The sequence below is a fragment of the Streptomyces sp. NPDC005576 genome (assembly GCF_042871745.1).
GTDB lineage: Bacteria > Actinomycetota > Actinomycetes > Streptomycetales > Streptomycetaceae > Streptomyces.
On record NZ_JBIAJC010000019.1, the window covers coordinates 1 to 55,104 of the forward strand.

At 70.9% G+C, this 55,104-nt stretch carries 54 protein-coding genes and 2 pseudogenes (1 of these 56 only partly in view); 33 read left to right on the top strand and 23 right to left on the bottom strand.

Translation table 11 applies throughout. The features are described 5' to 3' along the window. Positions 1-139: 139 nt before the first annotated feature. The 8 genes from ACFYPN_RS28600 (at position 140) to ACFYPN_RS28635 (ending at position 7,232) form a co-directional block, all read left to right on the top strand. On the top strand, positions 140-784 hold the full coding sequence (locus ACFYPN_RS28600) for an HAD family hydrolase (RefSeq protein WP_358758350.1): 645 nt from the start codon (positions 140-142) through the stop codon (positions 782-784). A 56-nt stretch (positions 785-840) separates the two neighbouring features. After that, positions 841-2,052 carry an MFS transporter gene (locus ACFYPN_RS28605; RefSeq protein ID WP_358758348.1) on the top strand — a complete coding sequence of 404 codons (1,212 nt, stop codon included), beginning with the start codon at positions 841-843 and terminating at the stop codon, positions 2,050-2,052. After that, positions 2,021-3,193 carry an acetoin utilization protein AcuC gene (locus tag ACFYPN_RS28610; protein ID WP_358758346.1) on the top strand — a complete coding sequence of 391 codons (1,173 nt, stop codon included), beginning with the start codon at positions 2,021-2,023 and terminating at the stop codon, positions 3,191-3,193. Before ACFYPN_RS28605 ends, ACFYPN_RS28610 begins: the two co-directional genes overlap by 32 nt. A 138-nt stretch (positions 3,194-3,331) precedes the next feature. Further along, a complete protein-coding gene (locus tag ACFYPN_RS28615) occupies positions 3,332-4,147 on the top strand; it encodes a phosphatase (RefSeq protein ID WP_389302181.1) in 816 nt (271 codons plus the stop codon). 128 nt (positions 4,148-4,275) lie between these two features. Next, positions 4,276-4,488, top strand: a complete 213-nt coding sequence (locus ACFYPN_RS28620; RefSeq protein ID WP_014046653.1) for a helix-turn-helix domain-containing protein — start codon at positions 4,276-4,278, stop codon at positions 4,486-4,488. A gap of 110 nt (positions 4,489-4,598) precedes the next feature. Beyond that, positions 4,599-4,697: a 30S ribosomal protein bS22 gene (locus ACFYPN_RS28625; protein WP_003948845.1), complete on the top strand. Its 99-nt coding sequence runs from the start codon at positions 4,599-4,601 to the stop codon at positions 4,695-4,697. A gap of 273 nt (positions 4,698-4,970) precedes the next feature. Further along, positions 4,971-6,086, top strand: a complete 1,116-nt coding sequence (locus ACFYPN_RS28630; protein ID WP_389302184.1) for an NAD-dependent epimerase/dehydratase family protein — start codon at positions 4,971-4,973, stop codon at positions 6,084-6,086. A 15-nt stretch (positions 6,087-6,101) separates the two neighbouring features. Next, positions 6,102-7,232 (top strand): lysophospholipid acyltransferase family protein, encoded by a 1,131-nt coding sequence (locus ACFYPN_RS28635; RefSeq protein ID WP_358758340.1) that lies wholly within the window; start codon positions 6,102-6,104, stop codon positions 7,230-7,232. Between the two features lie 155 nt (positions 7,233-7,387). On the opposite strand, the gene ACFYPN_RS28640 is transcribed toward ACFYPN_RS28635, so the two are convergent. The 3 genes from ACFYPN_RS28640 to ACFYPN_RS28650 form a co-directional block, all read right to left on the bottom strand. Then, on the bottom strand, positions 7,388-8,620 hold the full coding sequence (locus tag ACFYPN_RS28640; protein WP_389302187.1) for a DUF5667 domain-containing protein: 1,233 nt from the start codon (positions 8,618-8,620) through the stop codon (positions 7,388-7,390). A 250-nt stretch (positions 8,621-8,870) separates the two neighbouring features. After that, positions 8,871-9,689: an ECF subfamily RNA polymerase sigma factor, BldN family gene (locus ACFYPN_RS28645; protein ID WP_358758336.1), complete on the bottom strand. Its 819-nt coding sequence runs from the start codon at positions 9,687-9,689 to the stop codon at positions 8,871-8,873. Between the two features lie 599 nt (positions 9,690-10,288). Next, the gene (locus ACFYPN_RS28650) at positions 10,289-11,239 is read right to left on the bottom strand and encodes an HAD-IB family hydrolase (RefSeq protein ID WP_358758334.1); all 951 of its coding nucleotides are present in this window, start codon (positions 11,237-11,239) and stop codon (positions 10,289-10,291) included. A 200-nt stretch (positions 11,240-11,439) separates the two neighbouring features. Here ACFYPN_RS28650 and ACFYPN_RS28655 point away from each other — a divergent pair, with 200 nt between their 5' ends. From ACFYPN_RS28655 to ACFYPN_RS28690, 8 genes and pseudogenes are all read left to right on the top strand, one after another. Next, positions 11,440-11,715: a glutaredoxin family protein gene (locus tag ACFYPN_RS28655; protein WP_358758332.1), complete on the top strand. Its 276-nt coding sequence runs from the start codon at positions 11,440-11,442 to the stop codon at positions 11,713-11,715. A 352-nt stretch (positions 11,716-12,067) separates the two neighbouring features. Beyond that, entirely contained in the window at positions 12,068-12,835 is a 768-nt protein-coding gene (locus ACFYPN_RS28660; protein ID WP_358758331.1) for a redox-sensing transcriptional repressor Rex, read from the top strand. Then, positions 12,832-14,367 (top strand): glutamyl-tRNA reductase, encoded by a 1,536-nt coding sequence (locus tag ACFYPN_RS28665; RefSeq protein ID WP_358758329.1) that lies wholly within the window; start codon positions 12,832-12,834, stop codon positions 14,365-14,367. The genes ACFYPN_RS28660 and ACFYPN_RS28665 overlap by 4 nt, the downstream gene beginning before the upstream one ends. Beyond that, a complete protein-coding gene (gene hemC / locus ACFYPN_RS28670) occupies positions 14,364-15,350 on the top strand; it encodes a hydroxymethylbilane synthase (protein WP_358758328.1) in 987 nt (328 codons plus the stop codon). Before ACFYPN_RS28665 ends, hemC begins: the two co-directional genes overlap by 4 nt. Beyond that, on the top strand, positions 15,347-17,017 hold the full coding sequence (locus ACFYPN_RS28675; protein ID WP_358758326.1) for a bifunctional uroporphyrinogen-III C-methyltransferase/uroporphyrinogen-III synthase: 1,671 nt from the start codon (positions 15,347-15,349) through the stop codon (positions 17,015-17,017). The genes hemC and ACFYPN_RS28675 overlap by 4 nt, the downstream gene beginning before the upstream one ends. Before the next feature lie 137 nt (positions 17,018-17,154). Next, positions 17,155-18,159, top strand: a complete 1,005-nt coding sequence (gene hemB / locus ACFYPN_RS28680; protein ID WP_358758324.1) for a porphobilinogen synthase — start codon at positions 17,155-17,157, stop codon at positions 18,157-18,159. 115 nt (positions 18,160-18,274) lie between these two features. Then, entirely contained in the window at positions 18,275-18,835 is a 561-nt protein-coding gene (locus tag ACFYPN_RS28685; RefSeq protein ID WP_358758322.1) for a hypothetical protein, read from the top strand. 140 nt (positions 18,836-18,975) lie between these two features. Continuing rightward, a pseudogene (locus ACFYPN_RS28690) lies at positions 18,976-19,119 on the top strand (transposase); the annotation flags it as partial. 145 nt (positions 19,120-19,264) lie between these two features. On the opposite strand, the gene ACFYPN_RS28695 reads toward ACFYPN_RS28690, so the two are convergent. Next, positions 19,265-19,963: an SDR family NAD(P)-dependent oxidoreductase gene (locus ACFYPN_RS28695; protein ID WP_358758321.1), complete on the bottom strand. Its 699-nt coding sequence runs from the start codon at positions 19,961-19,963 to the stop codon at positions 19,265-19,267. 105 nt (positions 19,964-20,068) lie between these two features. On the opposite strand from ACFYPN_RS28695, the gene ACFYPN_RS28700 reads away from it, so the two are divergent. Beyond that, positions 20,069-20,944 carry a helix-turn-helix domain-containing protein gene (locus ACFYPN_RS28700; RefSeq protein ID WP_389302194.1) on the top strand — a complete coding sequence of 292 codons (876 nt, stop codon included), beginning with the start codon at positions 20,069-20,071 and terminating at the stop codon, positions 20,942-20,944. Positions 20,945-20,998: 54 nt separating this feature from the next. On the opposite strand, the gene ACFYPN_RS28705 is transcribed toward ACFYPN_RS28700, so the two are convergent. Beyond that, the gene (locus ACFYPN_RS28705) at positions 20,999-21,529 is read right to left on the bottom strand and encodes a HEAT repeat domain-containing protein (protein ID WP_358758318.1); all 531 of its coding nucleotides are present in this window, start codon (positions 21,527-21,529) and stop codon (positions 20,999-21,001) included. 392 nt (positions 21,530-21,921) lie between these two features. On the opposite strand from ACFYPN_RS28705, the gene ACFYPN_RS28710 reads away from it, so the two are divergent. Then, complete coding sequence (locus ACFYPN_RS28710; RefSeq protein WP_358758317.1) at positions 21,922-22,221, top strand: hypothetical protein; 300 nt, start codon at positions 21,922-21,924, stop codon at positions 22,219-22,221. A 154-nt stretch (positions 22,222-22,375) separates the two neighbouring features. Here ACFYPN_RS28710 and ACFYPN_RS28715 read toward each other — a convergent pair whose 3' ends face one another. Further along, positions 22,376-23,212 (bottom strand): DUF4253 domain-containing protein, encoded by an 837-nt coding sequence (locus tag ACFYPN_RS28715; RefSeq protein ID WP_358758315.1) that lies wholly within the window; start codon positions 23,210-23,212, stop codon positions 22,376-22,378. A 184-nt stretch (positions 23,213-23,396) separates the two neighbouring features. On the opposite strand from ACFYPN_RS28715, the gene ACFYPN_RS28720 reads away from it, so the two are divergent. Next, positions 23,397-23,708, top strand: coding sequence for a hypothetical protein (locus tag ACFYPN_RS28720; RefSeq protein WP_358758313.1), 312 nt, complete (start codon positions 23,397-23,399; stop codon positions 23,706-23,708). Between the two features lie 55 nt (positions 23,709-23,763). Here the strand turns inward: ACFYPN_RS28720 and ACFYPN_RS28725 are convergent, their stop codons facing one another. Continuing rightward, complete coding sequence (locus ACFYPN_RS28725) at positions 23,764-24,309, bottom strand: hypothetical protein (RefSeq protein WP_389302199.1); 546 nt, start codon at positions 24,307-24,309, stop codon at positions 23,764-23,766. Positions 24,310-24,790: 481 nt separating this feature from the next. On the opposite strand from ACFYPN_RS28725, the gene ACFYPN_RS28730 reads away from it, so the two are divergent. Together ACFYPN_RS28730 and ACFYPN_RS28735 are read left to right on the top strand one after the other, a co-directional pair. Beyond that, positions 24,791-25,111, top strand: coding sequence for a hypothetical protein (locus ACFYPN_RS28730; protein ID WP_389302201.1), 321 nt, complete (start codon positions 24,791-24,793; stop codon positions 25,109-25,111). Between the two features lie 146 nt (positions 25,112-25,257). Then, positions 25,258-25,836, top strand: coding sequence for a dihydrofolate reductase family protein (locus tag ACFYPN_RS28735; RefSeq protein WP_358758307.1), 579 nt, complete (start codon positions 25,258-25,260; stop codon positions 25,834-25,836). A 46-nt stretch (positions 25,837-25,882) separates the two neighbouring features. Here ACFYPN_RS28735 and ACFYPN_RS28740 read toward each other — a convergent pair whose 3' ends face one another. From ACFYPN_RS28740 to ACFYPN_RS28750, 3 genes are all read right to left on the bottom strand, one after another. Further along, a complete protein-coding gene (locus ACFYPN_RS28740; protein WP_389302204.1) occupies positions 25,883-26,701 on the bottom strand; it encodes an isocitrate lyase/phosphoenolpyruvate mutase family protein in 819 nt (272 codons plus the stop codon). A gap of 131 nt (positions 26,702-26,832) precedes the next feature. Beyond that, the gene (locus ACFYPN_RS28745) at positions 26,833-27,348 is read right to left on the bottom strand and encodes a GNAT family N-acetyltransferase (RefSeq protein WP_389302207.1); all 516 of its coding nucleotides are present in this window, start codon (positions 27,346-27,348) and stop codon (positions 26,833-26,835) included. Positions 27,349-27,414: 66 nt separating this feature from the next. After that, on the bottom strand, positions 27,415-28,605 hold the full coding sequence (locus ACFYPN_RS28750) for an MFS transporter (protein ID WP_389302210.1): 1,191 nt from the start codon (positions 28,603-28,605) through the stop codon (positions 27,415-27,417). Between the two features lie 60 nt (positions 28,606-28,665). Here ACFYPN_RS28750 and ACFYPN_RS28755 point away from each other — a divergent pair, with 60 nt between their 5' ends. Continuing rightward, positions 28,666-29,664, top strand: a complete 999-nt coding sequence (locus tag ACFYPN_RS28755) for an ArsR/SmtB family transcription factor (protein ID WP_389302213.1) — start codon at positions 28,666-28,668, stop codon at positions 29,662-29,664. A gap of 71 nt (positions 29,665-29,735) precedes the next feature. Here the strand turns inward: ACFYPN_RS28755 and ACFYPN_RS28760 are convergent, their stop codons facing one another. Further along, on the bottom strand, positions 29,736-29,975 hold the full coding sequence (locus ACFYPN_RS28760) for a DUF397 domain-containing protein (RefSeq protein ID WP_389302216.1): 240 nt from the start codon (positions 29,973-29,975) through the stop codon (positions 29,736-29,738). Next, on the bottom strand, positions 29,972-30,757 hold the full coding sequence (locus ACFYPN_RS28765) for a Scr1 family TA system antitoxin-like transcriptional regulator (RefSeq protein WP_389302377.1): 786 nt from the start codon (positions 30,755-30,757) through the stop codon (positions 29,972-29,974). Before ACFYPN_RS28765 ends, ACFYPN_RS28760 begins: the two co-directional genes overlap by 4 nt. Before the next feature lie 202 nt (positions 30,758-30,959). Between ACFYPN_RS28765 and ACFYPN_RS28770 the strand changes: the two genes are divergently transcribed. After that, positions 30,960-31,397 carry an ATP-binding protein gene (locus tag ACFYPN_RS28770; RefSeq protein WP_389302380.1) on the top strand — a complete coding sequence of 146 codons (438 nt, stop codon included), beginning with the start codon at positions 30,960-30,962 and terminating at the stop codon, positions 31,395-31,397. Between the two features lie 207 nt (positions 31,398-31,604). Here the strand turns inward: ACFYPN_RS28770 and ACFYPN_RS28775 are convergent, their stop codons facing one another. Continuing rightward, positions 31,605-32,441 carry a DUF4232 domain-containing protein gene (locus ACFYPN_RS28775; RefSeq protein WP_389302219.1) on the bottom strand — a complete coding sequence of 279 codons (837 nt, stop codon included), beginning with the start codon at positions 32,439-32,441 and terminating at the stop codon, positions 31,605-31,607. Between the two features lie 396 nt (positions 32,442-32,837). Here ACFYPN_RS28775 and ACFYPN_RS28780 point away from each other — a divergent pair, with 396 nt between their 5' ends. Together ACFYPN_RS28780 and ACFYPN_RS28785 are read left to right on the top strand one after the other, a co-directional pair. After that, on the top strand, positions 32,838-34,376 hold the full coding sequence (locus ACFYPN_RS28780) for a helix-turn-helix domain-containing protein (protein WP_389302222.1): 1,539 nt from the start codon (positions 32,838-32,840) through the stop codon (positions 34,374-34,376). 149 nt (positions 34,377-34,525) lie between these two features. After that, positions 34,526-35,344, top strand: coding sequence for an inositol monophosphatase family protein (locus ACFYPN_RS28785; RefSeq protein WP_389302225.1), 819 nt, complete (start codon positions 34,526-34,528; stop codon positions 35,342-35,344). 145 nt (positions 35,345-35,489) lie between these two features. Here the strand turns inward: ACFYPN_RS28785 and ACFYPN_RS28790 are convergent, their stop codons facing one another. After that, complete coding sequence (locus ACFYPN_RS28790) at positions 35,490-35,786, bottom strand: hypothetical protein (RefSeq protein ID WP_358758289.1); 297 nt, start codon at positions 35,784-35,786, stop codon at positions 35,490-35,492. Positions 35,787-36,327: 541 nt separating this feature from the next. Here ACFYPN_RS28790 and ACFYPN_RS28795 point away from each other — a divergent pair. Together ACFYPN_RS28795 and ACFYPN_RS28800 are read left to right on the top strand one after the other, a co-directional pair. Beyond that, positions 36,328-37,584, top strand: coding sequence for a phospholipase D-like domain-containing protein (locus ACFYPN_RS28795; RefSeq protein WP_358758285.1), 1,257 nt, complete (start codon positions 36,328-36,330; stop codon positions 37,582-37,584). Between the two features lie 133 nt (positions 37,585-37,717). Then, complete coding sequence (locus ACFYPN_RS28800; protein ID WP_358758283.1) at positions 37,718-38,146, top strand: hypothetical protein; 429 nt, start codon at positions 37,718-37,720, stop codon at positions 38,144-38,146. Positions 38,147-38,228: 82 nt separating this feature from the next. Here the strand turns inward: ACFYPN_RS28800 and argS are convergent, their stop codons facing one another. After that, entirely contained in the window at positions 38,229-40,013 is a 1,785-nt protein-coding gene (gene argS, locus ACFYPN_RS28805; RefSeq protein ID WP_389302230.1) for an arginine--tRNA ligase, read from the bottom strand. A gap of 131 nt (positions 40,014-40,144) precedes the next feature. On the opposite strand from argS, the gene lysS reads away from it, so the two are divergent. Then, positions 40,145-41,899, top strand: a complete 1,755-nt coding sequence (gene lysS, locus ACFYPN_RS28810; protein WP_389302383.1) for a lysine--tRNA ligase — start codon at positions 40,145-40,147, stop codon at positions 41,897-41,899. A gap of 79 nt (positions 41,900-41,978) precedes the next feature. Here lysS and ACFYPN_RS28815 read toward each other — a convergent pair whose 3' ends face one another. The 3 genes from ACFYPN_RS28815 to ACFYPN_RS28825 form a co-directional block, all read right to left on the bottom strand. Continuing rightward, a complete protein-coding gene (locus ACFYPN_RS28815; RefSeq protein WP_389302233.1) occupies positions 41,979-43,520 on the bottom strand; it encodes a DUF2637 domain-containing protein in 1,542 nt (513 codons plus the stop codon). A gap of 609 nt (positions 43,521-44,129) precedes the next feature. Next, the gene (locus ACFYPN_RS28820; RefSeq protein WP_389302235.1) at positions 44,130-45,059 is read right to left on the bottom strand and encodes a DUF3558 domain-containing protein; all 930 of its coding nucleotides are present in this window, start codon (positions 45,057-45,059) and stop codon (positions 44,130-44,132) included. A 211-nt stretch (positions 45,060-45,270) separates the two neighbouring features. Then, positions 45,271-46,095: a DUF3558 domain-containing protein gene (locus ACFYPN_RS28825; protein ID WP_389302238.1), complete on the bottom strand. Its 825-nt coding sequence runs from the start codon at positions 46,093-46,095 to the stop codon at positions 45,271-45,273. A 226-nt stretch (positions 46,096-46,321) separates the two neighbouring features. Between ACFYPN_RS28825 and ACFYPN_RS28830 the strand changes: the two genes are divergently transcribed. After that, complete coding sequence (locus tag ACFYPN_RS28830; RefSeq protein WP_358758274.1) at positions 46,322-47,515, top strand: RtcB family protein; 1,194 nt, start codon at positions 46,322-46,324, stop codon at positions 47,513-47,515. A 51-nt stretch (positions 47,516-47,566) separates the two neighbouring features. On the opposite strand, the gene ACFYPN_RS28835 is transcribed toward ACFYPN_RS28830, so the two are convergent. The 4 genes and pseudogenes from ACFYPN_RS28835 to ACFYPN_RS28850 form a co-directional block, all read right to left on the bottom strand. After that, positions 47,567-48,325: an SDR family NAD(P)-dependent oxidoreductase gene (locus ACFYPN_RS28835; protein ID WP_358758272.1), complete on the bottom strand. Its 759-nt coding sequence runs from the start codon at positions 48,323-48,325 to the stop codon at positions 47,567-47,569. A gap of 63 nt (positions 48,326-48,388) precedes the next feature. Beyond that, on the bottom strand, positions 48,389-49,156 hold the full coding sequence (locus ACFYPN_RS28840; RefSeq protein ID WP_389302386.1) for a Mut7-C RNAse domain-containing protein: 768 nt from the start codon (positions 49,154-49,156) through the stop codon (positions 48,389-48,391). Positions 49,157-49,263: 107 nt separating this feature from the next. Continuing rightward, entirely contained in the window at positions 49,264-50,412 is a 1,149-nt protein-coding gene (locus ACFYPN_RS28845; RefSeq protein WP_389302389.1) for an XRE family transcriptional regulator, read from the bottom strand. 33 nt (positions 50,413-50,445) lie between these two features. Then, positions 50,446-50,817: pseudogene (locus tag ACFYPN_RS28850) on the bottom strand (helix-turn-helix domain-containing protein); the annotation flags it as partial. Positions 50,818-50,855: 38 nt separating this feature from the next. On the opposite strand from ACFYPN_RS28850, the gene ACFYPN_RS28855 reads away from it, so the two are divergent. Genes ACFYPN_RS28855 through ACFYPN_RS28870 form a run of 4 tightly spaced genes read left to right on the top strand, consistent with a single transcriptional unit; the run spans position 50,856 to position 55,001 of the window. Then, on the top strand, positions 50,856-51,575 hold the full coding sequence (locus ACFYPN_RS28855) for a hypothetical protein (protein ID WP_389302242.1): 720 nt from the start codon (positions 50,856-50,858) through the stop codon (positions 51,573-51,575). A gap of 5 nt (positions 51,576-51,580) precedes the next feature. Further along, positions 51,581-52,894 (top strand): UDP-N-acetylglucosamine 1-carboxyvinyltransferase, encoded by a 1,314-nt coding sequence (locus tag ACFYPN_RS28860; RefSeq protein ID WP_389302245.1) that lies wholly within the window; start codon positions 51,581-51,583, stop codon positions 52,892-52,894. Beyond that, positions 52,894-53,934, top strand: a complete 1,041-nt coding sequence (locus ACFYPN_RS28865) for a serine hydrolase domain-containing protein (RefSeq protein ID WP_389302247.1) — start codon at positions 52,894-52,896, stop codon at positions 53,932-53,934. Before ACFYPN_RS28860 ends, ACFYPN_RS28865 begins: the two co-directional genes overlap by 1 nt. 17 nt (positions 53,935-53,951) lie before the next feature. Further along, a complete protein-coding gene (locus ACFYPN_RS28870) occupies positions 53,952-55,001 on the top strand; it encodes a UDP-N-acetylmuramate dehydrogenase (protein ID WP_389302250.1) in 1,050 nt (349 codons plus the stop codon). A 14-nt stretch (positions 55,002-55,015) separates the two neighbouring features. On the opposite strand, the gene ACFYPN_RS28875 is transcribed toward ACFYPN_RS28870, so the two are convergent. Further along, positions 55,016-55,104: the end of a hypothetical protein gene (locus ACFYPN_RS28875; RefSeq protein WP_358758270.1), read on the bottom strand. The gene runs 211 nt beyond the window's last position; only the last 89 of its 300 coding nucleotides appear in the window; the start codon falls outside the window, past its right edge; it ends in the stop codon at positions 55,016-55,018.

Genomic DNA, 55,104 nt, shown 5'->3' on the forward strand with positions numbered 1-55,104 from the left:
AAGCTAAGCCTTTCAGCGCCGATGGTACTGCAGGGGGGACCCTGTGGGAGAGTAGGACGCCGCCGAACAATTTTTCCGGGAGACCCCCGTGCCTTGTGGCACGGGGGTTTTCTGCGTTCTGAGCGTCTAGGCTCGAACCATGCGCTACGAACTGGTCATCTTCGACAACGACGGCGTGCTCGTCGACAGTGAGCCGATCTCCAACACGATCCTCGCCGCGTACCTCACCGAGCTCGGCCACCCCACCTCGTACGAGGAATCCCTCCGCGACTACATGGGGTCCGCCGTGCACCGGGTGCACGATCTCGTCCTGGAGCGTACGGGCGGGAAGCTGCCCGACGACTTCGAGACGACGCTCAACGCCAGGCTGTTCGCCGCCTTCCAGGAAGAACTCGTCGTCGTCCCCGGGGTCGAGGACGTGCTGGGCACGCTCGTCGCGGACGGGGTCGACTACTGCGTGGCCTCGTCCAGCAGTCACGAGCGGATTGGCGTCAGCCTCCGCAGGACGGGGCTGGACGAGTGGTTCGAGGAGGAGTGGATCTTCAGCGCGGAGGACGTCGGCCGCGGCAAGCCGGCGCCGGACCTGTTCCTCCACGCGGCGAGCTCGATGGGCGTCGCGCCCGAGCGGTGCGTCGTGATCGAGGACAGCCCGCTCGGCGTCGAAGCGGCACGGGCGGCGGGGATGGACGTCTACGGCTTCACCTCGATGATGCCGGCGGACCGGCTCGTCGGGGTGACCGGGCACTTCTCCGACATGGCTGAACTCCCCACATTGCTGGGCTGAACATTGCTGGGCTGATTCATCTACCCACGGGTAGATCCTGGCCCTACGCTCCCGCCATGACAGATGCGCGGTTGCGTGACGGCAGGGGTTCGTTGGCGTTCAGCTTCTTCGTGCAAGGGGTGACCTTCGCACTGCTGGTGACGCGTATCCCGGCCATCCAGGACCAGTACGGGATATCCGACGGTCTGTTGCCCGTCTTCCTGGCCGCCGTGCCGATCCTCGCCGGGGTCGGCAGCGTGGTCACCGAGAAGGTGGTCGCGCGGGTGCGGCCGGGGACGGTCCTGCGCTGGGCGCAGCCCCTCGTCATGCTGGCCCTGCTCGGGATCGGCGCGGGCGACGCGGTGTGGCACGCGGCCGTCGCGCTCGCTCTCTTCGGGCTCTCCGTGGGGGCGCTCGACGCCTCCATGAACATGATGGGTGTCAGCCTCCAGCGGGCCTACGGCCGCAGCATCATGCTCGGCTTCCACGCCGTGTTCAGCCTCGGCGGGATCGTCGGTGCCTCGCTCTCCTGGGTGGGGGCGCACTGGGACCTCAGCCTCCTCGTCTCGTACCTGCCGGCGGTCGTCGTCCTGCTGCCCGCCGCACTGATCGGCAGCCGGTGGTACACGGAGGGCCGGCCCGAGAGCGACAAGGCCGGGAGCGACGCGGCCGGCGGGGCCGCGGCGGTCTCCGTCTCCTTCCGGCTGCTGTTGCCGCTCTGCCTGGTGATGTGCTTCGCGTACATAGGGGACTCGACGGTCTCCAACTGGAGCGCCAAGTATCTCCAGGACGTGCTGGGGAGTTCGGAGCAGCTGTCGACGGTCCCGTACAACGTGTACATGGTGACGACGCTGGTGGGCCGGGCCGTGGGGGATTACGGGGTGCGGCGGGTCGGGGCGGCGGCCGTGGTGCGGCTGGGCTCGGTGGTGGCGGCCGTCGGATTCGGGGTGGTGGCGGTGGCGCCGGGACCGTGGACCGGGATGGCCGGGTTCACCCTGCTCGGGTTCGGACTCTGCGTGATCGTGCCGCAGACCTTCGCCGCCGCCGGGCGGTTGTTCCCCGGCGACAGCGATGTCGCGATCGCCCGGCTGAACATCTTCAACTACGTCGGGTTCCTCGTCGGTTCGCCGCTCGTCGGCGCGCTCGGCGACGCGTGGAACTACCGCGGCGCGATGGTGGTGCCGATGGTCCTGGTCCTGGTGACGCTCGTGTACGCCCGGTCGTTCGGCGGGGACGGCGCCCGATACGGTGGCGGGCATGAGCGGGCGCGCACGGTTGATGTGGGATGACGCGGTAACGGGATACGACTTCGGGCCCAGCCACCCGATGGACCCGGTCCGCCTGGCCCTGACGATGGGGCTGGTGCGGGCGTTCGGGCTGGACGCGGCGGTGGACGTGACGTCGGCGAAGGCGGCCGGGGAGTCCACGCTGCGGCTGGTCCACCGGGCGGACTACGTGGCCGCCGTACGGGCCGCCTCGGCCGATCCCCGCGACGCCGACCAGGGGTACGGCCTCGGCACCCTCGACGACCCCGCCTTCGCGGGGATGCACGAGGTCTCCGCGCTCATCGCCGGGCTCTCGGTGGGCGCCGCCGAGGCCGTGTGGCGGGGCGGGAGCGCGCACGCGGTGAACTTCACCGGCGGTCTCCACCACGCGATGCCCGGGGCCGCTTCCGGCTTCTGCGTCTACAACGATCCGGCGCTGGCCATCGCCCGGCTGCTGGAGCTCGGCGCCGAGCGCGTCGCCTACGTGGACGTGGACGTGCACCACGGCGACGGGGTCCAGGCCGCGTTCTGGGACGACCCCCGGGTGCTGACCGTGTCGCTGCACGAGCACCCGCGCACCCTCTTCCCGCACACCGGCTTCCCGCAGGAGACCGGCGGTCCGGCGGGCGAGGGCGGGGCGGTCAACGTGGCGCTGCCGCCCGGGACCGGCGACGCGGGCTGGCTGCGGGCCTTCCACGCGGTGGTGCCGGAGCTGATCGCCGACTTCCGGCCCCAGGTGCTGGTGAGCCAGCACGGGACGGACACCCACTTCGAGGACCCTCTCGCCCATCTGGCGGTCACGGTGGACGCGCAGCGGGCGGTGATGGAGGCGTGCCACGACCTCGCGCACGCGCACGCCGAGGGCGGGCGGTGGGTGGCTCTGGGCGGCGGCGGGTACGCGGTCGTCGACGTGGTGCCGCGCTCCTGGACCCACCTGGTGGGGATCGCCGCGCACCGGCCGGTCGACCCGGAATCGGTGATCCCGGCGTCCTGGCGGGAGGAGGCCCACGCCCGCACCGGGCAGCCGGGCCCCGAGCGGATGACGGACGGACGCACCCCGCGCTGGCAGTCCTGGGAGTCCGGTTACGACCCCGTGGACCGGCTCGACCAGGCGGTGCTGGCGACGCGTCGTGCCACGTACCCCCTGCGGGGTCTGCTCGCCTGAAAGGGCTCTGGAAACAACGGGGCTGACGGTGCGTCGGATGGCACATCCCGAGCGCTGAGGTTCGACCCGTTACGCCAACGGTGGTGCGGCGGGAGCGTTTTGGCACCCGCGGTGCGTCCGTACGGAAGCATGGCGCGGGTGTTGAGTACCAGGGCGCTGCGCGCCCACCTGCTGGTGGCCCGGTTGGCGGGGCCCGTCGCCACCTCGCGCGAGAACAGTCTGCGGAGCTACCGTCTCTTCGCCGCCGGAGACCCCCGGGTGACCCTGGGGGTCCGCCCCGACGGGATCTGGGACGAGCGGGAGCTCCTGGGGCTGATGGCCGAGCGGTGCGGGGTCTCGGGCGATCCGGGGCGGGTGACGGGCGGCGACACGATCGACCCGGAACGCACCCTCGCGCGGCTGGACGCGTTCGCCGGGCGCCTCGCCGACGCGGCCGCGCGGCGCGCCCCCGTCCTGCTCGGCACGGGGCACCCCGAGCGGCTGATGGGCTTCTACGCCGGGCTGGCAGACGCCCTGTCGGCGGCCGGCTGTACGGTCCTCACCCCCGCGCGGGGCCGCAGTGTCGACATAACGACTCGATTCGGCGTACGTCCGTACCGGCTCGATTACGTACGCGGTGTCGCGTTCGTGCGGGAGCCCGGCGCACGCGGCGGAAGCGGGGTACCGGGGGCGCACACCCACTCCCCGCTGCCCGTGCGGGCCGCGCTGGAGAGTGCCGCGGAGGACCGGGGTGGGCTGCCGGAGCTGGTGATCGGCGACCACGGCTGGGCCTGCGGCGCAGGTCAGCTGGGTTTCGAGGCGATGGGGCCGGCCGATGTGAACGACCCGGCGCTCTTCGTCGGTGAGGCGGAGGGCCGGGTCTCGGTCGCGGTGCCCCTGGACGACGCCGTGGCGGCGGAGCACTACCTGCCGTTGACGCGCTATGTGCTCAATCGGGCCCGTCTGTCACAGTAGGCGCCCGATCGCCTCACCTCTTCCCCACTCGCATCACCCGCCCCTAATCTGGGCAGTGAGCGCACAACGACGAAGAGTCACCGGAGGGGAAGCCGGTGCCCGTCGCGCGCGGAAGGTACAGGTGGGTCATGGCTGCTGGCAGCGAGAGACCTCTCAACGAGGTCAAGTTCCTGACCGTGGCGGAAGTCGCCTCGGTCATGAGAGTGTCGAAGATGACCGTGTACCGCTTGGTGCACAGCGGTCATCTGCCGGCGATCCGGGTGGGCAGGTCGTTCCGGGTGCCGGAGCAAGCGGTTCACGAGTACCTCCGCGAATCCTTTGTGGGGGTCGAGTCGGCCTGACGTCTTTCCCTCGATTACGTCCCTCACCAAGTGACGGGTAGGCTAGGCCGACGTAGGTCGTGTGGGCCCAGACGCCCCGCACCAGTGAAGAGAAGTGAGCGAGGGTAGTCGTGGGCTCTGTTATCAAGAAGCGGCGCAAGCGGATGGCCAAGAAGAAGCACCGCAAGCTGCTCAAGCGCACGCGCGTTCAGCGTCGCAACAAGAAGTAAGCGAACGCAGTTCGTGCCTCCGCAGCCCCTCCGCCGTCATGGCGGAGGGGCTGCGGTATTTTCCGGCACGGTCTCCCGAGCCGTCTCCCACGCGGTCCCGGGTGAGGGCTGCGGTGCGCCTCTTCCGGTGCGGTTTCCGGCCCCGGGGGCGACGAGTTCGCCAAACCCCGCTCCGGGGGAGCCGCAGGGAAACATCCACCCGCTACGGTGACCGGCAGGGGACGGCCCTCTTCGCGGGCGTCCCGTCCCGCGGACCGACGGAAGGCGCTGATCTTGGGGAAGGTCGTGCTCGTCACCGGAGCGGCCCGGCAGCTGGGAGGCCGCTTCGTACGGCGCGTCCAGCGCGAGCCCGGTGTGGACCGGGTGATCGCCGTCGACGCGACGGAGCCCGGCCACCGGCTGGGCGACGCGGTGTTCGTGCGCGCCGACATCCGGCAGCCCGCCATCGCGCGGGTGCTCGCGGAACACTCCGTGGACACCGTGGTCCACCTGAACGTCTCCGGCAAGGCGCTCGGCGCGGTCGGCCGGTCGGCGATCAAGGAGACCAACGTCATCGGCACCATGCAGCTCCTCGGTGCCTGCCAGAAGTCGCCCACCGTCCAGCGCCTGGTGGTGAAGTCCACCACCAGCGTCTACGGCTCCGCCCCCCGCGACCCGGCCGTCTTCACCGAGACGACCCCGCCGAAGTCGGTGTCGAGCGGCGGCTTCGCCAAGGACGCGGTGGAGGTCGAGGGGTACGTACGCGGCTTCGCCCGCCGCCGCCCGGACGTCGCGGTCTGCGTCCTGCGCTTCGCCAACATCCTCGGCCCGATGCCGGACTCGCCGCTCGCGGACTACCTCGCGCTGCCCGTACTGCCGACCGTCCTCGGGTACGACCCCCGGCTCCAGTTCGTCCACGAGGACGACGTGATCGACGTGCTGGGCATCGCGGCGGGCGAACCCCGGCGCGGGACGCTCAACAGCGGCACCTTCAACATCGCCGGCGACGGGGTGCTGCTCCTCTCGCAGTGCGCGCGCCGCCTCGGCCGGCCGACGGTCCCGGTACTGCTGCCCGCCGTCACCTGGGTCGGTTCGGCGCTCCGCGCGGTCGGGATGACGGACTTCTCGCCGGAGCAGATCCGGCTGCTCACCCACGGCAGGGTGGTCTCCACCTCGCAGATGTACGAAACCCTCGGCTTCCGCCCGAGGTTCACCACGGCGGAGACCTTCGCGGAGTACGCCCGCAGCCGCGGCCCCGGGCTGCTGCCGCCGGAGACGGTGGGCCGCGCGGTCGACCGCCTCGCGGCGCTGCCGCTCGCCGGTCCCGCGCGCCGGAAGCAGGCCGTCCGGGCGACGGCCCGGACGACGACAGCCCGTACGACGACGCAGACGACGCACGGCGCCAGGTAGAGGAGCGCATCGACGATGGCGGACGCCAAGGTCATTCCGTTCGACGACGACCGGTCCCGGTCCGGGGGCGCGGGCGGGTCACGTTCCGCGCGGCGCCGGACCGGGACGGGTCCGGGCTCCGGTGTGGCCTCCGGGCGGCCCGACGGCACCACAGCGCCCGTGAGCGCCCTGCCGGGCGCCCAGGTGCCCGGACAGGGACGCGCGGGCACCGGGCCGCCCCAGGACCCGCAGGAGCCCCTGGAGGGGGCGTGGACGGAGACGCCCGGGACCCAGGAGGCGGGGGAGGCGCCGGGGAGCGCGGCGCGCGCCGACTGGGACCGGCGCATCGCGGGCGGACTCGCCTTCCTGCGACGGCGCGTGACCGGTGATTACGAGGTGGACGAGTTCGGCTACGACGAGGAGCTGACCGACCAGGTCCTGATGTCGCTGCTGCGGCCCCTCGCGGACAAGTACTTCCGCGTCGAGGTGAAGGGGATCGAGAACATCCCCGCGGACGGCGGCGCGCTCGTCGTCGCCAACCACTCCGGGACCCTGCCGCTCGACGGGCTGATGCTCCAGGTCGCCGTGCACGACCACCACCCGGCCGAGCGCCACCTGCGACTGCTCGCCGCCGACCTCGTCTTCCGGCTGCCGGTCGTCAACGAACTGGCCCGGAAGGCCGGTCACACCCTGGCCTGCGCCGAGGACGCCCAACGGCTGCTGGAACGCGGCGAGATCGTGGGGGTGATGCCGGAGGGCTTCAAGGGACTCGGCAAACCCTTCGGCGACCGGTACAAGCTCCAGCGCTTCGGCCGGGGCGGGTTCGTGTCCACCGCGCTGCGGGCCGGGGTACCGATCGTGCCCTGCTCGATCGTGGGCGCCGAGGAGATCTACCCGATGCTCGGCAACGCGAAGACCGTCGCGCGGCTGCTGGGCTTCCCCTACTTCCCGGTCACCCCGACCTTCCCCTGGCTCGGCCCGCTCGGCATGGTGCCGCTGCCGACGAAGTGGACCATCCAGTTCGGCGAACCCATCCCCACCGCCGGCTACCCGCCAGAGGCGGCGGAGGACCCGATGCTGATGTTCAACCTCACCGACCAGGTGCGCGAACAGATCCAGCACACGCTCTACAAACTGCTGGTCCAGCGCCGCTCGGTGTTCTTCTGACCGGGCTGTCCCTCCGACCGGACGCCCTGCACCGGACGCCCTGCACCGGACGCCCCGCACCGGTCGCCCCGCACCGGTCGCCCCGCACGGACGAGGGGGCGGGCGTCCGGTGTCGATCCGGACGCCCGCCCCCTCGGGCTTTCCCCACACAGGCCCTAACCGTCCGCCTCCTCCGCACTGATGCCCAGACCGGGGAGGAGGCCGGGCAGCAGGGGCGGCAGAGTGACGTCCGGCGAGCCGCCGCCGTCGGAACCGCCTGCGCCCTCCGACGCGTCCGAGCCCGAGGGCGTACCGGCGTCGTCCGACGGCAGGCCGTCGAGCAGGCCGTCCGTACCGCCGAGGAGACCGTCCCCGGACTCAGGTGACGCCGAACCCGAGGGCGACGGGGAGTGGCCCTCGGCGGACGAGGCCGCCGAGGAGGGCGCCGAGGACGGCGCAGCGGGCGGGGCGGTCCGCGAGGAGCCGCTGCCCCCCTCCGGGACCCCGGACCGCGGCGAGGTGTCCCCGCCGCGCCTGTCCACCGTGCGCGGCAGCAGTGATTCCAGCGGCGCGACCTCTTCGTCTATGGCCGCCAGCACGGAGCTGACCTTCTCCCCGACGTCGGTGAGCTGGACGGGCAGCCGGTCGCGCAGGCTGCTCCAGCTGTCGCGGTGCGAACGGGAGAACGAGTCCAGGGCCTGGATGGGGCCGAGGGTGCCCTCGCGTTCGTACGCGGCGTGGAGGAGCCGGTGCCCCTCGGAGGCGTCGTGCGACATCCCGCTGAGGGCGCGCCGGATCTCGCCCAGCGACTCGTGGTCCAGGTGGCCGGAGCGGCCGCGCTCCATCAGGCGGCGCGCCTCGCTGAGCCGGGTCGAGGCCTGGTCGAGAAATGCCTCGCCGCGGTCGGTGTCGCTGTCGGCCATGGAGCGCTGGATGTCCTCCATGCCCCGTTTGAGGCCGTACAGCGAGTCACCGGGGAGGGCGTCGGAGCTGGCGGCGGCGACGCCGCCGAACGCGCCCGCCGCCACCCCCACGGTCAGTCCGCCGGCCGTGAGCCCCTTCGCCCAGCGGGAACGGGGGCGGAGCTTGCGGAGCGGGGAGGCCCGGTGGGCTCCCCTGGGGCGTTGCTCGGGCACCGCGGGGCTCGTGGCCGCGCTGCTCTCGCCGCCTTCCGCGAACATCGCCTCCATGGCGGCGACGAGCTGCGCTCGCTGCACCACTTTGACTTCGGGATCGAACTGCGGCGACGGCAGTTCACCGAGGCCGTTCGCCAGGGCCAACAGTGCTCCGTGGTCGGCCTGGGCGGCCGGTTCCTCGGGCTGTACGGCCGCCGCACCCTGGGGCGACTGCTCCTCCAGGGCCTGGGCGAAGGCGTTCGCCCGCCGGTGTGCCGAAACGTTTGCGATCACTGGCGGCACCTCCTCTCGTCATGACGGTCGACTCCCCTGAGGGTCCGGAAGGTTGTACACCCGGAGTCGATGCCACTCGATGGAGTGAGTGACGCCGGTCGAGGTGTAGCTACAGGGGGCCTGCATCCGGCACAACGAGCGGCGCGGCACTTGGGTTACGGACGGCGGATGATCCGACCAGTGCGTCATGAACGCGACACGCTGGACGGCAGGGCTGTGCCCCGTCGGCGGCGGCCGGCGGCGGCCCGCGTCAGCGGGCGTCTTCCGGGAGCAGCCGGGCGAGCGTGCGGACGGCCCGGTACTGGAGAGTCTTGATCGCGCCCTCGTTCTTGCCCATCACCCGGGCCGTCTCGGCGACCGAGAGCCCTTGCAGGAACCGGAGCGTCACGCACTCCTGCTGCTGCGGGTTGAGGCGCCGCACGGCCTGGAGCAGCGCGGCGTTGGAGAGGGACTCCAGTACGGAGTCCTCGGGGGAGCGCTCGACCTCGTTGGCGTCGAGCATCTCGCCGGTGGTCACCTCCAGCCGGAAGCGGCTGGACTTGAAGTGGTCGGCGACGAGGTTGCGCGCGATGGTGACCAGCCAGGCGCCGAAGTCGCGGCCCTGCCAGGTGAACGTGGAGATGCGGCGCAGGGCGCGGAGGAAGGTCTCACTGGTGAGGTCCTCCGCCGTGGCCTTCCCGCCCACGCGGTAGTAGATGTACCGGTACACGGTGTCGCTGTACTGGTCGTAGAGGCGGCCGAACGCGTCGGCCTCGCCGGCCTGCGCACGCTCGACGAGGTCCATCATGCGTGCGCTGTCGCTGTCGGCGGTGGGACGGCGGACGGCCGTCGTGGCCGCCGTGGACGGGGCGGATGGCGCGGAGGATGCGGTCGAGGCGGCGCGGTTGCTGCGTCTTCCGACCACCGCACCGCGTTCCGCCAGGGCATAGCAAGGGCCGGCAGGTGCGGGTGCAGGGGTGGCGAGCGCGGGTACGGCGTACGCGGTGGGGACGAAGCCGCGCAAGCGGTCGAGGACCGTTGCACGCAGCGTAGCCAGGCCCGAGGCGTCAACCCCGACGTGTGGGTACACGGGACTCCCAGAGGCAGAGCTTCCATCACGAGCAGTTCGAAATCCGTCACCTTTCACAGGGGGTGGCGGGCTCCATCATGCGTTTGAGGAGAATAACGCTTCGTACAGGCGGCACTACACCGAGTTGCTAAAATCACCGGTTGCGTCAGAACTCGTACCGCTCAGTGACTACTTCGGTCGCAGATGGTGACCGGTTATTGATTGAATCGCTTCGTGATCTGTCGCTGCCCGGTACCGGTTGTGGTCGGTCCGCGTGCGGTCGTCGTGAGGAGGGTGGCGGTGGGCCGTGTGGCGCGGGGCTTTCGCGGTCCTCCGGTCCGCAGTCGCGCGAGCGTGCCGCCCCGGGCGTGGCCGGGGCGGGGGCCCGGAGTGGCGAAGGGGGAGTGCGCAGCGCACAAAGGCGCGCGGACGGAGTGTTCGGAGGGGAGCGCGGAGGCGCACAGATGTCCGTGCCGCAGCGGAGGTGCGGAGGTGCCGGGCGTCCCCGGTGCGTACGGATGTACAGGCGCACGAACGCCCGCGCGCACTGCGCGCGGGCGGTGTGGTCGGGCGGGGCGAGTGCCGCAGCGGCGGCGAGTGGGGCCGGCAGGGGGAAGGGGTCAGCGGCGGCGGCGGTGCAGGGCGACGGCGGCGACGGTGCCGCCGGCCAGTGCGCCGACCCCGGCGGCGGCCGGGAGGGCGACCTGGGCGGCCTTGCGGCCGGTGCGGTAGTCGCGCAGCCGCCAGTCGTGGGCACGGGCGTGCTTGCGGAGCTTGGCGTCCGGGTTGATCGCGTAGGGGTGGCCGACGAGCGAGAGCATCGGGATGTCGTTGTGGGAGTCGCTGTACGCGGCGCAGCGCCCGAGGTCGAGGCCCTCGGCCACCGCCAGGGCGCGCACCGCCTCGGCCTTCGCGGGGCCGTGCAGCGGCTCGCCGACCAGACGGCCGGTGTAGACGCCGTCGACGGACTCGGCGACCGTGCCGAGCGCGCCGGTGAGGCCGAGGCGGCGGGCGATGATGGTGGCGGTCTCCACCGGGGCGGCGGTGACCAGCCAGACCTTCTGGCCCGCGTCGAGGTGCGCCTGGGCGAGGGCACGGGTGCCCGGCCAGATGCGGTCGGCCATGTACTCGTCGTAGATCTCCTCGCCGATGGACATCAGCTCGGAGACGCGGTGTCCCTTGACGATGGAGAGCGCGCTGTCGCGGGCGTCCTGCATGTGTTCCGGGTCTTCCACGCCGGCCAGCCGGAACCACGCCTGCTGCCAGGCGAACCGGGTCAGCTCACGGCGCTGGAAGAACTTCCGCTTGTAGAGGCCCCGGCCGAAGTGGAAGAGCGCGGCGCCCTGCATCACGGTGTTGTCGAGGTCGAAGAACGCGGCGGCGCGGGCATCGCCGGCCACCGGGAACGCCGGCTCCTCGGGCGCGCCCGCGTCCGGCTTCGCCGCGAGGAGGGTGTCGCCCCCCGCGTCCAGCGTCGCCTTGCGGGCGGCCTCGGCCGCCGCCTCGCCCGCCAGCACGCTCCGTGCCGTGGCGGGGCGCCTGCGGGGTGTGAGCCATCCAAGAGAGGCCATGCGGCGAGCATAACCATTTCACCGGGCACTTCCCGTCCCACCGGGTACCGCGCGCGTGAACTCTGCGGAACTCCTGGGGGTGCGCGCGCCGGGCCGGCGCCGCGCACGCGTCCGGTCGGTGGCGGACGCGAGGGGGGAGCGGTGCGGAAAGCGGTGGGCGGTGGTGCCGGGGCCGGGCGCGGCGGGCGGAGAATGGGGGGATGAGTGCCCTGCTGCGTCGTACGAAGAAGAAGCCCGCCGAGCGGGTCGTCACGCTCCTCGGCAAGCCCGGCTGCCACCTCTGCGAGGACGCGCGGGCGGTGGTGGACGCGGTGTGCGCGGAGACCGGCTCGGTGGTGGAGGAGAAGGACATCACGCAGGACGAGGCGCTGTACGCGCAGTACTGGGAGCAGATCCCGGTGGTGCTGATCGACGGGGAGCAGCACACCTTCTGGCGGGTCGACCCGAAGCGGCTGCGCGCGGCGCTGGAGGGCTGAGGGCGATCTTGACGGCGCGGCCCGGCCGCGCGGCCGGGCGTCCCGCAGGATCTCCCTCACGGCTTTAGGTGCCTGAGTCAACGGCTTTCGCGTACCATGATGGGCGTTTTGGGTGGTCTCGGGGGCCTGATCGTAAGGAGTGTGTTCGGTTTTGCCCCCTTCGAGCCCGCAACGGGTTGATGCGATCCGTGGTTCCGGGATCGAGCGGCGAATTCGCGTGACCCCGGTCACTTTGACCGGACAAAACGGACACAATCTTTGTGCACGTGTTCACAAAGACATAGCCTGCATTCGACGGGGCGGTCTGGGGACATACGGCCGCCCAGAGCCCCGCTCGTCCCGCAGGAGCACCGTGGCAACTGGCCGAACTCACCGACCGGCGACCCGAAGCCGAGGAATTCCCGAGGCCACGGTCGCCCGACTCCCCCTGTACCTGCGCGCACTCACCGCGCTGTCCGAGCGTTCCGTTCCCACGGTCTCGTCCGAGGAACTCGCCACGGCCGCGGGGGTCAATTCCGCGAAGCTCCGCAAGGACTTCAGCTACCTGGGCTCCTACGGCACCCGGGGTGTCGGCTACGACGTCGAATACCTCGTCTACCAGATCTCCCGGGAGCTCGGCCTCACCCAGGACTGGCCGGTCGCCATCGTCGGCATCGGAAACCTCGGTGCCGCCCTCGCCAACTACGGCGGGTTCGCCTCCCGCGGTTTCCGGGTCGCCGCGCTGATCGACGCGGACCCCGCGATGGCCGGTACGCCGGTCGCCGGGATTCCCGTCCAGCACACCGACGACATGGACCGCATCCTCACCGACAACGGTGTGTCCATCGGCGTGATCACCACCCCGCCCGGCGCTGCCCAGCAGGTCTGCGACCGTCTCGTGGCCGCCGGTGTCACCTCGATCCTCAACTTCGCGCCGACCGTCCTCTCCGTCCCGGAGGGCGTCGACGTGCGCAAGGTGGACCTCTCCATCGAGCTGCAGATCCTCGCCTTCCACGAGCAGCGCAAGGCCGGCGAGGACGGTACGGCGGACGAGACCGACGAGGCCGCGCCGCCGATGCGCGCGACCCCCGTGAACCGGAAGGGACCCGACGGGGACATGCCCGCCGTGATGCCGGCATGAGCCTCCTCGTCGTCGGACTGAGTCACCGCAGCGCCCCCGTCTCCGTGCTGGAGCGGGCCTCGCTCGCCCAGGACGCCCAGGTCAAGCTGTTGCAGGACACCCTCGCCGCGGAGCCCGCGGCCGAGGCCACCGTGCTGGCCACCTGCAACCGCATCGAGCTCTACGCCGACGTGGACAAGTTCCACGCGGGCGTCGCCGAGCTCTCGACGCTGCTCGCCCAGCACAGCGAGGTCGGGCTGGACGAGCTCACCCCCCATCTCTACGTGCACTACGAGGACCGCGCCGTCCACCACCTCCTGTCGGTGGCCTGCGGGCTCGACTCGATGGTCGTGGGCGAGGGCCAGATCCTCGGCCAGATCAAGGACGCGCTCGCCCTGGGGCAGGAGCTCCACACGGCCGGCCGGCTGCTGAACGACCTCTTCCAGCAGGCGCTGCGGGTCGGCAAGCGCGCCCACAGCGAGACCGGGATCGACCGTGCGGGACAGTCGCTGGTCACCTTCGGCCTGGAGCAGCTCGCCGCCGGGCAGAACGTCGACGCCTGGGCCCGCGGCAAGCGCGCCCTGGTCATCGGCGCCGGTTCGATGTCCTCGCTGGCTGCCGCGACGCTGGCCCGTACCGGGGTCGGCGAGATCGTCGTCGCCAACCGGACCCGCGCCCGCGCCGACCGTCTCGTGGAGATCCTCAGCCAGGCGTCGGGCCCGGAACTGCGCGCCCGTGCCGTGGAGATGAGCACCGTCACGGACGAGCTGACACGTGCCGACATCGTGGTGTCCTGCACCGGATCGACCGGTCTCGTGCTGACCGCCGAGGAGATCGCGAAGGCCGTCGGCGCGGAGTACGACGCCGCGGCCGTCCCGTCACCGAAGGCCGCGCCCGGCACGCCCGTGGACGCGCCGGACCAGCACGCCGCCTGGGTGGAGAACGGTTCCCCCGCCCCGGAGGGCAACGGCGCCACGGGTACGGGGCCGGGCACGGGCGCGCGGGCGACCGCGCAGCGCCGGGTCATCCCCGCGCAGAACAACGGACCCGTGCGGCTCGCCGTCCTCGACCTCGCGATGCCGAGGGACGTGGACGGCGGGGCGCACCGCATCGACGGCGTACGCCTGGTCGACATCGAGACGCTCGCCGACGCGTCCGCGGACGCCCCGATGGCCGCCGACGTCGACCGGGTGCGGGGCATCGTCTCCGCCGAGGTGGCCGCGTTCGGCGCGGCCCAGCGCGCCGCGCACATCACCCCGACCGTCGTCGCCCTGCGCACGATGGCCGCCGACGTGGTGGCGGGCGAGATCGCCCGGCTCGACGGACGGCTTCCCGACCTCGACGAGAAGACGCGCGCCGAGATCACGCAGACCGTGCGCCGCGTCGTCGACAAGCTCCTGCACGCGCCGACCGTGCGGGTCAAGCAGCTGGCCAGCGAGCCCGGCGGCGCCGGGTACGCGGACGCGCTGCGAGAACTCTTCGACCTCGACCCGCAGACGGTGGCCGCCGTCTCCCGGGCAGACCTGAACGACCCGAATAGAGGGCGGTCATGACCGACAGCTCACCCCAGGGTGGGGCCAACCACACGCCGCTGCGGCTCGGCACCCGGCGCAGCAAACTCGCCATGGCCCAGTCGGGCCTGATCGCCGAAGCGGTCAGCGAGGTGACCGGGCGCGCCGTCGAGCTCGTCGAGATCACCACGTACGGCGACGTCTCGCGCGAGGACCTGGCGCAGATCGGCGGCACCGGAGTGTTCGTCGCCGCGCTGCGCGAGGCGCTGCTGCGGGGCGAGGTGGACTTCGCGGTCCACAGCCTCAAGGACCTGCCCACCGCGCAGCCCGAAGGCCTGGTGCTGGCCGCCGTGCCGGTCCGTGAGGACCCGCGCGACGTGCTGGTGGCACGCGACGGGCTGACCTTCGAGGAGCTTCCGGCCGGTGCCCGGGTGGGTACGGGTTCGCCGCGCCGCATGGCGCAGCTGAACGCGTACGCCCGGTCGCACGGCCTCTCCATAGAAACCGTGCCGATCCGCGGCAACGTGGATACGCGCATAGGCTTCGTACGCGACGGAGAGCTGGACGCGGTGGTTCTCGCCGCTGCCGGTCTCAGCCGTCTCGGCCGGACGGACGAGGTGACCGACTTCCTGTCGCCCGACACCGTCCTGCCCGCTCCCGGTCAGGGAGCACTGGCGATCGAGTGCGCCGCCACGAGCGCCGGCCTCGCCGCCGCGCTCGCGGAGCTCGACGACCCGTACACCCGGGTCGCCGTCACCGCCGAGCGTTCCCTGCTCGCCGCCCTGGAGGCCGGCTGCTCCGCACCCGTGGGTGCGCTGGCCGACCTCCTGGTCGACGGTCAGGCTGTCAACGAACTGCGCCTGCGCGGTGTCGTCGGTTCCACCGACGGCTCGTCCCTGGTGCAGCTGTCCACTACCGGTCCCGTTCCCACGTCGCACGACGACGCGGCGGCCCTCGGCCGCGAACTCGCGTCGGAGATGCTCGCCAAGGGTGCGGCCGGTCTTATGGGGGAGCGAGTACTTTGAGCCCCACCGGCCCCGCCGTGTCCGACTTTCCGCTGCTGTCCGCACAGGGACACGTCACCTTCCTCGGCGCCGGCCCCGGCGACCCGGGTCTGCTGACGCTGCGCGCCGTCGAGGCGCTTGCGAGCGCGGACGTTCTTGTCGCAGAGCCCGAGGTACTCGACGTCGTGCGCACTCATGCGCGGGCAGGCGTGAGCACCCCTGAGCTGACCGTCGTTGACGTCACGTCAACAGCCGCCGGAGTGCCCGTTCTCAGGGACGCGGCCAATATTGTCATGGAGGCCGCGAAGGGTGGCAGGCGGGTCGTCCGTGCTGTCGCCGGCGACCCGGGTCTGGACGGTGGCGCGGGGGCGGAGATGCTCGCGTGCGCCGCCGCCGGGGTGCCGTTCGAGGTCGTCCCGGGTGTCGCGAACGTCGTCGGCGTACCCGCGTACGCCGGTGTGCCGCTGCGTGACGCGCAGGGTACGGACGTGCGCTTCGTGGACGCCCGTACCGCGTCCGACCGCTGCTGGAGCGAGGTCGGCGCCAGCGACGCGACCGCCGTCGTCTCGACCACCCTGGACGCCGTCGCGGCGGCCGCGGGTGAGCTGGTCTCGGCGGGCCGCAAGCCCGACACCCCGCTGACCGTCACGGTCGCCGGCACCACCACCCGTCAGCGGACGTGGACGGCGACGCTGGGCACCATCGCGCAGCTCTTCAAGCAGACGAAGGTGCTCCCCTCGCCGGACGGGCACCAGCCGGTCATAGCCGTGGTCGGGGACCGCACCTCGGCCGCCCAGCGCGACCAGCTCGCGTGGTTCGAGTCCAAGCAGCTCTTCGGCTGGAAGGTGCTCGTCCCGCGCACGAAGGAGCAAGCGGCTTCCCTCTCCGACCAGCTGCGTTCCTACGGCGCGGTGCCGCACGAGGTGCCGACGATCGCCGTCGAGCCGCCGCGTACGCCCCAGCAGATGGAGCGCGCGGTCAAGGGCCTGGTCACCGGCCGGTACGAGTGGATCGCCTTCACCTCGGTGAACGCGGTGAAGGCCGTACGGGAGAAGTTCGAGGAGTACGGGCTCGACGCCCGCGCCTTCGCCGGGATCAAGGTCGCGGCCGTCGGTGAGCAGACCGCCGCCTCGCTGGTCGACTTCGGTGTGAAGCCGGATCTGGTGCCGTCGGGCGAGCAGTCCGCGGCCGGGCTGCTCGAGGACTGGCCGCCGTACGACCCGGTCTTCGACCCGATCGACCGCGTCTTCCTGCCGCGCGCCGACATCGCCACCGAGACCCTGGTGGCGGGCCTGATCGACCTGGGCTGGGAGGTGGACGACGTCACCGCGTACCGCACGGTCCGCGCGTCGCCGCCGCCGGCGGACACCCGGGAGGCGATCAAGGGCGGCGGTTTTGACGCGGTGCTCTTCACCTCGTCCTCGACCGTCCGCAACCTCGTCGGCATCGCGGGCAAGCCGCACAACGTGACGGTCATCGCCTGCATCGGCCCGGCCACCGCGAAGACCGCCGAGGAGCACGGCCTGCGGGTCGACGTCCTCGCGCCGGAGCCCTCGGTGCACAAGCTGGCCGAGGCGCTGGCGGAGTTCGGCGCGCGGCGCCGGGACGCGGCCAAGGAGGCCGGCGACCCGGTGACCCGCCCGAGCGAGCGGCGCCCTGGTGCGCGGCGGAGGCGTACGACGACCTGACCGGTCGGAGCGGAGTGTCAAGGGCCCGGCGGCTTCCTGGTGGAGCCGCCGGGCCCTTTTTCGCGCCGTCGTGGGGGCCGGGTTTTCCGGCGGGGGTGTCGGTAAGAGACCGATGTGGGCGGGTCTATGGTCAAAGGATGACTGCGTACGGAAACTTCCCCGGCTCCCGCCCCCGGCGGCTGCGGACGACCCCGGCGATGCGACGGATGGTCGCCGAGACCCGTCTCCATCCCGCGAACCTGATCCTGCCCGCGTTCGTCCGCGAGGGCATCGACGCCCCGGTCGAGATCTCGGCGATGCCGGGCGTACGGCAGCACACCCTGGACTCCCTGCGGAAGGCCGCCGCGGACGCGGTGGCCTCCGGGGTTTCCGGGATCATGCTCTTCGGCGTCCCGGCCGACGAGAAGAAGGACGCCCGGGGCACGGCGGGGACGGACCCGGACGGCATTCTCCAGCAGGGTCTGCGCGCGGTGCGCGCGGAGGTCGGTGACGACCTCGTCGTCATGTCGGACCTCTGCCTGGACGAGTACACCGACCACGGCCACTGCGGGGTGCTGACCGAGGACGGCCGCGTCGACAACGACGCCACCCTGGAGCGGTACGCGGAGATGGCCCAGGTCCAGGCCGACGCGGGTGCCCACACGGTCGGCCCCAGCGGCATGATGGACGGCCAGATCGGCGTGATCCGGGACGCCCTGGACCAGACCGGCTACGAGGACGTCTCGATCCTCGCGTACACCGCGAAGTACTCCTCCGCCTTCTACGGCCCCTTCCGGGAGGCCGTCGGCTCCTCGCTCAAGGGCGACCGCAAGACCTACCAGCAGGACCCGGCGAACATCCGCGAGTCCCTGCGCGAGCTGGCGCTCGACCTCGAAGAGGGCGCCGACATGGTCATGGTCAAGCCGGCCGGACCGTACCTGGACATCCTCGCCAAGGTCGCGGACCAGGTGAACGTGCCGGTCGCGGCGTACCAGATCAGCGGCGAGTACGCGATGATCGAGGCCGCCGCCGAGAAGGGCTGGATCAACCGCGACGCGGCGATCATGGAGAGCCTGACCGGCATCCGGCGCGCGGGTGCCCACATGATCCTCACCTACTGGGCGACCGAGGTCGCGCAGCGGCTGGGCGGGCGTGCGGCGTAGCTCTGCGTAGCTCGACCGGCTCGACCCGCGCGGCCCGCTCGACGCGAGGGTGCGCTGGGCACCGGGGCCATGGCATCACGGTATTTGCCGCCCCGGACGGTGGCACGATGCACCGGTGAAACCTTTCTCCTGCTCCGCCATCGGCCCCGGTCACGTGGGCCGGCACCGCTCTCCGGACCCCGTGCCGGCCGAGCCCGGGCGGTGGCCGAAGCTGGCGGCCGCGCTCGCGGTGGTCAACCGCGACGTGCGGGCGACCCTGCCGGACCAGGACCCGCTGGTGCTGATGTGCGTCCCCTCGTGCGAGCCGCCGACCCCGACGTCCGTCGGTGGGGACCAGATCTACGTGGCGCTGCCGGACGGCCGGTGGCACGGCAACCCGGTCAACGCACGCGACCTGGAGGCGGGCGATCCGCTGGAGCCGGACGACGCGGAGACGGTCCTCTCCGTGGTCGCGGAGGCGGCGCAGGAAACCCTCATGGAACTGCTGTGGCAGGCATGGCCCGTCTGCCCCGCGCACAGGACCGGCACGCACCTCCTGCTGCCGAGGACCGACGACGGGTACCCGAGCGGGGCGGACCCGCAGGGCCCACCGGTGTGGTGGTGCGGCGGCGGGCCGGGCGGCGTGCGCCATGCCGTGTCCCTGGTGGGCGAGTGGGGTGCCGCGCCCTCCCCGTGACCCGCGCGTTCGCAGTCTCCCCGTCGGGGAGTGCCGGCCCGGAAACTCTGCATGGGTGTGTTCATCCCGGTTCGTGCTCGTCCACTCGCCAGGCTACGGACATGCTGGTACGGAAGACGAACGAACGCGCACGGGGCAAGCGGGGAGGCCGTTGGGAGAACCGTCGCAGGATCATCAACGGAATCTTGTACCGGAACCGGACGGGAGCGCCGTGGCGCGATCCACCTGCGCGTTTCGGCAAGTGGAAAACCGCATACGAGCGACACAGACGCTGGTCGGAGGAGTCGCCAGAATCGTGACGACCACGTGACTGGCCGAGTGGGCACACCCCCTCGCCGAAAGGTTGCTTGCCGAGCCGCTGCCACGCCGATGGGCACACTGCCAAGGGGTGCCGGTGGGGGCTGTCCCCGCAGGGTGGCCGGTCCGGGGTCAGGACCAGGCGATCTCGCCGTGGCGGGAGACGAACCGTCCGGTGGCGGCGCCGGGCTTCTCGGTGGCCAGGGCGACGATCGCGTCCGTGCCCTCGGTAACGGACTGAGTGCCGCTGTGGCCGTTGAGGTCGGTCGCGGTGTAGCCGGGGTCGGCGGCGTTGACGCGAATGCCCGGGAGCCCCTTGGCGTACTGCGTGGTCAACATCGTGAGCGCTGCCTTCGAGGCGGTGTAGAGCGGCGCGACGACGTGCGACTCGGGTCGGTCCGGGTCGTGCGTGAAGGCGAGGGAACCCATACCGCTGCTGACGTTGACGATCGCGGGGTCGTCCGAGCGGCGCAGCAGCGGCAGGAACGCGGTGGTGGTCCGGACCACGCCGATGACGTTGACGTCGAGGACCGCGCGGGCGTCGGCGGCGGTGAGTCCACTGGGATCGCCCATCGGGCCGGGGACCCCGGCGTTGTTGATCAGGACGTCGATCCGGCCCTCGTGGTCGGCGACGTTCTGGGCCGCGGCGGCCACCGACGCGTCGTCGGTCACGTCGATCGGGACGTAGCGTGCGCCGAGCGCGGCGGCGGCCTCTTCGCCCTGCTCCCGGTCGCGGGCTCCGACGAGCACGGTGTGCCCGCACTCGATCAGGCGGCGGGCGGTCTCGCGGCCGAGGCCCTTGTTGGCTCCGGTGATGAAGGTGATGGTCATGCGTTCCATGCTGGTCCGGACGGGCCGAGCGCGCCAGGGACGCCTCGACGGTAGGACCACCGGTACCACCCTCGCGGCCCGAGGGCGGGACGGGAGTGCGCGAGGATGGAGATCATGGCGACGATTCCGGGAACCACGTTGGGCGCGATGATCCGTACGTGGCGGGACCGGCTCCCCCCGTCGGCCGCCGGGCTGACGGGGGCCCGCGGTCGCCGGGCGGCCGGGTTGCGGCGCGAAGAGCTGGCCGACCTGGCGGGGGTGTCGGTCGACTACGTCGTACGCCTCGAACAAGGACGGGCCACGACACCCTCGGCGTCGGTGGTCGCGTCCCTGGCGCGCGCTCTGCAACTGTCCACCACGGAGCGGGACCACGCGTACCGGCTGGCCGGGCTCGTGCCACCGGTGGACGGTACGATCTCCGACCACATCCCGCCCGGCGTGCTGCGGGTGCTGGCCCGCCTCGGGGACGTGGCGGTCGCCGTGTTCGCGGCGGACTGGCAACTGGTGTGGTGGAACCGCGGGTGGGGCGCCCTGCTCGGAGACCCCTCCGGCGCGGAGCCGCGGTTGCGTAATTTCGCCCGCGACAGGTTCCCGGTGGGCGCCGGCCCCGCTCACCTCGCGCGGTGGCCGGTGAGCGAGGCCGACCACGACGCCACCGATGCCGCCGTCGTCTCCGACCTGCGCCGCGCCACCGGCCGCTTCCCCCGGGACAGCCGTCTGGCCGCGACGATCCGCGATCTCCACGCGGGCAACAACAGGTTCGCCGAGCTGTGGGAGACCGGAGGGGTGGCCGCGCACCGCGAGGACCACAAGACGATCCACCACCCGGCAGTTGGCCCGGTCACGGTGGACTGCGACGTCCTGACCGACGGCGACTCCGAACTCAAGATCGTCATCATGACCGCCCCGCCCGGCAGCGAGGACGAGACCAAGCTCCGGCTCACAGCCGTCGCGGGCGCACCGGCCGTCCCGTACACCTGATCCGACCGCTCCTGATCCGCCCGTTCCTCGTCCGACCGCTCCTCCCGCCTCCGCTCAGTCGGCCTGCCGGGTCTCCCACCCCGCGAGAATGCGGGTTGCCTCGTGGCCGAGGTGCGGGTCGGTGGACATCCGGCGGAGCACCTCGGCCCGGCCCTCGCTCGGACCGGCTTCGCTGAGGGCCGCCAGGGCGTTGTCCCGTACGAGGGGGTCCGGATCGCCCAGGACGGCCTCGGCGAGCGCCGCGTGGACGACGGAGTCGTCGGCGTACGAGCTCAGCGCCATCACCGCGTACTGCCTGACCAGGTCCTCGTCCGTGTGTTCCACGGCGGACACCAGCACGGCGCCCGCGAGACGCCAGGTCTCGGGGTCGGACGGCGGCCAGAGCCGCAGCGACTTCGTCGCCTCGACGCGCGCGAGGTCGAACGCCTCGATGTCGGCGACGACCTCGATGAGGAACGACAGGACGCCCGGATGGTCCGGCTCGGTGGAGAGGATGGCGCCGAGGTCGTAGACGATCTCGCGCCTGCGGTCGCTCTCCTGGGGCAGCGTTCCGTACTCCGCGATCAGCTTTTCCGTCCGGTTCATGGGTTATGCGTTTCCCCGGACGCGATGTTCCACGCATCAAGCCATTTCCCGGGCCGCCCGCGTCCGGCGCCGGACGCGGTGTCGTACCGGTATCGCGGTCCGCTCAGGGAGGTGGGAGCGCGGCCCATCGGGACGTACGGGTGTGTACGCGTTCGGGGCCCTGGGGGGTACGGGGCATGCAACTCCCGACTTCGCAGGCCGAGTTCGGGGTGTGGCCGCCTCGCTCCGGGAGGCGGCCCCGGGGCGCCTCCCCGTGAGGTCGCCGATGTGTCGCCGGTGTCCGGAAAGCGATCACTCGTTGGCGGGACTCCGGCATGGGAGGGCCTGAGCGTGGCGAGTGTCCTCCCGGCCGTTCACCACCGGGCGGCGCACCACCGAAGAAGGAACCGACGATGAGCTTCATTCAGACCGGCAAGATCGAGTTGAAGTCCGACAACGCGATCGAGACCAGCGGCGGCAACACCTCGACCTTCACGCGCGTCACCTTCCCCACCCCCTTCCCGCCGGGTGCCGAGGTCGTCGTCCTTCCGTTGACCCAGACGTTCAACGGGCCCGAAACGCCGGGCATCCGCATTCACGAGGTGACCACGACGGGCTTCCTCATCCGCCTGAACGAGATCTACGCCGGGGCCACCAAGAGCGACGGCAAGCACACCACCGAGACGATCGGCTGGCTGGCCGCGACCGTCTGAGGCCGCAGACGGGCGCACACCTGCGGTGGGTGGCGCGGCCCGGCTTCTCCCCTCGTGGAAGCCGGACCGCGCGTCCAGGGCGGCCGGTCCCGGCCCGGCAGTGTGGGTTGCCGGGTGGCCGGCCGGTCAGCGGCGACCGTTCAGGACCGGCCGGTCAGTCCCACCAGAAGGACCAGGACTCGCGGTTCAGCACGGACTTCTCCGCGTAGGCGTCGAGTTCGTACGGCGGGTTCTGGTCGATGGTGTCCGGACAGAAGGCGTAGTGCTCGGCGGCGAGTGCGCGGGCGTCCGCGACCGTGGTCGGCGGGCGGCCGACCGACACCGTCAGGGTGTCGAAGCCCAGCACGACGACCCGGATGTCGAACCGGTCCTCCCAGGAGCGGAGCACCGCACAGAGGCGGGCGACATCGTTCTCGTGGTTGACCGGACCCGTCCAGCCGATGACGGCCGGGATGTCCGCGCTGCGCCGGGCGGGTACGAGAGCGGGGCGCAGGCCGGTTCCGTCGTCGTCGTCCCCAAGGGCACTGCTGAGCATGTCGGCCAGTTCCGCGGCCAGTTGGTCGGGATCGTCGGGGCCGGGAGTGGTGGGGGCCGGGGTGAGGCCGGGCCACTCGGGGGCGTCCTCGGAAGCGCCGGTCACGCTGGATTCCGGTATGCCGTCACCGGCTTCCTCCGAGGCGTAGGGCTCCCCGTAGCCGAAGAGCACCTCTTCCGCGTCGTGGTCACCCGGATACGAGACGTGCCCGGGGTCGAGGGACCAGGCGCTCGGCGGCTCGCGGCGGGGTCCCTCGTCGATCAGCACGGGCAGCAGTCCGACCGGCCGCCCGGTGGCGCGCAGCGCCGCGAAGGCCCCGGGGGTCGCCACCGACTCCCCGTACCAGAACAGGGGTTCGTGCCAGGGGCCGTCGACGGTGGTGTCCACGAGGGAACCGGACGGCAGATCCAGCCCGTGGGAGTCGAGGGACGGAAGAGGGTTCGGAAGCGTCGCCATGCCGGAGACCATAAGGGGAGCCACTGACAACGCCACGGGCAACGCCACAGGCAAGGGCAGGGGCAATGCCAGGGGCAGGTGGACCGTGCGACCGGAAGTACTCGAACACCCCATGTACGCGCCCGGGTTCGCGCGAGAATCGACGTAGGGGCATCCGTGGAGCCCCCGCCACCGAAGAGGAGACATGGCCCCTCAATCGAAACGACCCGAGCGATCCGAGCGGTACAGCCCCAACAGTCAGGCCGGCCAGACCAAGCGCACCAAGACGTCGCGCCTCCCCGACGGCCGTCTGCTCATCGCGGACATCGATCTGGAGCTTCCCCCCGGCCGGAGCCCGCTCCAACGGGCCCTGCGCACAGCGGACATCAACCTCCCGCCCACCCGCTCCAGAACCGGCGGCCCGGCGAGAGGGAGCGGGGCAGCCGTGGACGGAGTGGCCAAGGACGGGTCATCCGTGGCCGGGTCGTCCGTGGACGGTGAAGCTGCCGGGCGGTGAAGCCGACGGTCGGTGAAGCCGCCGGGCTGTCAACAGGGGTGCCCGCGCGCCCCGTTCAGTCCGCCTTCGGCGTCGTCGCGTACGTGAACGGGCCGACGACGCCCGCGCTGTGGTAGGCCGCAGCCTGGAGGGCGGTGGTGATCCGTTGTCGCGGTTTCAGGTCGAGTGCGGCGGTGGCGTGGAGCGCGCCGAGGGCGATCTCGTCCCCGCAGCCGACCGCCGCGTACTGGTCCGAGGGCTCGCCGACCTGGTAGTCCGAGTGGATCGTGTAGAGCCGTCCAGCTATGCCGACGAGGAACGTACCGGCTTGCTCCTGCTCCGAGTCCTTGCGCGCCCAGCCGCCGTCCTTGAGGCAGGAACGCAGCGCGTCGATGAACTTGGTGACCATGAACCGGTCCAGATCGCCGCTCGGATGCGGCACTTCGAACGCGTACCGCAGGAGCTGACCCATGCGGAACGACGTGGTGAACCCCATGACATAGGGGCCGTTGCGGAACACCTTGAGGTCCCGGCGCACGGTGATCGAGAGGCCGGCGACGCCTGCCGAGTCGCCGCCGAGGTGGACACGGTTCTTGTGGACGAGCCCGACGATCACGGTCATACGAAGGCAACCTCACGAGGGAGTCGGAGTCGTGCGGGGCGTCCGGGGAGGTGGAGCACGGCGCAGTGTCAGGAGATGCTTCCCGGGGGAAGCGGCGGCGAATCGCGAGCGGTGGCGCACAAGGGGGCGCACGAGGGGCGAGGAGTGGCTGGGCAGCCCGGGGGCCAGCCCAGGAACAGCCCTGAAGAGCACAGAACAGCCCCGGTGCAGCCCCGGTGCGGTGCAGCCCAGGGGTGGGGGCGGGGCACCGAAACCGATCGTTGTTCGGCTTGTCATACCGTCTGACTCGCGTCAGGTGAAGGTGGTACGCCGTTGCAGGGAGGGCAGGGCGCGCCACTCAGGGGCCCGCTGCCGCAGGCGTGTACGACAGGGCTCATGACTCAGGTCTCTGCACGGAGATCACTACGCACGCGGAAGGGGGCGCGGACGGGTCTCGTGGTCCTCGGGTTCGCGCTCTGCCTGTCCGTACTGACCGCACCCGGTGCCGCAGCGCAGTCGGGCCGACGGCAACGGGAACAGGAGTGACTGCAACGGAGGCAACGGGAACGAGGGCAACGGAAACGGCAACAACGGGAACAGGAGTGACTGCAACGGAGGCAACGGGAACGAGGGCAACGGAAACGGCAACAACGGGAACGTCAACGACGACGAGGACGACGTCACCAACAACGGGAACCACGACAACATCGTCACCGGCTCCGGCCAGAACTGCTCGGTGACGAACACCGGCACACCACTGATCTCCATCCTCTCGCCGTCCACGGTCAACTGCGTCAACGCCCCGAAGGGCGCCACCGGCTGACTCGACCGGACCCGACCGGACCCCGCAGGACCCCGCAGGACCCGAAGACCTCCGTGTGCGGCGGTGAGGCCCAGAAGCCCCCACCGCGCCGGAGGTCTTCGGGTGCTCCGTACCTCCGCTCCCCTCTTCCACCCGCGAGGCCACCGATGCGCAAGCTCATCCTTTCTCTCTCCGTCTCCATCGACGGCTTCTTCGAGGGGCCGAACCACGACATCGGCTGGTCCCTCGTCGACGACGAGCTGCACCAGCACTTCAACGACGAGCTCGGGAAGATGGGCGCGTTCATCCATGGGCGGGTGACGTACGAGCTGATGGCCGAGTTCTGGCCCACGGCGGACGCCGATCCGGCGAACGCGGGGCCGGTGGCCGAATTCGCCGCCATCTGGCGGGACATGCCGAAGTACGTCTACTCCCGCACTCTCGCCGAGGCCGAGTGGGGCACCCTCGTGCGCGAGGTCGATCCCGAGGCGATCCGCGCGCTGAAGGCCGAACCGGGCGGTGACGTGGTGGTCGGCGGGCCGATGCTCGCGGACGCGTTCCGGCGGCACGGACTCATCGACGAGTACCGGATCTACGTGCACCCGGTACTCATCGGCCGCGGCACCCCGCTCTTCCGCTCCACCGACACCCGCACCAGCCTGCGCCTCCTGGAGACCCGGCGGTTCGGCAACGGCGTGGTGCTGCTGCGGTACGAAGTCGCCGAGCCGACCGGGCCCGCGCAGTAGCCGAAGGCTCGGGGCGGGCCGTACCCCCGCTGCGATGCGAACAGGGTCAGTTGGGCTCGGAGAAGAGGCCGTTGAGCTCCGGGAAGCTCATGCCTTCGGAGAGGCCGTCGTAACCACCGGTCCCGTAGAGCTCCTGAGCGGAGCGGCGGGCTGCGGCGTACGCGACCTGCGCCACGCCCGGTCCGAGACTGACGCGGGCCACGCCGAGGGCGCCGAGCTCGGCGACGGTCGGGGCGCCGGGGCCGGCCATGACGTTCAGCGGTACGGAGATGCCGTCGGCCAGCTCCGCGACGGTGGCGGAGTCGGTGGTGCCGGGGACGAAGATGCCGTCCGCGCCCGCATCGATGTACAGGTGCGCCCGAGCCAGCGTCTCCTTCAGCCGGGTGTCCGGGTCACCGAGCCCCAGGAGGTAGGTGTCGACGCGGGCGTTGAGGAAGAGTCCCGCCCCTGCCCGGTCCGCGGTCTGCCGGGCCACCGCCAGGCGCGCGGCGAGTTCCGCCGGGGGCCGGGTGCCGTCCTCGATGTTGACGCCGACGGCGCCGGCCGCGAGCACCCCGGTCACCGTCTCGGCGATGCCGGCGGCATCCGTCCCGTACCCGCCCTCGATGTCCGCGGTGACCGGTACCGCGACGGCAGCGACGATCCGGCCGACCAGTTCGAGCGCCCTCTCGCGGGTGAGGACCTCGCCGTCCGGGGCGCCCAGGGACCAGGCGGCACCCGCACTGGTCGTGGCGATCGCGGGGGCGCCGGCGGCCTCGATGAGGCGGGCACTCGCGACGTCCCAGGCATTGGCGAGAGCCAGGGGTGCGGATGCGGTGTGCAGGGAGCGGAAGAGGCGGGCGGTGTCCGGCTGTGTGAGGGGCATGGACGCAGTCAACATCGGCTGCCGCCTCCGTGCTGGCGAAATTCCGACAGGAACAGCGGCTTCGGCCGCCGTGTGATCACACGCACCGACCGCCGCTCCTTTCGGCCGGACAACAACGCAGGTCCGCAGCGCTACACGGTGATCCAATAGCGCCGCACGGGTCCGTGTTGGGTCTCCCTGACCCCTTCGAGGACGCCACCGTGGTGCTCGATCGTCCTGGCGGAGTGGAGGTTGTCGACCTCGCAGACGATCAGTACTCGGCGCAGGCCGAGCGGCCGTGCCTCGGCGAGTATCCGGCCCAGTGCCCAGGTCGCCAGCCCGCGCCGACGGGACGACGGCCGGATGCCGTAACCGATGTGGCCGAAGTGCGGCACGTGTTCGTTGGGCCCGTGCCGGAGCGCGATCCCGCCGTGCACCCGGTCACCCTCGACGATCCACCGGTACGTACAACCCCGGCCACTCCGCACCGCCTCCCGGCCCGACGCGTCGGCCAGCAGCGCCACCCAGGCGCGGAAGCCGTCCGGCGAGTCGACGTCGTCGGACGGCCCCAGCCCGAAGCCGTCCTCGTGGAGACCGGGGCCCCACTCGTCACGCGCTTCGAGCCAGGCGGAGTGCAGGCGCGTGGTCGGCGCGATCAGTTCGGGCATGCCGCGACGATACCGATCCGGACCGGCGCGAACATCGACTGCACCTCTCTGCGCGGTGGCTACGCACTACTTCGCCGCAGCGGCAGCGGCAGCGACCTGCGGGTCTCGTCGCAGTCCTGGAGCGAGGGCCACGGTCACGGCGAGGGAAGCGGCCGCCATGGTCGTCATGGCAGCTCCGGGTGGGACGAGCTCGGCCAGGGTGCCCGCGCAGAGGGCGCCGACGCCCTGCAGGGTGAGCATTCCGGAGGAGTGCAGTCCCAGTGCCTGGCCGCTCAGTTCGTCGGGGGTCAACCGCATCAGGCGCTCCTGGAGGAGAAGGCTCGCTGCGAACCCCACGGATGCCAGGGCGACCGCGACCAGAGCGACCGAGAGCCCCGGGTCCAGGAAGAACAGCAGGTAGGGGGCGGCAAGGAGAAGCCGGAGAGGTGCGCCGAGGCGCTCCCGCCACCGGGGCGGAAGGAAACGTCCCGCGAGAACGTCGCCCACCAGCATGCCGAGAGCCGCGCAGGCGAAGAAGAGGCCCGCGTGGTCGGGGGCGTACGGAACGAAGAGGGACTCGCACCCGACGATCAGGCCGTTCGGTACCCAGAGAGCCAGGTAGACGGTGCGGCGTGGCGCTGAGCCCCAGAGGAGGACGTTGACGCGCCAGGTGGCGGCGATCGAAGGACGTCCGGTGGCGCGCGGGCTCCGGTCGGTGAGGCCGAGGCGGGTCACGGTGGCGGCGGCCACGTACAGCAAAGCGCCCACGAGCAGGGCGCCACGCGGTGAGAGCAGCGTGATGAGGAGGCCACCGAGGGCGTAACCACCTATCTGCAGGGCGCCGACGGCCATATTGAGCACCGAACGCCCCAGCAGATAACCGCCCGTGGGGAGGATCTCGTTGAGCAGCCCGAAGCGGACCCCGCCCCCTGTCGAGGAGATCAGTCCTACGGTGGCAAGGAGGACGAAAATCGCCCACATGGGCATGCCGGGGATCGCCTGGATGACGGAGGTTACCGCGAACACCAGGGCGATAGTTGTCATGGCGGCGCGCGGGCGAAGCCGGTCGGAGGCCGACAACAGGGTTGTCGCGCCCACCACTTGGGCGAGGGAGGGCCCGAACATCGCCAGAGCGGAGAGCAGGGGCGATCCGGTGGCGGAGTGGACCAGAGTGCCAAGAGCCAGCCCGCTCACCGTGGAGGCGGCCACGGACAGAGCAGCGCCGGCGAAGAGCGGAGTGAACTCCGGAGTGCGGAAGACGTCACGGTAGGTACGCATGAGGGGGAGTGTCCGAGGGGCGGCCGTGCCGTTGTTAATGTTTCGAGCGGAGGCAAAACGATGGGGCTCTGGCTGCTCGACACGGACACTCTGGCTCGCAGCCGCTTCGTGATCTCGCCCCTGGCCGAGACCTTCGCCTCCCTGGTCGACCTGGAGGGAGCGGTCGCTCACCACCCCGCCGAGCGGAAGTGGCTGGACACCCATCTGGCCTCGTATCGCGCACAGTTGAAACGCGATCCCGTCGCGGCCGCAGTGGTCCGGGCAGGCTGCCGCCGCAGCTGGATCGCCGACTTCCTCACCCCCACCCCGGTGGCACATACGACCCCGGACATCGATGAGGAACTCCACCGCATCCGCACCACTCACCCGGAGACCGCCCGCGCGGACCTGGCGGCGTCGCTGGGCGGCGCACCCCTCCCGCATCACCTGTGCCGGGACGACCTGGCGGAACGCTCGGCCGTCCTGCTGGAGTGGGTGTGGACCCGAACCGTCCTCCCGTACTGGGAGCGTCGGCGTCGCACGCTGGAAGCCGATGTCGTCTCCCGTACCCGGCAGTTGACCGAAGGCGGCTGGGCGGCGACCCTCGACCAACTACGCCCCCGGACACGCTGGCTGGGCGACGGCACGCTGCAGATCAACGCGCACGACCACCCGCCACGGGACATCTCCGGGGGACAGCTCCTCTTCGTCCCCGTCACCCCTCGCAACGGCTGGGTCGCATGGGAAGCTCCCCATCGTTACGCCGTGGTGTACCCGTGTTCCGGTGTGCTGACCGGAGAGGAGTACCGGCCGACTCCCCACGCGCTGGGCGCGCTGCTCGGCCCCCAGCGCGCCAGGACCCTCACCCTGGTGGGCACCCCGATGAGTACCACCCAACTGGTGGCGCTGACCGGACTGGCACTGGGGTCCGTGGGAAGACACCTCAAGGTGCTGCTGGACGCGGGACTCGTCCGGCGAAGACGCGCGGGACGGTCGGTGCTGTACTACCGCACCGCAGCGGGAGACCAGCTGATCGAGGCCGCACGTCATGGTCGCCCGGGAGGTCCGGCCGGGGAATGAAGCGCGCGGCGCGACTGCGTCCCGGGCGACGGTCCGTACGTCCCGGACGACGCCCTGTACCCCGTGCGTGCCTACGAGGCCGCGTACACGGCGAAGGCGCTCCAGGTTCCGGTGCTGACCGTGAGGATGGGGCCCTCGGGGTTCTTGGAGTCGCGGATGTGGATGGCGGCGGGGTGGGAGGAGACCTCGACGCACTGGCCGCCTTCATCGCCGCTGTGGCTGGACTTCTGCCAGCTGTGGGCGACTTCGACGCACTGGCCGCCTTCGCTGCCGCTGTAGCTCGACTTGAGCCAGTGCAGTTCGGTGTTCATTGCTCTCCCAGCATGCGTTCCAACAGGCGCATGGTCTGCTCAGGGCTGAGCGCCTGAGCTCGCAGCATCGCATACTTCTGGGTCAGGATGCTGACGTCGGCAGGGTTGGAAACCAGGTGACTGCCACGCTGGGTTTCGGAGTACGCCACATGCTGGTGATCCGGGGTCTCCAGCAGAGTAAAGGGCCCATCTAGGCCCGCGTGGTTTGTGCTGTCAAAGGGGAGCACCTGCAGGCATACACCTGGCAACTGCGCGCAAAAACGCAGGTGGTTCAGTTGCTGTGCGTGCTCTTCGCTCGAGACCAGCCGGAGCATCAGGACCGCTTCCCAGACCACCATGCTGATGGTGGGTGGCACGGGTCGCCGAAGGATCTCTTGCCGCCCCATCCTGAGCGAAATTTGGGCGGCGATCTCGTCCTGACTGAACACAGGCACACGGTTCCGGAAGACTGCCTCCGCGTAACTCTCCGTCTGGAGCAACCCCGGCAGTACCTGGTTCTCGAACCACGACAGCGCCAGCGCCTCGCGCTCCAGGTCCATGTACCGCTCGGCCCATGCCGGGATCAGGTCCACCTCCGGCAGGTTCTCCACCGCTGTCGCCAAAGCGCCTTTGGTGGGGAGCAGTTCATCCAGGCGCTCGGCCAGGTCGGGGAGGAGGGAGCGTCTGCCCTGCTCGATGGAGGCGATCGTCTCGACCTGGACGCCGGCTTCCGTCGCCAACTGCGCCTGGGTGAGGCCGGCTGCGACGCGGAAGAGTGCCACCAGCTTGCCGACGAGCTTCATGGCCGACGCGTTTCGACGCTGCGGCTTCTTGGAATGCATGGCCTGCCTATCCCCATCCAGGTCCGTACGTCACGCGCGCACGACCCGTACAAAAGATCTGTACGGGTGCGCATACTGCAGCAGCGTAGTCACCGAGGGTGACTCTTGACCGGTGAATGAAACAAAGGGGACCACCCCTCGCCTCGCGTATCCCGCGCTCCCCGTGCGCCCCAAGGACACCGTCGCTCTCCGTGAGCTCTTCTTCTGGCGTCGCCGGAGTTCGGTGGCCGCCGTACGGGAGTTCGTGCGGCGGGCCGCCGAGGAGTGGGGTCTCGGTGAGCGGGTGGACGATGTCGTGCTGTGCGCGAGCGAGTTGGCGACCAACGCGGTGCTGCACGGGGTACCTGCCGGGCGTGGGTATCTCGTCCGGGTGGAGAGGGCGGAGGCGGCGGCCGGGCTGCGGATCGAGGTGCACGACAGCGGTGACGGCCGGGACGATGTCCGGGTCTCCGGGGCGGGGCCCGTGGGCAGCGAGGCGAGTGACGAGTCCGGGCGCGGGCTGATCATCGTCAACGCGTGCGCCGACCGGTGGGGAGTCGCGGTACGGCAGCCCGGGAAGATCGTGTGGTGCGAGTTCACGGGAGGTGCGAGCCTCCGGTAGTCCGGGGCTGAGCCCCGGCGGGTGCCGGCTCGCGCCCGGCGCCCGCCGTTGTGGGTGACTGCTGAACCAGGGAAGCTCGTGTGCAGAAGGGCACTTGGCCGTCCCCTGGGTCCGCGCGCCCCTCGGTTTGAGGGGTTCACAGGTTCACCTGGGAAGTACGAGCCTCCGGACGGAGGCGGCCGGCCTCCGGGTGACCGTGCGGGCGGATCAGTACGAGGTGGCCGCCTCGAAGTCGGTCAGCCAGTACGTGACGGCGGCTGAGCTGTCGACCCAGACCTCCTTGCCCAGCGAGACGGTCACCTGCGTGCTGTTCTCGAAGCTTCCGGAGGCGTCCTGGAAGTCGACGGTGAAGGCGTTGACCCCCACGCCGCCCTCGCCGCTGCCGTCCGCCGACGCCGTGCGTACCGAGGCGTAGGCGGACTGACCGGGCTCCAGGGAGACGACCGCCTGGGGAACGCTGTCCCGGACGTAGTCCATGACCGACTGGGCGCCGGCGTAGCCGACCCCCGGGTACGAGAAGGCGTCGCAGGCCGTCGATCCCGTGTTGGTGACGGTCAGCAGTACGTGGTTGACCGGGCGGCTCAGGATGCTGGCCCGCACCTTGGTGTTGGACCCGTCGCAGACGGGGGAGTCCGGGGCGTCGTCGTCGCTTCCGGCCGAGTCGTCGGACGAGCCCGCCGATCCCGCCGATCCCGCCGATCCCGCCGATCCCGCGGATCCGGTGGACGAGCTGCCGGAGCCCGACGCGCCGGAAGTGGAGGACTTGCCCGAGCCTGAAGTGCCGGAAACGGAACCCGAGGACTTCGAGCCGGAGGAGGTCGAGGACTTCTCCGGGGTGGACTTCTCGCCGTTCGTCGCGGGGGCGGCGGTACCGATCGGGGCCGGCGAGGCGGTGTCGTCGGCGGCTGCCTCGGCCGAGGAGACGACCTTGTCGATCGCGGCCGTGTCCTCGTCGTTGCAGGCCGTCAGGGAGAGAGTGCCGATCAGGGCGGCGACGCCGAAGACGGAGGCACGGATGAGGCGGCGGGTGTGGAGCTGACGCATGGTGGGATTCCCTTTTCTGAGAATGACTCGGCCGGAAGGGGGCGCCGGTTGGGCGTCCCGAAGGTGAACCGGTGTACTGGACAATGACGTGGTCGTCAGTGGCACAGGAGTGAGAGGACCGCCGCGGAAACGGTGATCAGTACTCCTGCGGCCACGGTTCCGATGAGGCCCCCGAGGGCGGATTCGGGCATGACGACTCCGTGTGGTGAGGGTGGTGGGTTCGTGCCGTTCGCGGTCGGCGACCCGGCATGGCCACATGCTGTCCGGCTCCGCGTCCCAGCGGCAATGGATCTCGGCTCAGTTGGGACGCTGGAACGCTGGAACCGCCTCTGACCTGCGGATATGCGAGGTGCCTGGAACGCTCTTCCGGGACGGGAACGAAGGGGGAACTGTCGGGTGGGCACGGAAATCCAGGACTTCGCCGCAGCGCTGGTCGCGCTGAAGGAACGGTCCGGAATGAGTTACGGGACGCTGGCCAAGCGGCTCCACATGAGCACGTCCACGATCCACCGGTACTGCAACGGTGATGCCGTCCCGCACGAGTTCGCCCCGGTCGAGCGCCTGGCCAGGCTGTGCCGTGCGACGCCGGACGAGATGGTCGAGCTGCACCGGCAGTGGATTCTGGCGGACCAGGCGAAGAAGCAGGGCGCGACACGGAGGGACCAGGCCCCCGCGCCCGTAGTCCCCTCCTGGGCCCGTCCGGCCGACGCGGAAGCGGAATCCGTCGCGGGTGGGAAAGCGGAGTCGGCGGCGGCTGCGGAGACGGCTGCGGAGTCGGCTTCGGCTGCTGACGTGGAGGCGGCGCCGGAGGCGGAGGAGGGCGAAGAGCCGGAAGCGGCTGCTTCCACGCTCCCCGTCACGTCACCCTCGATCACGTCCGACTCCGCAGCGCACCCCGAGGAGCGCCCTCGCGATCCGGCGCTGCTGGAACCGCTGGTGACGGGTCGCCAGGACAAGGTGGCCGGTGGTCCTGGTCGTCCGCGTTCCCGGCGCACCCGCGTCCTGCTGGCCGCCGCTGTCGTGGTCGCCCTCAGCGTGCCGTCCGCGCTCGTCGCCCGTCACCTCGCGGGCGGCTCGGACGACGGCGTGAACGCCGATTCCTCCGGGGCCGCCACCGCGACCGCCGTACGGAACGCCTCGCCGAGTCCATCCCGGAAGCAGAGCGCCAAGCCTTCGGCGAGCGCCTCGGCTTCGGCCTCCCCGTCGGCGACCAGGTCGGCGACCGCGTCGGCGGGGGCGACCGCCACGGCGGCGCCGGCGAAGAAGGAAACGCTCTCCTCGGACGAGGTTCCGCTGCGCGCCACCATCACCTCGTACAACTGGGAGTCGCCCTGCGGGCAGTACTACCTCCTGAGCGACGGCCCGAACGACGTTCCGCAGCCTCCTCCGCCGCAGGACTCCCACCACTGGGCGAAGGCGCTGGGTGGCGTGGACGGTGGGTCGCAACTGCTCGAACTCTCCCTCCAGGGCTCCTCGTCCGAAGCCGTCGTGATCAGCGCCCTCCACGTGCGGGTCGTGTCGCGGAAGGCGCCGCTCACCTGGAACGCGTACTCGATGGGCGAGGGCTGCGGCAGCGCGATCACCCCGCGGAGCTTCGACATCGACCTCGACGACAGTCAGCCGCGCACCAGGCCGGTGGCCGGGAAGCAGGGCGACGCGGTGGTTCCCGCGCAGGACTTCCCGTTCCGGACCAGCGCGACCGACGTCCAGGTCTTCGACCTCGACGCACACGTGGAGGGCCACGACGTCTCCTGGTACCTGGAGCTCGACTGGACCAGCGGGGACCGGAGCGGCACCCTGCGCGTGGACGACCAGGGCGAGCCCTTCCGCACGAGCAGCCTCGCGGCCCGGCCGTCGTACATCTACTGGGCGGACCGGGCGCAGTGGATGGACAAGGACTACTCGGACCCGTCCATGGCGGATGAGGGGGAGTGACGGCCGGGGGACGCGCTCCCCGGCCCGCGCGTTCTGCCCTGCGCGGCGCCTCCGTCGAGCCGTGCGCGGGTCCGCCGGCTGCCCGTGCGCGGCCGGGGCGCGAAGCGCAGTCATCCACGGGTGTAACGGCCAACAAGGCGCCAGGAGAGATGACTTCGCGCACTACGCTGCATGCCGTGATCGAATCCCCCGGAACGTCCAGCGATGTCGAGATCGCTCTGGCCGGCGCCCAGGCCGGTGCGCGGGTGGTGCGCGAGCTGTACGGCCGGCGGCTCGCCCGCGTCGACAAGAGCGGCGGTGATTTCGCGACCGCCGCCGATCTGGAGGCGGAGCAGGCGATCCTCGACGTCCTCCGCGCCGCCCGGCCCGACGACGCGGTGCTCGGCGAGGAGGGGGGACAGCGGGGCGCGGCGGACGCGGTGCGCCAATGGCTGGTGGACCCCCTCTGCGGCACGCTCAACTACGCGGTCGGGAACATGGTGGTGGCCGTCAACGTCGCACTCCGGGACGGGGCGGCCGCGGTGGCGGATCCATTCAGCGGGGAGACCTTCTTCACCGACGGCACCACCGCCCGGGTACGGCGGGACGGAGGCGACACCCTCCTCACGCCCACCCCGGCCACCCGGCTCGTGGACGTCAACCTGGACCCGCCGTTCCCGAGCGCGCCCGGCTTCCGGGGGGTGGACCTGCTGGCCCACCCCGAGTTCGGCGAGCGGTTCCGGCCACGGGTGGTGTCCACGACGCTGGCGCTGGCCTGGGTCGCGGCGGGCAAGCGCGCCGCGTACGTCACCGACGGCGGCGACCTGACCGGAAGCGTGCACTTCGCCGCCGGAATTGCCCTGTGCCGGGCCGCCGGCTGCGTGGTCACCGGCATCGACGGCGCCCCGCTCGGCCCTGCGGGACGCGGACTCGTGGCGGCGGCCGACGCCACGACGCACGGGCTGCTGCTGTCGATGATCAGGGGCTGAGGGCCGCGCACCAGCGGTGAGCGCTTCGAAGACAAGCGTGACGGGCAGCGAACGGCTCGGCCCGCACGCTCTGCTTCCGCCGGACTCACCAGCACGGCCTTCGCATCACGTCCTGTGGGCGACCCCACGCAGGCCAAGGGCTCTGCTACTGCTCCAGGTCACCAATCGTGGGCCTTCTCCGCTCGCCCTCGGGGGTGAAGATCAACGATTCGTGGAACGAACCCCTGCCCAGACGCACCGCGAGGAGCAACGGCTGCTCGTGCTTGGACGGCCACGATGCGGCCCCCGGCTCGACCCCGTTCCACAGGTGGAAGAAGACCATCGGCCGCTGCGGATCCTCACGGAGGTAACCCAGAGTCTTTCCGTGCAGCGGGTTGCTTCCTCCGAACAGGACGGAGGGAGGGCCGAATTCCGCCGTCACGTCCGCCCACGTGCGTTCCACTGCTGCCCACTGCCTTACGCGGTCCGTGAGGGCCGCGTACGCATTCCCCGGCAGAATGTGGTCAGCCTTGAGCCAGCCGCGCCGATGCGCGAACTCCGCGTACACAGAAGCGATCTCGTAGGCATCCACGTGCGGGGGGGAACACGTCCCGGAATGCTCCACCGATGCCGATGGGGGTCCAGAGCCCCCGGTCGTCCCAGTCCCGCCGCAGCCGGTCCCACGCCTCGGGCTCGCGCTCCGCGAACAGCAGATGATCGACGAGCATCCGGAAAGCTGTCTCGCCCCCCGTGCATCCCGGGCCGGCGCAGGGCGAGGTTGAGTTCATCCACCAGGTGGGCGTGGATCTCTTCAGCAGCGGCGAGCGGAGTGGCGAAGGCCATGCGCACAGTCTGCCGCCCGAGGGACGCCACCGACGGTACGGGGAGTGACCCGGCGGATCGCGGGCAACCTGAACGACGGCCGACTGCCCGACCCCGTCCCCCGGCCCCCGGCGCCCGCCGGGGGCAACGGGCCGCCGCCCTCGTCCTCCGGAAGGTGATCCATGACCAGCAGCACGCTCGACACCGCCGCCTCCGGCAGCGAGGAGACGGCCCACGGGAACGGGACGCCGGGAGACTCCGCGACGATCGATCCCGCGCTCGCCGCCGAGCGGGTCCAGCGCCTCAGACGGCGGCTGGAACGGCTCATCGGGATCGCCGCGACCGAGGGGAACGCCCTCCTCCCGCTGCGCAACGGCGACGAGATATTCGGCGCGATGCTCGGAGCGATACGGGCGGCCGAGCACACCGTGGACATGATGACCTTCGTGTACTGGCGGGGGGACATCGCCCAGCAGTTCGCCGAGGCGCTCTCCGAACGCGCCCGGGCCGGCGTCCGGGTGCGGCTGCTGCTCGACGGGTTCGGCAGCAGGCTCATCGAGAAGGACCAGCTGGCGATGATGAGCGACGCGGGCGTCCACGTCGCGTGGTTCCGCAAGCCGCTCTACCTCTCGCCGCTCAAGCAGAACCACCGCTGCCACCGCAAGGTCCTCGTCGTGGACGAGCGCACCGCCTTCACCGGAGGTGTCGGGATCGCCGAGGAGTGGTGCGGCGACGCGCGCGACGAGCACGAGTGGCGGGACACCCACGTCCGGCTGCGCGGCCCCGCCGTCGACGGGCTCGCCGCCGCCTTCGCCCAGAACTGGGCCGAGTGCCACCACGAACTCTTCGACACCAAGGACCGGTTCGTGCCCGGCGCCCAGGAGGGCGACGCGATCGTCCAGGTGGTACGCGGCTCCGCCAGCTTCGGCTGGCAGGACATGCAGACCCTGATCCGGGTCGTCCTCGAATCCGCCGAGGAACGCGTCCGCCTCACCACCGCCTACTTCGCCCCCGACGAGTACTTCACCGAACTGCTCTGCGCCACCGCCCGGCGCGGCGTGGAGGTGGAGATCCTGCTCCCCGGCCCGTACACCGACAAACGGGTCTGTCAGCTCGCCGGGCAGCGGTACTACGAGGCGCTGACCGGGTGCGGGGTGAAGATCCACCAGTACCAGCCGACGATGATGCACACCAAGACCCTCACCGTGGACCGGGTCGCCGCCCTCATCGGCTCCACCAACTTCAACCGGCGCTCCCTCGACCACGACGAGGAAGTGATGCTCGCGGTGCTGGATCCGGAGTTCACCGCCGTGCTCGACGGCCACTTCGAGCAGGACCGGGGGAAGAGCGTGCAGATCGACGGCCGCCGCTGGCGCCGCCGCTCGCTCGTGCAGCGGGCCCGCGAGGCGTCGGTGTACCCGATCCGCCGGTTCCTCTGAGCAACTCCTGCGCACGACCGCGCACGTCGCAGGTGTGCGGGGGGCCGCTCGGGGCACATGAACAGCCCCAGCCGCCGTACGCGCGGGGCCGTCGCCCGCCCCGGAGCCGTACGTCACCTGAAGGGAGTGCCCCATGAGCGCTTTCGCCGACACTTCACGGGAAACGACGGCGGCGGTGATCACCGAACCCCTGCCCGACATCCAGCTCCAGCTGCTGATCCAGCTCCTCGACCGTGAACTCCGGTCCAGCCTTCCGCTGACCCTCACCATCCCCGGGGGCGTGATCCACGGGGACCTGATCGGGCACGAGGAGTGGAAGGCCGAGTGGGCGCGGAGCCTGCGCCAGGTGGAGGGCGAGGGGGCGAATCTTCTCGCGGAGTTCCCGGAATCCGTCGACCAGGGGCTGAGCGAGTTCGGCGCCGAGGAGGACCCGGGGCTGCCGCGCTGGATCCACCTGCGGGACGTCACCCTCAGCGTCGGCGGGGTGAGCCCGGTGCTGCTGCCGCTCTGGCGCGGGCGCCTCTCCGACGTGTCGGGGTGGGCGCTGGGCCGGCCGCAGTAGCCGACGTACGTACGCACATGCCGGAAGCCCGGCGGATCGAGCCGATCCGCCGGGCTTTTCGTGCGTCAGGCGCCCACGACCCTCAGAGGCGCTCGGGCGTCCGGATGCCCAGGAGTTCCATGCCGGTGTGCAGGGTGCGGGCGGTCAGCTCCACGAGGAAGAGCCGGTTCTCGACGACCTCGGGGGCGTTCTCGTCGCTGAGCACCTGGCACTGGTCGTAGAACGTCGTCAGGTGCGACGCCAGCTGGTAGAGGTACGCGGCCAGCTTGTGCGGTTCGTACCCCGCCGCGACCTCGTCCAGCGTCTCGCCGAACCGGTCCAGGTGCAGACCGAGCGCGCGCTCCGCCGGGGCCAGCTCCAGCTCCGGGTGGGCGACGGGCTTCGCGTCGCCGGCCTTGCGGAGGATCGAGCGGATACGGGCGTAGGCGTACTGGAGGTAGACCGAGGTGTCGCCGTTGAGCGAGACCATCTGGTCCAGGTCGAACTTGTAGTCGCGCACGGCGGACGTGGACAGGTCGGCGTACTTGACCGCGCCGATGCCGACGTACCGGCCGTTCTCGACGATCTCCTCCTCGGAGAGGCCCACCTTCTCGGCCTTCTCCCGCACCACGGCCGTCGCCCGGGAGACCGCCTCGTCCAGGAGGTCCTCCAGCCGGACCGTGACACCCTCACGGGTCTTGAACGGCTTGCCGTCCTTGCCCAAAACCGTGCCGAAGGCCAGCTGGTGCGCCTTGACGTCCTCGCCCAGCCAGCCGGCCCGGCGAGCGGTCTCGAAGACCATCTTGAAGTGGAGCGACTGCCGGGCGTCCACGACGTAGAGGAGGGTGTCGGCCTTGAGGTTCTGTACCCGGTCGCGGATCGCGGAGAGGTCGGTCGCCGCGTAGCCGTAACCGCCGTTGGTCTTCTTGACGATCAGCGGGACCTGGTTGCCGTCCGGGCCCTTCACATCCTCGAAGAAGACGCAGAGCGCACCCTCGGAACGCACGGCGACGCCGGTCTCCTCCAGGATGCGGCAGGTCTCCTCCAGCATGTCGTTGTACCCCGACTCGCCGACGATGTCCGGGTCGGAGATCTCCATGTCGAGCTTGTCGAAGACCGAGTAGAAGTAGACCTTCGACTCGTCGACGAACCGCTGCCACATGGCGAGCGTCTGCGGGTCCCCGGCCTGGAGCGCCACCACCCGGTCCCGGGCGCGGGCCTTGAACTCCTCGTCGGTGTCGAAGAGGGCGCGGGACGCCTTGTAGAGCCGGTTCAGCGAGGACATGGCGGCCTCGCCCGCGGACGCGGCGTCGCTGCCCGCGGTCTCGTGGCTCAGCTGGTCCGGGTGCTCCACGAGGTACTGGATGAGCATGCCGAACTGCGTGCCCCAGTCGCCGATGTGGTGGCGCCGGACCACGGACTCGCCGGTGAACTCCAGGATGCGCACCATCGCGTCACCGATGACCGCCGACCGCAGGTGGCCGACGTGCATCTCCTTGGCGACGTTCGGCTGGGCGTAGTCGACGACCGTCGTACCGGCGTCTTGCGCGGTCGGCACACCGAGGCGGCCCTCGGCGTCGGCCGCCCGCGCGGCGAGGGTTTCGAGGATCGCCCGGTCGGTGAGGGTGATGTTCAGGAAGCCGGGTCCGGAGACCTCGATCTCCTTGATCAGCTCGCCCGCCGGGATCGCGGCCGTGACCTGGGAGGCCAGCTCGCGGGGGTTTCCCTTGAGCTTCTTGGCGAGCGCCAGGATGCCGTTGGCCTGGAAGTCGGCCCGGTCGCTCCGTCGCAGCAGCGGGTCGGCGGCGCCGGCGTCGGGCAGTGCTGCCGTCAGGGCGTCCGCCAGCTGCTGCTGGAGCGTGGAAGCGAGGGAAGGGACCGAGGCCATGTGCCGGCTGCCGTTTCCGTAGGGGGCAAGGGTTCCCCCAAGTATCCCACGGGCGGTAAAGCCATTTTCGCGCTCCGTCGTCCACCTGGGAGGATGGAGGGGCCCCAGTGTTTCCCGTACGAGAGAAGGGCGTGCCGATCGTGGCCGAAAGTCAGACAAGCACCGAGACCGACTGGGTCTCCCGCTTCGCGGACGATGTCATCGCGGAATCGGAGCGTCGCGCGCCTGGCAAACCGGTCGTCGTCGCGTCCGGCCTGTCCCCGTCCGGCCCGATCCACCTCGGCAACCTCCGCGAGGTCATGACCCCGCACCTGGTCGCCGACGAGATCCGCCGCCGCGGGTACGAGGTCCGCCACCTGATCTCGTGGGACGACTACGACCGGTTCCGCAAGGTCCCGAACGGCGTACCCGGCATCGACGCGTCCTGGGCCGAGCACATCGGCAAGCCGCTGACCTCGGTGCCCGCCCCGGCCGGGTCCGCGTACCCGAACTGGGCCGAGCACTTCAAGGCCGCCATGACCGAGGCGCTGGCCGAGCTGGGCGTCGAGTACGACCCGATCAGCCAGACCGAGCAGTACACCGCCGGTGTCTACCGCGAGCAGATCCTGCACGCGATGAAGCACCGCGCGGACATCGACGCCGTCCTCGACCGGTACCGGACGAAGAAGGACCCGGCCGCCGCGGGCAAGGGCAAGCAGCAGCAGAAGAAGGTCGACGAGGCCGAGCTGGAGGCAGCCGAGGGCTCCGGCGCGGCGGACGAGGACGACGGCAGCGGCAGCTCCGCCGGGTACTTCCCGTACAAGCCGTACTGCGGCAACTGCGGCAAGGACCTCACCGTCGTCACCTCCTACGACGACCGGACCACCGAGCTGAACTACACCTGCTCGGAGTGCGGCTTCGCCGAGACCGTGCGGCTCAACGAGTTCAACCGCGGCAAGCTGGTCTGGAAGGTCGACTGGCCGATGCGCTGGGCGTACGAGGGCGTGGTCTTCGAGCCCAGCGGCGTGGACCACTCCTCGCCGGGTTCGTCGTTCGTCGTCGGCGGCCAGATCGTCCGAGAGATCTTCGACGGCGTCCAGCCGATCGGCCCGATGTACGCCTTCGTCGGGATCTCCGGCATGGCGAAGATGTCCTCCTCCAAGGGCGGGGTGCCGACCCCGGGCGACGCCCTGAAGATCATGGAGGCGCCGCTGCTGCGCTGGCTGTACGCGCGCCGCAGGCCCAACCAGTCCTTCAAGATCGCCTTCGACCAGGAGATCAACCGGCTCTACGACGAGTGGGACTCCCTGGAGCGCAAGGTCGCCGACGGCACCGCGCTGCCCGCCGACCTCGCCGCCCACGGGCGGGCCGTCCGCACGGCCGCCGGTGAGCTGCCGAGCACCCCGCGCCCGCTGCCCTACCGCACGCTGGCCTCCGTCGCCGACATCACCGCCGGCGCCGACGACCAGACCCTGCGCATCCTCAGCGAGCTCGACCCGGAGAACCCGCTGACCTCGCTCGACGCGGTACGCCCCCGCCTCGACCGTGCCGAGAACTGGATCACCACCCAGGTCCCGGCCGAGGCCCGCACCGTCGTGCGCACCGAGCCGGACGCCGAGCTCCTCGGCTCGCTGGACGAGCAGGGGCGCGAGTCGCTGCGGCTGCTGGTGGAGGGCCTGGACAGCCACTGGTCCCTGGACGGGCTCACCACCCTCGTCTACGGCGTGCCGAAGGTGCTCGCCGGGCTGGCGCCGGACGCCAAGCCGACGCCCGAACTGAAGGTGGCGCAGCGGTCGTTCTTCGCGCTGCTCTACCGCCTGCTCGTCAGCCGGGACACCGGCCCGCGGCTGCCCACCCTGCTCCTCGCCGTCGGCGCGGACCGGGTGCGGGCGCTGCTCGGGGCGTAGGTACGCGGAGGCACCGGAAGGGGCCGTCCCCCGGGTGATCCGGGTGACGGCCCCTTCCGCGTGCGCGAACCCCCGGGCCTCAGGCGATGTGGTCGGCCGCGAGCTCCGCGTCGTACCGCTGCTTGAACTCCGGCATCAGGCGGCGCAACAGGGCGGCGCTGCGCGGGTGGTGGACGTTCTGGCCGTCGGCGAGGTGGATGGAGAGGACGTCGATGCTGGGGTAGCCACTGTTCGTCGCGACGAACGTCCGGAAGACCTGGTAGGCGATCTCGGCGTACTCGGCGTCCTCGGCGGTCTGATGGGTGTCGGCCTCGGACGAAGCGTCCTGCGCGGCCCGCTCGGCCTCCCGCACCGTCTCCTCGGCGGCCTGGACGGCTTCCCGGGCGTTCTCGTCGGCGTCGGACTGCTGCCCGGCGCCCTCCTGCTGGGTGCCGCGCGCGTACGGGACGGCGCCGATGGTGCCGACGTTGCCGAGCGGACGGGTACGGCCGCCGGGCCCCAGGGGCACCTGGGCGGGCGTGCGCTCGAAGGTGTCCTCGTAGAAGGGGTCGTAGTCGCCCTGGTACGGCTGGTCCGCCGGCTGTCCCGCGAACCACGGGCTGCCCTGCGCGTCCGGGTCGGGGTCCACCGGCGCCCAGTCGCCGCGCTCCTGCTGGTGGGTGTCCTGGGGGTACGGCCCCTGCGGGTACGGGTCCTGCGGATACGCGTCCGGCGGTACGTCGTCCCGGGCGTACCCGTCCCGGGCGTACCCACCCTGGGCGTACCCACCCTGGGCGTACCCGCCCTGGGGGCGGTTGTTCCGCTGCTGGGGGAGGGACGCGCGGGGGAGGTCCCGCTGCTGGGGGTGGGGCGCCGCGTCCTGACGGCGGTCGGGGCCCTGCGCGTGCTGGGTGCCCTCGTACGGGGCGAGTTCGGGCTTCGGCGCGGGCGGCAGCAGCACGGGCTCGATTCCGGCCGCCGCGAGACCGGCCGGGGCGGTCTCGGCGAGCGGCACGCCGTACTTGGCGAGCCGCAGCGGCATCAGCGCCTCGATCGGGGCCTTGCGGCGCCAGGTGCGGCCGAAACGGGCCTGTAGCCGGGCCTGGTAGATCAGCCGGTCCTGTTCGAGCTTGATGACCTGTTCGTAGCTGCGCAGCTCCCAGAGCTTCATGCGCCGCCACAGCTTGAACGTCGGTACGGGGGAGAGCAGCCAGCGCGTGAGGCGCACGCCCTCCATGTGCTTGTCGGCGGTGATGTCGGCGATCCGGCCCACCGCGTGGCGGGCGGCTTCGACGGCGACGACGAAGAGGATCGGGATCACCGCGTGCATGCCGGTGCCGAGCGGATCGGGCCAGGCGGCCGCGCCGTTGAACGCGATGGTCGCCGCCGTCAGCAGCCACGCCGTCTGGCGCAGCAGCGGGAACGGGATGCGCATCCACGTCAGCAGCAGGTCCAACGCCAGCAGTACGCAGATGCCCGCGTCGATGCCGATCGGGAAGACCAGGGAGAAGTTGCCGAACCCCTTCTCCAGGGCGAGTTCGCGCACGGCTGCGTAGGAGCCCGCGAAACCGATCGCGGCGATGACCACCGCTCCGGCGACGACGAGCCCGATGAGTACCCGGTGCGTCCGTGTGAGCTGCATCGCGGCCACCCGCGATCCCCTCCCCGACCTCTGTTCTCCGCCCGGCTTCTGTCATCCGGCGAAGGCCAGCCTGGCACATGTGTACGAGACGTGATGCGCGGGGAGGCCGGGAGGACGGCCCGCCGGGGCGTCCGGGGGGAGTCACCGATTCCGCAAAGAGGGCTCTGGGCTGGGACGTTGGTCCGCAGGCGATTTTCGGTCACGACTTGGGAGCGGCGCCCGCGGGACCGGCTCCTCGCTGGCGTGTGCGGCCCTACGCTGTGCCCGCGACAGGGCATCCGGTGCCTTTCCGGCCCGGTGTCCGGCGGCCCTCCGCCGGGCAAGGAGCGTGGCATGGAAGCGCTGAGGTTCGAGGGCATCGACGCCACCCGCACCTCGTTCGGCATGGCGTTCGTCTCCCTGGCCGACCGCCGGAGCCTGGGCGCCGTCCTCACGGAGCGCACGGCGCCGGACGTGGTGGGGTGGGACGCGCCGATGCGCGCCATGCTCGCCGACACCCCCGGACACGCCTCCGGGGCCCGGCCTCCACGAAGCGGCCGGACCCCGGAGCGAGGGCTGACAGGAGTCCCTGGTCGGTCGGACGGACGGTCGGACGGAGGCGTCCGGGCGTCAGGACTTCTTGGTCGCCTTGGGGGTCGACTTCGCGGTGGCGCCGGAGTCCGCGTCGGAGCCGGAGTCGGAGCCGGAGTCGGCCGAACCGGTGCTCTTGCTGCTGCTCGTCTTCGGGCTGTCGCTCGCGCCGGTGCTCTTGCTGCTGCTCGTCTTCGGACTGGCGCTGGTGGTGGCGCTCGGACTCGCCGACCCGGACGCGGTGCCGCCGCCCGTGCCGCCGACGGCCGCCACGGCCTCCTTGGCCGCGGTCTGCGCGCCGGCCAGGATGTCCGCGGCGGACGGGGCCTTGGCACCCGCGTAGCCGGTGCCGTTGTAGTTCACCGAGACGACGACGTTGCCCGTACGCACGACGACCGCCGCGTAGGTGAAGTCCTCGCTCGTCTTGTTCAGGGTGTACGTGATCGCGGAGGCCTGGTCGCCGATGCCGGAGACGGGCGTGGTTTTGAGATTCTTCGCGCCCTCGGCCCCCTGCGCCTTGGTGACCGCCTTGGTGTAGTCGGTGCTCGCGCGGTCCGCGCCGCTGCCGAGTGCCGCGTCGGATTCGTACCGGACGAGGCCGACGTCCAACCAGTGGTACACCGAGCCCTTGACGCCCTTGTCGTCCAGGCCGTTCCAGGAGCAGCTGCCCCGGGCGTCGTCGTCGTTCGACTTGCCCGCGGTGCCCGCGGCCTTCTTCGCGGACGGGACGAGCTTCTTGATGGTCTTGGCGGAGATCGCCTTGCACGGATCGGGCAGCCCGGCGAACTTCGCGGGTTCCACGGTGGGGCTCGCGGAGGCGGTGGCGCTCGACGATCCGGAGGCGGCGGTGGAGCCGGCGCTCTTCTCCTTCGCGTCGTCGGAGTCCGACGAGCAGCCGGCGGCTACGAGCATCACCGGGACGGCGGCGCAGAGGAGTATGCGGGACAGTCGCGGGGCTGATCGGTGCATGGTTCCTTCACTCGGACGGGACGGCGATCGCGGTCGTGCGGTCGTTCTGACTCTTGCCCGGGGTCGTGCCCGGGATCTTGCCCGGGTCGGGCGGGGCGGTGCGGGTGCGTGTTCCGGGAAGCCACCGTACGACGGACGCGGATTCCGCGTGGCCATGGCGGCCGGTCGTGACGGGGTCCGGGCGGGCCCCGCCGACACCCGCCGATGCGGCCTATTCGCTGATGGTCTCGTCCAGCCCGCGGGCCAGTGCCTGGGACTTCTCCTGGAGTTCCGCGCTCTCCGGCACCTCGGCGGCATCGGTCGCCTGCTCGGCGTACCGGACGGTGACGACCACGTTCGATGTGCGGAAGACCACGCTGACGGTGCGGCGCTGCGCTGCGGAACCTCCGCTTTCGAGCGAATCGTCCAGGAAGGCGGCATTTCCGATGTTGTTCAGTACCCGGGGAGCGAGGTCCTCGGCGTCGCCGTCGCCCCCGGTGTCGTTCCCGCTCGGGTCGAGGGAGGCGGGCGCCGTGGGGGAGGTCGAGCCCTGGGATGCCGCACCGCCGCCGGTGGACGGGGACGGCGTCGCGGAGGGGTCCGCGGAGTCGTCCGCCGAGGGGGAGGACGCGGGCAGGCCGGCCGCCTCCGCCTTCTTCCCGTACACGGTGGCGGCGCTGTCCTCGTCGCTCACGGAGGGGTCGTAGGAGACGACCCGCTCGAAGTCGACCACCAGGGTCCGGGTGGAGTCCGCGGTGCGCGCCTGCCAGGTGCAGCCCGCCTTGCGGTCGGTGTCGTACGTGACCGACGCCCGACCCTCGTACGCCCGCTCCCGCTGGTCCTCCGGAAGGTCGGCCAAGCCCGGCAGGAGCTGTTTGAGCGTGCCGGTGCTCACGGACCGACAGGCCTCGGGCAGGGTCCGGTACTTGCCGGGAGGTGCGACCGAGAAGGTGGGGCTGCCGGGCTTCGCGTCGGTGGTGGCGTCCTCGGTGCCCGAGCCCCCGGTGCAGCCGGAGACGAGCGCCGCGAGAAGCGCGATGCCGGGAACGTACGCCATGGGTCGCAAGGTCCCAGGCCCCCTCTGCTACGAAAACGGGTTGCCGCGCGAAGGCGGCCGGTGGACACAATGTGTATCGCACGTGCGGCTGGGACGGCCGGTCGGCCGAGATGTTTGCCGACCTTGGCACCGGTTTTGCGCTTTAAGTCTTTTGGGCCCTTTCGGGCCGCTTCTGCTGTCATGTCTTGTCAGGGTCCTGGGGGTCCTGCGGGGGAATCGAGGATTGATGTCGTACGTGGAGATGCCGGGCGCGCAGGTACCGATCCGGATGTGGACCGACCCCGCGTCGGTCGAGGACGTCGCGATGCAGCAGTTGCGGAACGTGGCGACCCTGCCGTGGATCAAGGGGCTCGCCGTGATGCCCGACGTCCATTTCGGGAAGGGGGCGACGGTCGGTTCGGTGATCGCCATGCACGGCGCGGTCTGCCCCGCGGCCGTCGGCGTGGACATCGGCTGTGGCATGTCCGCCGTCAAGACCTCCCTGACCGCGAACGACCTGCCCGGCGACCTCTCCCGGCTGCGCTCCCGCATCGAGGAGGCCATCCCGGTGGGGCGCGGGATGCACGAGGAGCTGGTGGACCCGGCCGGGCTGCCGGGAGTGGGAGCCGCGGGGTGGGACGACTTCTGGAGCCGGTTCGGCGGGATCGCGGACGAGGTCCACTTCCGCCAGCAGCGGGCGGTACGGCAGATGGGCACCCTCGGCGGCGGCAACCACTTCATCGAGTTCTGCCTCGACGAGGCGGGCTCGGTCTGGCTGATGCTGCACTCCGGCTCGCGCAACATCGGCAACGAGCTGGCCGACCACCACATCGGCATCGCCCGGTCGCTTCCGCACAACCAGGACCTGGTCGACCGTGACCTCGCGGTCTTCGTCGCCGACACCCCGCAGATGGCCGCCTACCGCAACGACCTCTTCTGGGCCCAGGAGTACGCCAAGTTCAACCGCGCCGTCATGATGGGGCTCTTCCAGGACGTGGTCCGCAAGGAGTTCCGCAAGGCCGGGGTCACCTTCGACCCGGTCATCTCCTGCCACCACAACTACGTGTCGGAGGAGCGGTACGACGGCATGGACCTGCTGGTCACCCGGAAGGGCGCGATCCGGGCCGGCTCGGGCGAGTTCGGGATCATCCCCGGGTCCATGGGCACCGGCTCGTACATCGTGAAGGGCCTCGGCAACGAGAAGTCCTACAACTCCGCCTCGCACGGTGCCGGCCGGCGGATGAGCCGGATGGCCGCGAAGCGCCGCTTCACCACCAAGGACCTGGAGGAGCAGACGCGGGGCGTCGAGTGCCGCAAGGACTCCGGCGTGGTGGACGAGATCCCGGGCGCGTACAAGCCGATCGAGAAGGTCATCGACCAGCAGCGCGACCTGGTGGAGGTCGTCGCCAAGCTGAAGCAGCTGGTCTGCGTCAAGGGGTGAGGCGGCAGGGCGTGCGGGCCCGGTCCTTCGGAGCCGGGCCCGTGGCGCCGCTCAGAGGGTCCGGTGGACCTTGGTGTTGGACGCCTGGGCGCGGGGGCGCACGACGAGCAGGTCGATGTTGACGTGGCTGGGGCGCGTCACGGCCCAGCCGACGGTGTCGGCCACGTCCTCGGCGGTGAGCGGCGCGTCCACGCCCGCGTACACCTTCGCGGCCTTCTCCTTGTCGCCCCGGAAGCGGTTGGCGGCGAACTCGTCGGTCTTCACCATGCCGGGCGCGATCTCGATGACCCGCACCGGCGTCCCGACGATCTCCAGCCGCAGCGTCTCGGCGAGGACGTGCTCCCCGTGCTTGGCCGCCACGTAGCCCGCCCCGCCCTCGTACGTCCCGTGGCCCGCCGTCGAGGTCAGCACCACGATCGTGCCGTCGCCGCTCGCCGTGAGGGCCGGCAGCAGGGCCTGGGTGATGTTCAGGGTGCCGACGACGTTCGTCTCGAACATCTGGCGCCAGTCGGCCGGGTCCCCGGTGGCGACCGGGTCCGCGCCGAGCGCGCCGCCCGCGTTGTTCACCAGCACGGCGAGTGAGCCGAACGCGGTGCCGAACTCGTCCACCGCCGCGCGGTCAGTGATGTCCAGGGCGTACGCGGTCGCCTGGTGGCCGGCCGCGTTGATCTCCTCGGCCAGGGCCTCGATGCGGTCCTTGCGGCGGGCGGTGAGCACCACGCGGTAGCCCTCGGAGGCGAGGCGGCGGGCAGTCGCGGCACCGATGCCGCTGCTCGCGCCGGTGATGACGGCGATGGGGCGGGCGGCCATGACGAACTCCCTCGGACAGGTGACCGGTACCCGGCCAGGATAGGCAGACGCGGGCCTCCGCCCTCAGGCGGTGTCCGCCCCGCCGAACTCGCGCACCGCCTCCGCGACCACCGTCTCCAGATGCCCGTGGTGCGCGCCCCGCCAGTACACCCGCTCGCACACCGTGCACTGCGCGAACACGTCGTACGCCGCCTGGGTGCCGTGCTCCAGCCGGTCGGCCACCGACTCCTTGTCGGCCTCCCGCAGCGGCCCGTTGCACGCGGTGCACCGCGACCACGGCTCCAGCGCCGGCGCGAAGCGCCCCAGCACGTCCCGGAGCTGCTCCTCGGGCCGGTCGCTGTAGACGTACGCCCCCGCCCAGAGCTCCCGCCTCCGCAGCAGCCCGCGGTCCCGCGAGAGCATCACCCGCCGTTCGCGCGCGGAGAGCGCCGCCAGCGCGGGGTCCCCGATGTCCTCGCTCTCGTACGCCGCGTCGACCCCGAGCAGCCGCAGCCGCCGGGCGAGCGTGCCGAGGTGCACGTCCAGCAGGAACCGCAACGGCGCCCCCGGCACCCGCTGCGGACGCTCGACCGCCCGGACGACCAGGTGCTCCCCGGTACGCGGGACGTGCGACGCCGGCACCACCGCCCCGTCCACCACCAGCGCCCCCGCCTCGGTGAGCGGCACGCCGAGCGACTCCACGACGTGCCCGAGGGTCGACACCCCGTCCGTCGCGAGCGCGGTCACCCCCTGCCGCCGCTCGTGCGCGACGAAGAGCCGTAGTTCGGGCGCCACTTCGACGGTGACCCGCTGCCTGGTCGCGGGAGGCGCGGCCGGGGGAGCCTGGGGCACGGGCGGCACGGTCGCGGGGGGCTGGGGCACGTCGGGCTCGGTCACGGGCACAGGATGTCACCGGGGAGGGCGGCGGGGCGAGGCGTTTGTGGGCGGGGCGCCGACGCTCACACCAGAACGCCGCTGCGCTGGGCGAGACCGCGCAATTCGGTACTGGTGGGGCCGGAGACCAGCAGGGAGGAGACAAGCGCCCTTACTGCTGGGCGAGCACGGGTCTCCTGCGGAGCGTGACGCTCGGCGGACAGGAGTGTTCGGACGCATTCCTGGCGACGTCCGAGGCGATCGAGGGCAGCGGCGACATCGCTGAGGCAGCGGGACCGGCGCTCGACGCTGGGCAGCGCCTTCAACGAGACGGTCCGGGCGGCGTCGAGCGCAGCCATCGGATCGCCTGCATGGTTCTCGGCGGAGATGCGATGCAATTGCACGGTGAGCGCTCCGAAACCGCCGCCGTGCTCGCGCAGCATGATCGCGCCACCGAGCTCCCTGGCAATGGCGGTGGCCTCGTCGGTGAGCTCCCGCATGCCCTCCCGATCCCCGCGGCGCGCAAGGGTGTAGGCGGCGGACTGGATGAGCAAGCCACGTTCCGCCGCGCCGGGGCGGCCGGCTCCGCGCAGATCGGGGTCGTCCGCCGCAGACAGGGCGATGGTCAGTGCCTCGGTGTGCCATCCGGCCTTGCGCGCGAGTACGGCGAGCTGCCGGGCGGACTCCGCGATGCCCAGGGCATCGCCGCGAGCTGCGGCGAACTGGCGGGCACGGTCGGCAGCCATCCACCCGAGCTGTTGTTCGTCCAGCTTGATCAGCATGCGCGTGGCCAGCAGATAGCTCTTGGTGGGCAGATCGCTTCCGACGACACCCCCGGTGGTGGTCGCGTGCCCGGCGCGGATCAGACGAGGGAGTCGTACGGCGAGGCCGGAGTAGCGGCAGGCGTCGAAGTCGGCGAGGGCACGGCTGAAGTCGGTATCAGGATCCCAGGCTGACGGGGTGGCGATGGTTTCGCCGAGCCCCAGCATGGCATCCCTGATCCTGGCAACCAGCAGTTCGCCGAGAAGCGTCTCCTCCGTCGATGGTGACCCGCTTCCCGGGGTTGGGGATATAGCCGCCGCGGCGGAGGCCGCGATGCCCGTCAGTACCTTCCGTCGCCGCAACGGATCTTCACCGCCCTTGTGCCCGTGGGTAACCACCCTAGGGCCGGGTAGCCGGGGAAAGGCCGTGGTTTCTTTGATCTCTTGACCGTGTCGGGACTTGATGTGGTGCACGAGGGGGACAAGCCCGAACCGTTGATGCGGAAGGTTCAGTGCGTCTGCGAAAGTCCGAAGCACCTGCACGTCAGTAAGTGGTGAGATGCCCCGTTCGTAGCGGGAGACCTGCGCGGCGGAGAACCGGGTCAGCCGCCCCAGCTCAGCGAGGGTAAGCCCTTTGGCCTGCCGAGCGTGTCGTACGAGCTCCCCGGGTTTCACATCGGCCCCATGGATCGCTCGTGGCGTGGTAATCGCATTCGTTTCCCGTCCTGAGGGATGGTCAGGATGCCCCCGCCTCGACCGTATCCCTCCAGTCACCTGAAGGAGGAGGGGTTTTGCATGAGATGCAAATGGGTTTGCGTGCGAGGGTGACTTTGTTCCTGCAGGGGATGCCGGCAGCGATCGTCGAGATGCAGCGGCCACAACGGCCGCGGCTTGTCCCGTTCGCGGAGGTATAGCCCATGCTGCTTTCAACCTCGTCGTCGATGTCCGCCATCGACGTCCGTCTCACCCCCGGGTACTACTTCCGGTCCCACGATCTCGAGCCGCACGTCAGCAGGTTGCTGGCGTGCCCCAGCGTCTTCGCCATCAAGGACGCCACTGCCAGCCTTCTCTCCCGTGCCGGGGGCCGGCTCCAGGGCGAGACCGGCGGAGTCATCGAAGAGGGCGCCCTGCTTCAGGGAGACGTGTTCGTCCAGGCCGGCGCCCGTGTGGAGGCGGGCGCTCAGATCGTCGGCCCGGTCCTGATCTGCACCGGCGCCGTGGTGGCAGCTGGAGCTCTGGTCCGGGACCACAGCGTGATCGGACCTGGCTGCCGGATCGGGTTCGGCGCGGAGATCACGCGCAGTCTGCTGGCAGGTCAGGTTTTCATGAAGCATCCCTGCTTCGTTGGTGATTCGGTGATCGGAAGCGGTGTCAACCTCGGGTCGTTCTGCTCTACGACCGGAATGCGGTGCGACCGCGGACCGGTCGCAGAACCGGCGGTGGAAGAGATCACGGTCAACCTCGGCGGTCGGCGGATTTCCACGGGCCAGACGAAGTTCGGTGCGGTGATCGGAGACGGAGTCACCTTGCCGGCCGGGACAGTCCTTTCGCCGGGCACGTTGATCGGCCCGGGTACGGTGGTCTATCCGCGTGACCATATCGGTGGCTTCCTGCCGGCCGGCACCCGGGTTCGGTGACGGTGATGGTTGTCGTGCCCGCACTCCGTACGCCTGAGCCCGGAGCCCCGGTCCATGTCGTCGGTGGTCGCCCGCTGGCCGGCCGCATCTCGGTGCAGGGAAGCAAGAATGTTGCCCTGCATTTGTACGCGGCCGCGCTATTGGTCGAGGACTCGCTAGTCCTGACCGGCACTCCGGCGATCCTCGACACGGAGGTGTGCGCGAGGATCATTGATCACACCGGCGCCCACGTCGACTTCAGTGCGGATACCTTTACAGTGGCCGCAGCCGGTGCGATCTGCCCGGTCATCCATCCCGAACTCGGAAGCCGGGTACGGACGACCGCTGTTCTGGCTGCCGCAATTCTGGCCCGCACAGGGCAAGTCACATTCCCCGTGCCTGGTGGAGACGCCTTCTGCGCCCGGCTCATCGACCGACATCTCGCCGCTATGCAGGCTGCCGGAGCAGAGGTGATCATCAGCGGAACCAGTATCCGAGCCCGGTGCTCCCCTCGCGGGGTGCAGGCGTTCACGGTGGATGTGGGAACCCCGTACGGACCGAGCCTCGGGGCGACGGTGACCGCGATGCTGCTTGGCGCCCGTGCACCGGGGACCACTCTGGTCACCCGCCCGTCCATCGAGCCAGAGGTCACCGAGACCGCCCGATTCCTCAGAGAACGCGGTGTGGGAGTCGTGTTCGACGAGGACGGGCTGCACGTGACCGGCAGCGAACGGGTCGGTGGCGGCAGTTTTGCCGTAGCCGGGGATCGTATCGAAGCGGCGACGCTGATCATGGCTGCGGCAGTGACCAGTGGCCGCGTCCACCTCGACAACATCACGATGGCCGATCTCCCCACCGGGCTGACACACTCGCTGAGCGGTGCGGGAATCATGTTGACCGAAGGGTCTACTGGCGGCATTCACGCGCACCTGGAGGGTTCACTACGCGCGGTTGAATCGGCTACCGCCCCGCACCCGGGACTGCCCACCGACACCGCACCACAGTTGACCGCGTTGCTCACGCAGGCCGAAGGGGTCTCGCAGATCACCGAACGCGTCTATCCACAGCGTGACACCCACGTGGAGGGGCTCCGGGCCTTCGGCGCCGATGTCTCTTCCGTCGGCTCCCTGATCCGGATTCGGGGGCCTGTGCGACTGCGCGGGGCAGACGCAGGGGCTGCCGACATCCGTGCGGTTACCGCCCTTTTGATTGCCGCCCTTGCTGCCCACGGCAGCTCTACGATCCGTGGGACGTACCACCTCCGGCGCGGCTACGGCCATCTACTGGACAACCTCGCCACGCTGGGAGCCGCCATCACCACGTCCCCTGGAGGCCCTTGATGCCTGTAGTCCCGTTCACAGCCGAAGACGCTACCCGTCTTGAGGACACCTTCGAGGAGGTTGTCGCGGCCGGAGCCACCCCAGGCGGTGTGCTCGCGCACGGCACGCTCGGCTCCGCTCCCCACTTCCTGTCCGTCGGTAGAATCGCCTCCGAGTGCGGTGATCTCGAACCCGACAAGGACACTCGCTACGACGTTGCCTCGCTGACCAAGGTGGTGGCCACCTGGCCACTCGTCGGGCAGGCTCTCCAAGAAGGACTTCTCGACCTCGACGCTCCCATCCGTGACGCTCTGCCTCCCATGAGTGGCGAGACACCAAGCGCTGAGCCAACGGTGCGTCAGTTGCTGGCCCATACCTCCGGGCTGCGAGCTTCTACACGCCTCGACCATTACCGCGGTGCCGAACTGCCTCTGCACGAACTCCTCAGCCGCGAACCCCTCGAAGGCGATGCCGGCCGGCATCGGTACATCAACCGCGGTTACATCCTTCTTGGCCTCGCCCTCGCCCACCTCTACCACCAGTCTCTTGACCAGCTCACGGACAGTCTCTGGCGAGCGCTGGGCATGAACGCAACGGTGTACGGGCCAGTCGCCCGCACCCGCCAGGTGGCACCGACGGAACGGCGAATCCCCGGCGCCCCGCGCGTCTGGGGTACCGCCCACGACGACAACGCCGTTCTCCTGGGCGGCATCGCAGGCCACGCCGGAGTCTTCTCCACTCCCGCCGACCTTGCCACGTACGCCCAGCGACTTCTTTCCGCCCATGTGAGGGGCGATGAGGCCGTACTCGGTCGGTGGCTGCACGCCAGCCTCGTCCCCCAGATTCCGATCGAACCAGGCCTGGACCGAGGCCTGTCCTGGATCCTCGCCACCGGAGGCCGTGTGGCCTACCACCACGGCTTCACCGGCACCAGTCTCTTCCTTGCCCCGGAGACAGGCCGCTACCTCGTCATCTGCACCAACGCCATCTACGACGGCAATGCCCGGACTCGCATTGCCCCACTTCGCAGCCTCGCGCTCAAGACGATCTCCGCCACCTGACGAATGGAGGCCACCCGATGGGGGAGCTCCTGGCCGATCACACCACGCTGCGCCTAGGCGGACCCGCCGACCGGTTTCTCACCCATCTCGATCCATCCGCGTGGACCGATCTCGTTCACACCCTTCAAGAGGACGAGACACCGCCGTTCGTGCTCGGCGGCGGAAGCAACACCCTGGTCGCTGACACCGGCTATCGCGGCACAATCCTCCGCATGGCCACCCGAGGCGTCATCGCCCGCCCGCTCGGTGACGATGTCGTCGAGGTCGTTGCCCATGCGGGAGAACCTCTCGCTTCCCTTGTCGCTTTCAGCATCGCCGAGGGGCTCTCCGGGATCGAGTACCTCGGCGGTATCCCGGGCACTACAGGTGCCGCCCCGGTTCAGAACACCGGCGCATACGGGCAGCAGATGTCGGACACGGTCGCCCGTATCACCGCATACGACTGGCATCGCGGCCACACCATTGAGATCGGTCTCGAAAGTTGCGGATTCGGGTACCGCACCAGCATTTTCAAGACCAAGCCCGGACAGTGGACGATTCTTGCGGTCACGTTGCGTCTGCGTCGCAGTGAGTCCGCAGCCCCCGTCACCTACACGCACCTGGCGGCCGCTCTGGACGTCATTCCTGGGGCCCGGCCGCCGCTCGCCGAGGCCGCCTGGGCGGTGATCAGCGACCGGACGCAGCGCGGGCTGGTACTGCCCATGTCCGGCCCTGACATTCGCCAAGCTGGTTCGGTTTTTCTCAACCCTCAGGTTGATCGCGCTCAAGCCGCAGCGATCAGGGCCGCCGGCGGGTCCCTCCACCACGAACCGTGCGGAGTGTCACGGGCGAGTGCCGGATGGCTTCTGGAACAGGTGGGTCACCTACCCGCGAGTCGTATCGGGCCTGGAATCTACTGCTCCGCAACGCGGGCCTTGACGCTGACCGCACGTCAGCAGGCCACCGCCAGTGCTTTTGCCGATGCTGTCCGAACGCTGGCATCCGATGTCCACAGGATGTTCGACATCCGACTGCGCTCCGAGCCGGTTCACCTCGGACAAGGGGGGACTTCCCCGCTGCTGGTCTGACCCGACCGCCGCCGTCAGACCCGGGTCGCCGGCGCCTGCGGGGCGGGGCCGGCCGGGGCGGGGGCCGGGGAGGCGGGGTGGGTGTAGAGCGGGCCGAACGCGG

Coding starts and splice junctions, on each gene's coding strand:
- ACFYPN_RS28600 (WP_358758350.1), top strand. CDS start 140: ATGCGCTACGAACTGGTCATCTTCGACAACGACGGCGTGCTCGTCGAC.
- ACFYPN_RS28605 (WP_358758348.1), top strand. CDS start 841: ATGACAGATGCGCGGTTGCGTGACGGCAGGGGTTCGTTGGCGTTCAGC.
- ACFYPN_RS28610 (WP_358758346.1), top strand. CDS start 2,021: ATGAGCGGGCGCGCACGGTTGATGTGGGATGACGCGGTAACGGGATAC.
- ACFYPN_RS28620 (WP_014046653.1), top strand. CDS start 4,276: ATGGCTGCTGGCAGCGAGAGACCTCTCAACGAGGTCAAGTTCCTGACC.
- ACFYPN_RS28635 (WP_358758340.1), top strand. CDS start 6,102: ATGGCGGACGCCAAGGTCATTCCGTTCGACGACGACCGGTCCCGGTCC.
- ACFYPN_RS28650 (WP_358758334.1), bottom strand. CDS start 11,239: ATGGCCTCTCTTGGATGGCTCACACCCCGCAGGCGCCCCGCCACGGCA.
- ACFYPN_RS28655 (WP_358758332.1), top strand. CDS start 11,440: ATGAGTGCCCTGCTGCGTCGTACGAAGAAGAAGCCCGCCGAGCGGGTC.
- ACFYPN_RS28665 (WP_358758329.1), top strand. CDS start 12,832: ATGAGCCTCCTCGTCGTCGGACTGAGTCACCGCAGCGCCCCCGTCTCC.
- hemC (WP_358758328.1), top strand. CDS start 14,364: ATGACCGACAGCTCACCCCAGGGTGGGGCCAACCACACGCCGCTGCGG.
- hemB (WP_358758324.1), top strand. CDS start 17,155: ATGACTGCGTACGGAAACTTCCCCGGCTCCCGCCCCCGGCGGCTGCGG.
- ACFYPN_RS28695 (WP_358758321.1), bottom strand. CDS start 19,963: ATGACCATCACCTTCATCACCGGAGCCAACAAGGGCCTCGGCCGCGAG.
- ACFYPN_RS28700 (WP_389302194.1), top strand. CDS start 20,069: ATGGAGATCATGGCGACGATTCCGGGAACCACGTTGGGCGCGATGATC.
- ACFYPN_RS28705 (WP_358758318.1), bottom strand. CDS start 21,529: ATGAACCGGACGGAAAAGCTGATCGCGGAGTACGGAACGCTGCCCCAG.
- ACFYPN_RS28710 (WP_358758317.1), top strand. CDS start 21,922: ATGAGCTTCATTCAGACCGGCAAGATCGAGTTGAAGTCCGACAACGCG.
- ACFYPN_RS28715 (WP_358758315.1), bottom strand. CDS start 23,212: ATGGCGACGCTTCCGAACCCTCTTCCGTCCCTCGACTCCCACGGGCTG.
- ACFYPN_RS28720 (WP_358758313.1), top strand. CDS start 23,397: ATGGCCCCTCAATCGAAACGACCCGAGCGATCCGAGCGGTACAGCCCC.
- ACFYPN_RS28725 (WP_389302199.1), bottom strand. CDS start 24,309: ATGACCGTGATCGTCGGGCTCGTCCACAAGAACCGTGTCCACCTCGGC.
- ACFYPN_RS28735 (WP_358758307.1), top strand. CDS start 25,258: ATGCGCAAGCTCATCCTTTCTCTCTCCGTCTCCATCGACGGCTTCTTC.
- ACFYPN_RS28740 (WP_389302204.1), bottom strand. CDS start 26,701: ATGCCCCTCACACAGCCGGACACCGCCCGCCTCTTCCGCTCCCTGCAC.
- ACFYPN_RS28745 (WP_389302207.1), bottom strand. CDS start 27,348: ATGCCCGAACTGATCGCGCCGACCACGCGCCTGCACTCCGCCTGGCTC.
- ACFYPN_RS28750 (WP_389302210.1), bottom strand. CDS start 28,605: ATGCGTACCTACCGTGACGTCTTCCGCACTCCGGAGTTCACTCCGCTC.
- ACFYPN_RS28755 (WP_389302213.1), top strand. CDS start 28,666: ATGGGGCTCTGGCTGCTCGACACGGACACTCTGGCTCGCAGCCGCTTC.
- ACFYPN_RS28760 (WP_389302216.1), bottom strand. CDS start 29,975: ATGAACACCGAACTGCACTGGCTCAAGTCGAGCTACAGCGGCAGCGAA.
- ACFYPN_RS28765 (WP_389302377.1), bottom strand. CDS start 30,757: ATGAAGCTCGTCGGCAAGCTGGTGGCACTCTTCCGCGTCGCAGCCGGC.
- ACFYPN_RS28775 (WP_389302219.1), bottom strand. CDS start 32,441: ATGCGTCAGCTCCACACCCGCCGCCTCATCCGTGCCTCCGTCTTCGGC.
- ACFYPN_RS28785 (WP_389302225.1), top strand. CDS start 34,526: ATGACTTCGCGCACTACGCTGCATGCCGTGATCGAATCCCCCGGAACG.
- ACFYPN_RS28795 (WP_358758285.1), top strand. CDS start 36,328: ATGACCAGCAGCACGCTCGACACCGCCGCCTCCGGCAGCGAGGAGACG.
- ACFYPN_RS28800 (WP_358758283.1), top strand. CDS start 37,718: ATGAGCGCTTTCGCCGACACTTCACGGGAAACGACGGCGGCGGTGATC.
- argS (WP_389302230.1), bottom strand. CDS start 40,013: ATGGCCTCGGTCCCTTCCCTCGCTTCCACGCTCCAGCAGCAGCTGGCG.
- ACFYPN_RS28815 (WP_389302233.1), bottom strand. CDS start 43,520: ATGCAGCTCACACGGACGCACCGGGTACTCATCGGGCTCGTCGTCGCC.
- ACFYPN_RS28820 (WP_389302235.1), bottom strand. CDS start 45,059: ATGCACCGATCAGCCCCGCGACTGTCCCGCATACTCCTCTGCGCCGCC.
- ACFYPN_RS28825 (WP_389302238.1), bottom strand. CDS start 46,095: ATGGCGTACGTTCCCGGCATCGCGCTTCTCGCGGCGCTCGTCTCCGGC.
- ACFYPN_RS28830 (WP_358758274.1), top strand. CDS start 46,322: ATGTCGTACGTGGAGATGCCGGGCGCGCAGGTACCGATCCGGATGTGG.
- ACFYPN_RS28835 (WP_358758272.1), bottom strand. CDS start 48,325: ATGGCCGCCCGCCCCATCGCCGTCATCACCGGCGCGAGCAGCGGCATC.
- ACFYPN_RS28855 (WP_389302242.1), top strand. CDS start 50,856: ATGCTGCTTTCAACCTCGTCGTCGATGTCCGCCATCGACGTCCGTCTC.
- ACFYPN_RS28860 (WP_389302245.1), top strand. CDS start 51,581: ATGGTTGTCGTGCCCGCACTCCGTACGCCTGAGCCCGGAGCCCCGGTC.
- ACFYPN_RS28865 (WP_389302247.1), top strand. CDS start 52,894: ATGCCTGTAGTCCCGTTCACAGCCGAAGACGCTACCCGTCTTGAGGAC.
- ACFYPN_RS28870 (WP_389302250.1), top strand. CDS start 53,952: ATGGGGGAGCTCCTGGCCGATCACACCACGCTGCGCCTAGGCGGACCC.